The organism is Sphingobium fuliginis (assembly GCF_015074805.1).
GTDB classification, from domain to species: Bacteria; Pseudomonadota; Alphaproteobacteria; order Sphingomonadales; family Sphingomonadaceae; genus Sphingobium; species Sphingobium fuliginis.
Map to the genome: position 1 here is coordinate 1 of NZ_CP060037.1, position 57,671 is coordinate 57,671.

A 57,671-nucleotide genomic window follows, 5' to 3' on the forward strand; every position below is an offset into this window, starting at 1 on the left:
TTGGCTGCATCACTCGATATTGAGGGCACGCAGGATCTGCTGTCCGTCTCAACGCTTGCACAACGGACCAGCTCTGTTCTCGAGCGGCTCCGCGACTCTGCGCGTAGCGCCCGGGCGGACGAACGGCGCGAGCCCACCTTCCCGATCGGTAAAGCGGCCGAACTGGTCGGCCGGACCGCGGCGGCCATTCGCGAGGCCGAGAAGGACGGCCGCTTGCCGCCGCCTCCGCGAACCGAAAATAATCGGCGCGTCGGTTATACCCTGGCGCAGCTCAACGACATGCGGGGATTGTTCGGCACCCGGCCCTGGCGGGCTGCCACCGACCCCTGTTGCGTCATCGCGGTGCAGAACTTCAAGGGCGGGGTCGGGAAATCGACCCTATCGGTGCACTTGGCTCAATATCTCGCGATCAAGGGCTATCGGGTGGCTCTCATAGATTGCGACAGCCAGGCGTCGGCAACGACGCTCTTCGGCTATGTTCCCGACCTCGACCTGACCGAGGAGGACACGCTCTATCCGTTCCTGCGGCACGACGACATGGAGTCGCTCGACTATGCCTTGCGCAAGACCCACTTCGACGGTCTGGAGCTTGTCCCGGCCAATCTGCGGCTCTTCCAGTCGGAATATGAAATCGCGGCGCGCATGGCGCGGGGGCAGGGGAACCTGATCGACCGCATGGCGCAAGGCATTGCGAGCATTGCCGATCGGTTCGATGTCGTCGTTCTCGATCCGCCGCCTGCGCTCGGTGCGATCTCGCTTTCGGTGCTGCGTGCGGCCAATGCACTGGTCGTGCCAGTGCCGCCGACGGTGATGGACTTCTCGTCGACTGCAGCCTTCCTCGCCATGCTCGACGAGACCATCGAGACCCTGGCTGATCGCGGCTTGGCCCCGTCGCTGCAGTTTCTGCGCTTCGTGGCCTCCAAGGTCGACGAGAACAAGTCGATGCAGAAGGAATTGCTGAACCTGATGCGGACCCTTTTCGGCCACGCGATCGTGCGCACACCGCTCAAGGATTCGGCGGAAATCGACAATGCGACGGCGCGGCTGATGACGGTCTATGAGCTTGACGGACCTGTCACCAGTTCGGCGGTGCGCAACCGCTGCCTCGCCTATCTCGACGGCGTGAACAGTGAAATCGAGGTCGACATCCGGTCGATGTGGCCCAGCCATCTGGCGCGCTTGCGCAAGGAGGGCCTCGCCTGATGCGAGCAAAATTGCACCGGTGCAATTCCGGGTAGAAGGGGTGGATGATGAGCAAGAAAAACGCCAACTTCGCGGCTGATCTGGTCGCCGGAATCGACCCAGGGGCGCAAGCCCCAGCGGCGCGGCGCCCTGGCATCGGTGCGAGCGTCCTGGCGGGTCGAGAAAGCCGGCTCGCCGAATTGGCGACGGGCAGTGTCGTCTCACGCACCCATGAACTCGTTGATCCGGCACGTTGCCGGATGTGGGTCGGCCACAACCGCGAATATGCGCTGCTTAACGAGGAGCGGTGCGCCGATCTCATCGAAAGCATCAAGGCGCAGGGAAAACAGGAAATGCCTGCCATCGTCCGGCGGGTGAAGGACGATCCTGCTGTCGATTTCGAGGTGATCTGCGGCGCGCGCAGGCATTGGACGATCAGCTGGCTTCGTGCCCATAACTATCCGGATTTCCGCTTCCTCGTCGATATCCGTAGCCTTACCGACGAGGAGGCGTTCCGGCTTGCGGACCTGGAAAACCGGGCGCGCGATGATCTTACTGACCTGGAACGGGCGCGCGACTATTTGCGCGCCCTCGACGCCTATTACGAGGGGCGCCAGAAGGTCATGGCCGAGCGAATCAATGTGACGGAAAGCTGGCTTAGCCGTTATCTCGACCTTGCTCGGCTGCCGGCGGAACTGATGGCGGCCTTCGCCCTCCCGCAGGATCTGAGGATCAAGCATGTCACGGCGATCAAACCGCTTCTGAAACCGGAGGACCGGCGTCAGCGTGTATTTACTGAGGCGACGCGGCTCGCGGAGGCGCAGGCCAATCGCGGGATGCCGATGCCGGTTCCTGAGGTCATCCGCGCGCTCGCTCTGGCCGCCGATCCCCCCAAGAGGTCAGGTTCCCCCAAGAAGTCAGGAAAGCCGGAAACGATCGTGTCCGAAGGGGGAAAACCGCTGCTGAAAGTGGAGGCGGTGGATCGCAAGGGTCTCAAGCTAATCCTGCTTCCGCATGCCGGTGGTACGCGGGCTGAAGCGGAGGCCGCGTTGAAAGCCCTGCTCGATCAGCATTGGAGCTAGGACAATCTTCAGCGGTTCTGAGATGTGAGAGTTTTGTCTTCACATGTTAAATATGGACTGCCCAATGACTGCGGCCTTCCAGGATGACATTCGCGAGAATGAGATCATCGCGCCCCGTCGTCTGGCGGAGCGCCTGCGCTTCTCCATGGCGCATTTGGCTCGCGTTGCTCGCCTGGATCGTAAGGCCATGACTCTGTATCCCTCCGCCCCGACCGTGCAGATTAAACTGGAGGAAATAGCCCGAGTTATAACGCGAGCGGCAGAACTTGCAGGCGAAGAAGGCAAGGCGGTTATCTGGTTCAAGCATCAACCCCTTTCTGGAGTTGGGAAAACGGCTGCGGAATTGGTTGCGAATGGCGATATCGATATCGTCATGGAAGATCTCGATCGTATGGCTGCCGGGGTCTATTCCTGACAGGCGTCACTCGATGCCGAAAGGCTAGCTTGTCCGCAGGACCTTTAGGTGAATGTCTTCTTCTCGTAGACGGTGACAATCGCCCGGCCATCCCAAACGTAGCACAGGTGCCGCTCCTGTCGGCAGTTTGCGAGTAGGCGAGGGCGGAACACCGCGGCGCACTCGCCGTCGGTGTCGCGCACGCTTTGGTATACGATGCCATCCGAACCTTGCTCACGCAGGTGTCGGCCAAGCGCCTGACCGGCGGCATAGCTGTCCGGGGCATAGAGGGCAGGGCGTTCATCCCGCAGGCCGCGAATATCGTGGAGCATGGCGTCCAAGTCGACCGCGTAGACGCGCATGTCGAGTTCCTGCGCCGGTTCGTGGGTGTACGCCATGAAGCGGGTTCGGTGATGGCTCGTCTCGGCAACCGCAGTCTCGATGGTGTTGGCAGCATAGAACAACCCGAAACTGCCGTCACAGAATCGGCTGCCATCTGGATTGAGGTGGGTGAAGGCTGCCATGATTGCCGATGTCCCGGGTCCCGATACGCGGTCCTCCGATGGGACGAGCGCGAGGTCCCCGACCTCGTCGCGAAGCCGGTCGTTGGTCATCGCCTCGATCGCATAGACCGCTTCTAAATCGGCCGGATCCGCTACGTCTTCAAACAGCGATATGGGCGGGAACCGGCTTGCGACGATCCGATAGCACGGTTGCCACCGCACTTGCGTCGTCGCAATAGCATCCATCAGCCGCGCTGCGCGTCGATATATTGGCGCACCACGTAGAGATCGGCGACATTGCCCGAGGCCATCCGCTCGATCGCCGGGCGTCCGGCGAACAGCGGCGCCTCATTGGGTTTGCGTACCCATTCGTTGGCGGTACGGGGCAGGAGCATCTTCAGCCCCTTGTAGATCCCCATGACATAGGAGATGCGCTCCAGCGCATCCTTGGGAATCGCCGCGACGGCGCCGCGCTTCCAGGTCTGGAAGGTCGAGCGGCTTTCGAGCCCGAGAAGCTTCATCTGCTCGGCTTCCTTAAGGCCCCAGGCGTCGGCAATGCGGAAAAAGGTGCGCAGCGCCGGACCGCTCAGATCCTTGCGGCTAGGCGCTTTGGCGGGGACGCCGGAATGGGCAGCTGTGGCCATTGGCCATCTCCTTCTTTCTCTGTCTATGTATGATATCTGTACATAACGTCAAGAGGAGATCAGTTTTCATACACGCCTAATGCGCGCGAGGCCGCGTCAGGGATGGCCAGAACTGCCGGCGAGCAACCGGTCGATCTCGCCCATCGCCGCGTCGAACTCGGCGAGGGCCGGATGGGGGAGCGCGAGAGCGTGGTCCAGGGGTGCCGACAACCGATCCCTTCGCGGAGCTTCGGCGACCAGCAGAACCTTGCCCTTGATGCTCGCGCGCCGCGCGAGGCCCGCTGTGACTAGCGCGTCGCCGATCGCATAGGTGCCGCGCCGGCTGATCCCGAACGCCGAGGTCATCTGATCGAGCCCGAGCGGCGCAAAACCAGCGAGCAGGATCCACACCTGCGGTGCCCGCGCGCTCGAGCGCAGGTGCCCCAGCTGCTCGCGCATCAGCGCCGCGCGCCGTCGCGCTTTCGCGACCAGCTCTGCAAGCCGGGTAGCGCTGGCGTGGAGAGTTCGCGCTGAGACAATGGCGCGTTCGCCAGGCCAGAGCTGCGGCTGAAGCGTTTCGGCGGTCACCGCGCCGGGGCAGGGGAGGGCAAGCTGCCACGCGCCGCACGCGGTCAGCAGCCGCCCCAGCGAGGCATCGACCGCCCAGAGCGGTGTGCGCGGGGCGGCCTGCTCGATCGCCACCGCGCGGTTCCCAAGCGAACGGATGTGCACGGTGCGCTCCAGCAGCGCGAACAGCGGATCGGCGCGCAGCAGCGCGTACAGGTGGCCCAGACCCGCGAAGGGCAGGGGAATCTCGTCATCCGCGCCGGCCTGTTTCACCAGCGTGAGCGCTCTGCCGATCGCCTCCTCCGCCAGCGCATCTTCGGCTTGCATCGGGCGGTCGGCCCCGAAGCGAGCGGCCAGAGCGATGGTCTGCGCGGCGTCGGCAAGCGGTTCCCACGGATGATGGCTGAGTTCGCCCAGCAGGGCGCGGACCACGGCATAGGCGGAGCAGGCGGTGAGGGGCGTCTCTTGGGGGGCGCGATCGAGCCCGGCGAACCAGGCGTTGAACCGGTGTTCGGCGTCAGCAAATCCCGCCTGCGCCAAGGCCGAGAGGAGCACCTCGCGCAGCAGCCCTACGCAGAACAGCCGCTTTTCGGTATCGGTGAGGCCGGTGAGGAGCCCGTCGAGGCGGCCGAGCGCGAGCGCGCATTCCGCCTGCGCCTGGCCAAGCGCCTCGGGCGGAGCGTCGGTGTCGGCGGCGAGGGGATGGAAGCGCTCCATGCCGAATGTGTAGTGAATGCCAAAACACTGCACAACTGCTCGGAGGGTCCGTAAATGAACATGTGATAATTGCAGTTATCATATAAGCGGATTTGACGCCTCATTGTATGGTGGAGTACAGCGGCGGCATGGAAGCCAGTGCATCAGCCGGGCAAAAAAGCCTTGAAAACGGCGATTTCAACGCCGCTGCCGCGGTGACGGCGACCTTGCCACCGGCGACCATGCCCGAGCTTGCCTGGACAGCAACACAGATGCGGACGGAGACCCACATCGTCGTCAATGCGGAACTGATCGCCGCTTACCAGGCCGCCAGCTCGCCGCATTCGATCCGCGCGCTGAAATCCGATCTTGAGGCCTTCGACCTGTGGTGCCGACGCACGAAGCGGATCGCGTTACCAGCAACGCCGGAGATCGTCGCCGGCTACCTCGATGCACGATCAGAGCAGGGGGCCAAGCCTGCTTCTCTCGGCCGCTACAAGGCATCGATCGCTAAGATCCACCAGCTGCTCGACCTGAAGGACCCCACGCAGGCCGAGCTGGTCAAGCTGCGGCTGCGCGCGATCCGCCGGGAGAAGGGCAGCACGCAAGCCCAGGCGCGGCCGCTGCGGTTCAAGGGGCCGGTGAAGGACGTCGAGCACGATAAACCCCGTGGGATCAACGTCAAGGCACTCCTGGAGGCTTGCTCGGATGACTTGCCGGGGTTGCGGGACCGAGCGCTGTTGTCGGTCGCCTATGACAGCGGGCTGCGGGCCTCGGAGCTGGTGGCGATTGAGGTCGGGCAAATTCAGGGTGCGCTTGATCCTGAAGCGCGCTTGCTGGCGATTCCGCGAAGCAAAAGCGACCAGAAAGGTGAGGGAGCTACGGCCTTTCTGTCGCCGCGGTCGGTTCGTGTCATCGGTCCTGCAATTCTCCGCAAAAGTGGGCTTTGAAAATTCCCTAGTTGGTGGCCCCTTCATCTCATTCTGCCGGGGCTAGCCCCGGCAGAATGAGATGAGCCGACATCGTCCTCATCTCCTTTGCAGACGCGGAGACGGGGCCGATGATCCGACTTGGAGAATTGATGATGATCCTCGAGCTACATCGGCAGGGCGTATCCATATCAGCCATCGCCCGACGCACTGGCCGCGATCCCAAGACCATCCGCAAATATATCGAACGGGGCGTCGAAGCTCCGGTCTATGGCCCACGCGCATTGGGACGGCCGAACAAGCTGGCGCCCTATCTGGAATTTCTGCGCGAGCGGGTGGCGGCCTTTCCCGATCTGACAGCGGCGCGCCTGACGCGGGAAATCCGTGAGCTGGGTTATATGGGCGCCTATACTGCCGTGAAGCGGTTCCTGGCCGCGATCCGGCCGGAAAACGGCCCCAAGCCCTTCGAGGTGCGGTTCGAGACGCCGCCAGGCGTGCAGGCGCAGATCGACTTCGCCCGGTTCGTCGTTGATTTTACCGATGAGCCTGGCGTCAGCCGGATCGTCTGGCTGTTCAGCCTGGTGCTGGGGCATTCGCGCTTCCTGTTTGCACGCTATGTCATGCACCAGGATCTCCAAACCCTGTTGCGCTGCCATATGCAGGCTTTTGAAACGATCGGCGGTGTTCCGATCGAGATCCTCTACGATCGCATGAAAACCGCCGTGACGGGGGAGGATGATCAGGGCCATATCATCTACAATCGATCATTGCTGGCCCTGGCGCGGCATTACCGCTTCGTACCCCGCGCCTGCCGCCCCTATCGGGCCAAGACCAAGGGAAAGGTCGAGCGGCCGTTCAGCTATATCCGCAAGGACTTCTTCCTGGGCCGAAGCTTCCGCAATCTGGAAGATCTCAATGTCCAGCTGATAGACTGGCTCGATACCGTCGCCAACGTCCGTGTCCATGGCACGACGCAGCGGATCATTCTCGAAGCCTTTGCCGCCGAGCAGCCTGAGCTGCAACTGCTCCCAGCAGAGCGCTTCGATGCCGTGCTGAAGCTGGAGCGCCGCGTCAGCCACGACGGCATGGTCTCCGTCGGCGGCAACTATTACAGCGTTCCCGATCGCACCCGCCGCGTCGTCGAAATCCAGCAGTTGCCCGACAAGATCCGGATCATCGACCTGGGCCAGGTCATTGCCGAGCATCCTGTCCTGGAGGGGCGCCGACAGTACAGGATCGATCCTGTGCATCGAACCGGAGGCAGCGGGGCCAAGCGTCGTCACCACGCAAAGGATGCAATCACCATTGGCCGTATCGGCGAGCATGTCGCTGTGCGCTCCCTGGCGATCTATCAGGCGATCGGCAGCCAACTGGCCCGAGGAGAACGGCCATGAGCCATGGGGGTGCTGCGTCTCGCGTTGATAATATCCGCCGCAGTCTGGTCCATCTTAAAATGCCGCGCGCCCTGGAAATGCTCGACGCCACCCTGCGCGGGATCGAGCAGGGCAAGATCGATGGCGTTGAGGCGATCGACATATTGCTGAACGAAGAACTGTCGCTGCGGGAGAACCGCAGGATCAAGGCGGCCCTGCGCATGGCCAGGCTGCCGATCATCAAGACGCTGGACGGATATGACTTCTCCTTCCAGCCATCGCTCGACCGCAACCGGATCCTGGCGCTGGCCGGCCTCGACTTCATCAACCGGGCCGAGGTCGTGCATCTGCTGGGGCCGCCGGGCACCGGGAAAAGCCACATCGCGACCGCCCTCGCAGTCGAAGCCGTGAAGGCAGGCAAAAGCGTCTACTTCATCCCGCTTGCCGATCTGATCGCTGCGCTGGCCAAGGCTGAACGCGAAGGAACGTTGCGCGAAAGGATCCGCTTCCTGTGCCGCTCCTCCCTGCTCGTCGTCGATGAGATCGGATATCTCCCTGTCACGCCGGGCGGCGGCAACCTGTTCTTCCAGCTCGTCAACGCCCGATACGAAAAGGGCGCCATGATCCTCACATCCAACCGCGGCTTTGCGGAATGGGGGGATGTCTTTGGCGATCCTGTGGTGGCGACGGCCTTGTTGGACCGCCTCCTTCACCATGCCGTTGTCATCCAGATCGAGGGCTCGAGCTATCGTATGCGACAGCACGCCGACCTGCTGCCTGAGCATGCGCGCGCAACTCCATCCATCAACCCACCGCCCTTGCCGAAACGGCGCGGCCGACCACCAGCAAAGGAAAAGCCAGATCTCCATCACGGCTGATCACCGGCACAGACCGTCCCGCCAAACTAGGGAATTTTAGATGCCCACTTTTGCGGAATCTTCGGTGCCCGTTGACAGGCCTGCTCATCCAGGATCTGCATCGCCGGTCCCCCCAACGTAGCGCATCGAACAAGATATGCTTGATCCGCGACTCCCTAATGACAAGTCATACCTCATTACTCAGCCGAACGGCACCGCAACTTGTACAAGATCGGCTCGGCTTGCCCGATACAAGTACCGCTTTTTCGGGCAGGATAACGTGATGCCGAATTGAGTCGCGGAAGGGGGAGAAGATGGCGGACGAGCATAAGCTCAGCCCGGCGCTGCAGGCACAGGCCGACGCCGCATCGGTTTCGGCCGACGTCGCTGCCGCCCGCAGGGCGGTCGCCGAGGCGGACAGCGCGGAGCTGGATGCCGCAACCAAGGCGCTGAAGGCGCGGATTGGAGAGGCGACCGCCGGGCCATACAAAGGTGCGGTCGATATCGGCACCGATGCAGGGGTTGCCGAGATCAATCATCTCGCCCGCAAAAGCCTCGACACTCTCGCAGGCAAACTGTCCGCTCAGATCAGGACGGCGATCGGCTCGACCCCGGTGACCGTGCTGCTCACGAGCGCGGAAAGCCTCGCGCTGTTTCAACACGCCGATGCCCTCAACGCGCGGTGCTCTCTGGTCGAGAATGCGGTTTCAGGGGCACTCAAAGTCTCGAACGAGGCGCTACAGCGTGCCGCTCCATCAGCAGGAAACCGCCGGGCGGGGCTCGCCGCGCCGATCGCTGCGGCGGCCCTGATCCTCGGCGGTGTCGATGCGCTGCTGGGCTTCGCTCGAACCGACTACAAGGTCGGAGGTAGGGCGCTTGCTCCCTCAGATCGGAGCCTCCTGCTGGCGGTAGCGTCGACGCTTCGAGGCAATGGTCTGAAGGTGCTGGTCGACGGCTTCTCGCCGCCAGCCGCCGATACAGAACGAACCGCACTCGCGGCTCGCCTGGCTAAGCTTGCGGCCGACGCGGCGACCCTGAGGGCGCGTTCCGCCTATCATACCGGCGCGGTTGCCAGGATCGATGAAGGGCTGGAGGCGGCCAAGCAGGCAAGCGCAGGAGACAAAGGCGAGCAGGACACGCCACCGGACGATCTCGACGCCGATCCGCTAGGAGACCGCGCCGCGCACGAGGCGGCGCTCGGCGCGGCGAACGGCGCAGTGGCCTTGTTCGACACGCTGGCCGCCGCAATCCAAGCCGATGCCGGAGGCGTGCCGCTGCTCGAACGGGCGGCGGCCGAGGAGACGCTACGCAAAGCACTCGGAGCGACCGGACGCATCGTCACGGTGAAGCTCGACGGCGCCTGGGGCACGCACGTCTCCAAGCAGAACATCCTGAGCGTATCGCTCCGGTGAGGGCCACCTTGCGGTGATTGGCTGATATTTCGAGATGGCACCGGTGCAAGCACTGGTGTTTGCACCGGTACTAAGGACGGTGCGATGAGTCAGATCACGGTAATTTCGGGGCCGGAGCGGCGGCGGGTATGGACTGATCAACAGAAGCGGGAGTTGGTCGCGGCTGTTTCGGCGCCCGGCGCGAACGTGGCGGAGATTGCCCGCCGTGCTGATCTGCGGCCGAACCAGATCTACAGATGGCGGCGGCAGATGGAGCAGGCCGCCCAGGGCTTTGCAGAGGTGCAGGTGCACCTTGATCCGGCACCGGCCGTTGGGACAGCGATCATCGTGGAGTTCGAGCGGGCGATTGTGCGCATTCCTGCTGGCGCCTCGCCCGGGCTGGTGTCGGCAGTGCTGCGGTCGGTCAAGTCGTGATCCCAGTTCCCTCCGGCGTTCGGATATGGATCGCAACGGGGCATACGGACATGCGGCGCGGCATGCGCAGCCTGGCCCTGCAGGTGCAACAGAGTTTCGGCCGCGATCCGTTCGCGGGCGATCTCTACATTTTCAGGGGACGCCGCGGCGACCTATGCAAGGTGATCTGGCATGATGGCGTGGGCATGTCTCTTTATGCCAAGCGCTTGGAGCGCGGGAAGTACATCTGGCCCTCGGCCGTGGACGGCGTGATTGCTATTTCCCCCTCGCAGATGGCCTGCATGTTGGAGGCGATCGATTGGCGTAATCCGCAGGCCACATGGCGCCCGACATTGGCCGGATAAAAGGTCGATATTGCCTAAAAAGCTAGGGATTCCGGCGCCTTTCTGCTATACGCGCCGGCATGGGGGACGAGGCGCAAGCACAGATCGACAGCCTTCGCGAGCGGCTCGCGGCTGCCGAGGCTGTCGCCGCTGAAGTCGCCCGCATCAAGGCGATCAACGCCGACCTGGAAGCCCGCAACGCCCTTCTCGAACTGCAGAACGAGAAGATGCGCCGCACCCTTTTTGGCCAGCGATCCGAACGTACGCGCCATCTGCTCGACCAGATGGAACTGACCTTCGAGGAGTGCGAGACCGCTGCCAGCGAAGATGAGCTCCTTGCTGCCCTGGCAGCGGCGAAGACCAACGTTGCTCCGTTCGAGCGCAAGCGGCCCGCCCGCAAGCCCTTGCCCGAGCACCTGCCGCGCGAGCGCGTTGTCATCGCCGCGCCAGAGGCCTGCCCCTGCTGCGGCTCGGAACGGCTGTGCAAGCTGGGCGAGGATATTACCGAGACGCTTGAGGTCGTGCCGCGCCAGTGGAAGGTGGTCCAGACCGTGCGGGAGAAGTTCTCCTGCCGGGATTGTGAGAAGATCACCCAACCACCGGCGCCTTTCCACGTCACGCCCCGCGGGCTCTTTGGCCCCAGCTTCCTGGCGATGCTGCTGTTCGAGAAGTTCGGGGCGCATCAGCCGCTCAACCGCCAGCGTGACCGCTATGCCCGCGAGGGCGTGGAGCTGAGCCTTTCCACCCTGGCCGATCAGGTCGGCGCCTGCACCGCCGCGCTCATGCCGCTCTATCTGCTGATTGAAGCCCATGTCCTGGCCGCGGAGCGGCTGCATGGCGATGATACGACGGTGCCGGTGCTGGCAAAGACCAAGACCGATACGGGCCGGATCTGGACCTATGTCCGGGATGATCGACCTTTTGGCGGGCCCGCGCCGCCGGCAGCGATCTTCCATTACTCCCGCGACCGGCGGGGCGAGCATCCTGTGGGCCATCTGCGCAGTTGGAGAGGCATTCTTCAGGCCGATGCCTATGCCGGCTACAACGCGCTGTTCCATGCCGACCGCCTGCCGGCGCCGCTGACCCGCGCCCTGTGCTGGAGCCATGCGCGCCGCTATTTCTTCGAGCTGGCCGATGTCGCCGCGCAGCTCAAGAAGCGCCGCAAAAAGGCTGTCATCTCGCCGCTGGCGGTGGAGGCCGTCCGCCGCATCGACGCGATCTTCGACATCGAGCGCGCCATCAACGGCAGACCGGCCCAGGAGCGTCTCGCCCATCGGCAGGAACTCAGCGCACCGCTGGTCGCCGATCTGGAAGAATGGATGCGCGACAGCCGGTCGAAGCTATCGAAGAACAGCGATGTGGCCGAGGCCATGGATTACATGCTCAAGGCATGGCCTGCCTTCGCCGCGTTTCTCGACGACGGCCGCATATGCCTCTCGAACAACGCGGCGGAACGCGCGCTCAGGGGTATAGCATTGGGCAGAAAATCGTGGCTTTTCGCCGGTTCAGACCGCGGTGGCCAACGCACGGCCTTCATGCTCAGCCTCATCGGTACGGCGAAGCTCAATGACATCGATCCGCAGGCCTGGCTTGCCGACGTTCTCGCGCGCATCGCCGACATTCCCCAGAACCGTCTCCATGAACTGCTGCCATGGAATTGGCGCGCCGCCGAAGATCAACGCGAAGCAGCCTGAGCCGCGGCCCTCACCGGAAGCTTACTCCTGAGCGGCATGGGGCGCAGCATCCCACTCAAGGTCAGCGCCACGGTTGGCGCGAGCTGGGCGGTGTTCGGTTTACCCGAGGCTGAGTTGCTCGGCTCGGGCATCGCGACCGAGCGCCAACCCCTGGTCGGCATCGAGCATCAAGCCTGACGCGCCGATCGGCGGGAGAAGCCTAGTCCTGATCGGTCCTCGGCGCGCGGATGGTGTGGCCGATCTGCACAGACGCGACGGCATCGTCAGCATTGAGCGCCTCGAGCTTGCCGCGGAGCGTCTTGCCGGTGAAGAGTGTCTCATCGATGCGGGCGCGCACCTTCACGTCCTTCGGCACATAGTTAGGCTTTGTGACGCGAACCGCGATCTCGACTTCGTCGGTCGGCTTGAGCGACGCATCGCGCGAGACCGGAATCTGCACCCGCTTTAGCGAATTGGAGGAAATCGCAAGCTTCACCATCACCGATCAACCTTCGAACCCTGAGATTGGTTCACGCTACCTCTATCACACCGGCGCCTAAGAATCACTTGCTATTGTTGGCGCGGCCCCTCTTGGGGGTACTTTCCTCGACTCTGGCCCGCTTTCGCTTGCGGGACGGCGCCGCGGCTGCGCTCGTTGCGACCGCAGGCGGAGCAGCAGGAGCCGGCGCCGCCGCCGGCGGCGCGCGCCCAACATTGGCCATAGCGGCCGCAACGTCCAACTGGCCGTTCCCCCAGCGGCTATGCCAGCCCTGCGCGCCGGGTGCCGCGCGCAGATTACCGAGCAGGAGGGCATGCTGTTCGGCAGGGTTCAGCCCAATGCCGCGCGCCTGGGCTTCTGCCAGCAGCAGCGCCAGCGCGCCGGTGACCGCCGGGGCCGCCATGCTCGTACCGGACTTCAGGATGACGCCAGACTTTGTGCGGGAATGAGCGGCGCTGACGCTATGGCCAGGAGCAGACAGTTCCGGCTTTTGCCGACCGTCGCGGGTGGGCCCGGCGCTCGAGAACCATGATAGTGGCGTGCTCGGCTTGTGGGCGTCGTATGAACCGACGACAAAACTAAGCTGCCCGCACGAGATCGAGCCGATTGTATACTCATCGTCGATGTGGTCGAGGAAGGAAGCTTGCGAATTGTCATCGCGCTCGATCCAGGCATGGAACCCGCCGTCCGTTATGGTGCGGCCGGTAAGCCGGATGGTCCACGTGCCGGTTGGCAGGCTGTCGTCGATGAAGATGCCGATGACATTGTCGCCATTGTTCGGGTCGTTGAGCCGGTTGGCGACGAGAAGGACCACTTTGCCGCCGTCCTTGGCCTCTCCGTTCTGGCCGGGCTCCACCACGCCGAGCGAGCTGCCGTCGGGCATCAGTAGCTCGATTGCGATGCGGTCGGCGCCACCGTACCAGATTTCAAGCTCGTCCTGCCATCCGGTGCTCGGCGGCCGGTTCCACGTGATGTCTACGCTCCCGCCGGCAGCGAGCCGGCCGGAGGCGTGGATCTGGTCGCCGTAGGAGTTGCTGGCGGCGATCACGACGGCACGATTGGGCGCCTGACCGAGCAAGCGGTCAATGCCGCGCTCGACCAGCGTAGTGCCGTCGTGCGGCCCGCCATTGGTGCCCAAGCTTATGTTAACCACGCACGGTCGCGTGCCGGCCCGATCAAAGATGAACTGGACGGCTTCGAGCAGTCGGACGGAATCGCCGAAAGAGGTGCTGACCACGCCCGAGCCTTCCCAGACGATATCGTCAGACGAGACGTCGACGAAGACGATCGTCGCTTCCGGAGCGAAGCCGGCAACGCCCGAGCCCCCGCCGCTTCCGGCGGCGATGTCCATGACGTGGGTACCGTGGGTGCCTTGGCTGCCAGCGGAGTCGCGGGCCGGGCCGTAGCCCAGGGTCGTGTACGGAGTCTGCTGCCGCAGCGCTGCCTCGATCGCAGCGCGTTCGTAGAGCGCGCCGTAGCCAAAGGGCGCGGTGGGACTGTTGACGCCGCCCTGATGCCAGATCGCTTCGATACGGCTGCCGTTGGCGCTGCGGAAGTTGAGGTGCGCAAAGTCGCAACCGTAGTCGATGATGCCGACGACCGCGCCGGCGCCGCCGCGCGTGCTGAGCCCGCCACCGAGGCTTGCCGGGTCGCCGCGCGCCTGGGGCACGCTCGCGCTGAGCGCCGGGCGCAAATCCTGTGCGGCCTTCAGGCTGAGCACGAACGGCTGGCGCCGCACCGCCTCGATCCTGGCTAACGGGATGCGCCCCGTGACGATGGCCCCGTCGCTGTCCTGATTGGCGGGCAGGGCGACGCCGGGGCGCACCTCGCTCAGCGCCTCCCATGCCGCCACGTCGGAGACGCGAGCGAGAACCGCTACCTCGCCCGGGACCGTCGAGGCGGTGGCTGCCGTGGTGCCCCCGCTGCGGCGGATGGCGACCAGCTTCTGCAAACGCGGGTCGAGCGTGGGCGCTTCCGCCACTGCGATGGCCGTCGGGACGAGCGTGATATTCGGGTCCGGTGCCGCCTCGCCGGCGGCAACGGCTGCTGCTACGTTGGGGAGATCGTCGGTCGCATCAACGGCGCCGCCGCCAGCATCGCCGACCGCCGCTCCGACGCCGGGAACCCTGCGGGGCCGATCCTGCGTGTTCATCGCTCTCTGCTCCTCCGGCTAATATTTGACGCCTATAGGGGTGACTACACGAAAGTGACGCATCCGCACGCTAAGCGCGAACGTATGGTGAACGTTACGCGGCGAGCAACGAACTGATGGCGCGCAGTGGCCGCAGGACATCCGGATCGGGCCGATCTTCAACATTCCAGCTATAGTCGCCGGTGAGCGAGATATGTTCCCAGCCCAATGGCGCGACGTGACGTGCGATTTCGTCGGGCGTGCCGATATCAGCCAGCGCCACTTCGAGATAGCGGGTGTTCCACAGGATGATGGCGGCGACGAGCAGGTTGAGGCCGGAGGCGCGATAGGTCTGGTTCTCGAACCGCCGATCACGCAATTCGCCGAGCTGGTTGAAGAAGAGCGCGCGTGCGAGCGCGTTGCGGGCCTCGCCCTTGTTGAGGCCCGCCTGGGTACGCCGGCGCAGATCAATGTCGCGCAGCCAGTCGAGCATGAAGATCGAGCGTTCGAGGCGGCCCAGCTCGCGCATCGCGAGGGCCAGTCCGTTCTGTCGCGGATAGGCGGACAGGCGGCGAAGCATCGCCGAAGCGGTGGCGGTGCCGGTGCGTATCGATGTGGCGAACCGCAGCAGTTCATCCCAATGCGCCGCGACATGACCCAATGCGATCGGTTCGGCCGTCATGCCGGCAAGCAAGGGGCCGGCTTCCTGGCCGGGAAGGAGGTGCAAACGACGCTGCTTGATGTCGCGCAGGCGCGGCGCGAAGCGGTAGCCGAAGAAGGGCATAAGGCCGAACACATGGTCCGATGCACCGCCTGTATCGGTGTAGTGCTCCTCGATTGTCAGGCCGGTCTGCTGATACAGCAAGCCATCCAGCACATAGGGAGCTTCGCCGGCGGTCGCCGCGATTACCCGGGTCGCGAAGGGGTCATATCGATCCGAGACATGGGTGTAGAAGGCAACGCCCGGTTCGTTGCCGCTGCGCGCGTTGATGTCGCCGATTGCGGCGCCACGGCCCCCGGCATGGAATTGCTGTCCGTCGCTCGACGAGGTGGTGCCGTCTCCCCACAGCGCGGCGAGCGGCATGGCGCGATGGGCGTCGATCAGCCTTCCCAGCGCTTCACCATAGGCGGCCTCGCTGATGTGCCAGTCGTGGAGATGGGCGAGCTGGCGCAGGCTTGCGCCTCGGCAGGTTTCCGCCATGCGTGTGAGGCCGAGATTGATGCCATCGGCAAGGATGACGGTGAGCAGCGCATTGCGGTCGTCGGCCTCCCGGCCCGAACGCCGATGGATGAAGCATTCGCTGAACCCGGTCCAGGCATCGACCTCAAGCAGGAGATCGGTGATCTTCACGCGCGGCAGTCGGTCATAGGCAGCGCGACGGGCAATCTCGGTGGCGGGTGGCGTTGCCGCTTTCAGCGGCGAGATGATAAGGCCGCTTTCGTCAAGCCTGACCTGGGGCAGCTCGCCCTGTCGGGCGAGGACCGTCACCTGTTCGATCGCCGTGTCGAGCCTGGCGCGCCTTTCCTCGATATGACGATCGAAGTCCGTTTCGATGGCGAGCGGCAACGGCCCCTTCTCGCGAAGCGCGTCGAAGGTGGCCGGCGGGATGAGGTAGCTATCGAAATCGCGGAACTGGCGGCTTCCCGAGACCCATATGTCTCCCGCTCGCAACCGCTCCCGTAGCTGGGACAAGGCGCATAGTTCATAGGCGGCGCGATCGACGATGCCGTCCCGCAGGACGAACGGCCGCCATGCGGAGGGCACAAAGCGCAGCGGCACGCGATCAGGCAAGCGCCGTTTGCCGGTCCGGTATAGCTCCGCGATGATGGTAAGCGCCGACAGGAGTCCCTGCACCGCACCGGCGCCGCGAAATTCGAAGGTGTTGAGAAAGGCACCGGCAAAGAGCTTCACCGTGCGATGCCGCTCGATCAATTCAGCGGTGCGATCGACGGTTTCCGGTCGCCCGAGTACTTCGGCCCGCGCGACCGCCACGGCGAAGCGCTGCCAATCCAGCGCCTCGATCTGCGCCAGAGAGTCCACACCGTTGGTGCGCGCTTCGATGAGAATGCGGCAAGACCCTGTGAGCGTCCGGAGATGGCCTTGCAACTCGCGCACCGTCTTGAGGGCTTTGTCACGGGTCCGGTTCTCGGCGCGACGCGACATGCTGCCCAACAGCTTGTCGAACATCGTCAGGGTGGCATCGGTCAGGCTTTCCTCAAGACGGATGCCCTGCGCCGCCAGCGTCGCATGGCGGCGCAGGGCATTGAGTTCGCCAAGGTGCTGGGGTGTGATCCGGCTGCCTTCGTCCGCCAGCCTGTCAAAAGTCAAAGCCGGGATCATGTCGGCACGGGCGCGATCGAGATCCAGCGCGCGGATATGAGTGAGCCGTTCGATCAGGCGTAGGATGTTGCGCGCTGCCGGCGACTGTGGTGCATTGCGCAGCCAGGATAGCCATGTCGCGGCTTGCCCTGTTCGTCGGGCCAGCAGATCGTCCAGCCCCTGCAGCGTATCGGGCCGCAGGCCGTTCGTGAGCACTTCATAGGTAAGCTGTTCGGCCTGCTGGCGAGCACGCCGGAGTACCGCTTCGAGAACCGATGAAGAAGGCAGGAGGATCTGCCGGCGCCGAAGTTCGTCAACGATGACCCCCGCCATCTGGCCGGGGTGGACGATGGTCTGTGCGATCGGGATCGAGAATGCGACAACTTCGTGGAAAGCCTTGCGGTCGAAAATCCTGAACCCGTGCGATCGTCGGATTTCAACGAGATGTTCGCGACGGGTCTGGTCCCGATGGGCATAGTCCGCGAAGGCTTCGGGCGCGACGCCGAGTTGCTGCGCCACATAGGCGAGCACAGGAGCGGGCGGGACTTCACCCGCTTCCAGCGCACGGCCAGGCCATCTCATATAGAGTAGGAGCATCGCGTAGCCGAGCCGGGTGGCATCGCCGCGACGGCGGCCGACAATTTCCAGGTCGTCACCGGTCAGCGTATAGTGCCGCGCAATCTCGCGCTCATCGAGCGGCGCGCCATAATGCCCTGCCCAGATTTCCGCGCTCACCAGTCGCCGTCTCGCCAAGCACTATCTCCTTCCGCGTCCTTGTCCGTCAGACGGTCCTCTGGCGGCCAGCAGGAATATGTCCGTTAACTCTGGACCTATAACGGCGATTCGGACAAGATCAGATAATGATGGGAAAACGGACAGGATTGGGCTGCATGTGGCGTTGATCGGCTATGCGCGCGTCTCGACGGCAGACCAGAAGCTCTCACTCCAGCTCGACGCGCTGAACGCGGCCGGGTGCGACCGGATATTCGACGATCACGCATCTGGTGCAAAAGCCGATCGGCCCGGCCTGGCCGAGGCGCTCGCCTATCTGCGCAGCGGCGACACGCTGGTGGTTTGGAAACTCGACCGTCTTGGGCGCTCGATGAGCCATCTGATTGAGAAGGTCGGCGAGCTAGCGACGCGAGGTATCGGGTTCCGCTCGCTCACCGAGAACATCGACACCACCACTTCGGGCGGGATGCTGGTGTTCAACATCTTCGGCTCGCTTGCCCAGTTTGAGCGCGATCTGATCCGGGAGCGCACCCATGCAGGCCTCAAGGCCGCTCGCGAGCGAGGTCGCCCCGGTGGGCGGCGGCCAGTGGTCACACCTGACAAGCTCCGCAAGGCGCGCGAACATATCGCTTCCGGCCTCACAGTTCGCGAGGCCGCCGCGCGCCTCAAGATCGGCAAAACCGCCCTCTACAAAGCCCTCGAAGCCACGGAGAAGAACACAAAGTCCCAGCGTTCCCGGTCCGTTCGCTCTTAGCGTGCAGATAAGTCACTTTCGTGCAGTCACCCCTCTGTGTCGGCTCACGGCCTTTTTCCATTCCCGTTCATCGGGAGGGGGAAATTTGATCCGCAGCGGTTGCCGGGTGGTTTCGATCGAGACTGGGCGGACCTTGCGACCATAGCGTTTCGAACAGCTGGTGCAGTAGAAGCATCGGACTGCGTCGCGAAAATCATCGGTCCAACCTTTGCGGTGGAATTTCCACCACAGGCCATGGGGTTCGAACAGGCCCACCCGCCGGCAGCGGCATTCGACCTTGACCGTATAGCCCCAATGGGCGGCCTCGAAGATGGAGGTCGTCTGCCGATCATGATCGTGGGTGATGCCATCACGGGTTTGCATGTCTCACGCGCTCGTCCCAGGCTAAAGCGCCCAGCATATAGGGGCCATCATCGCGCCGGCCTTCGCGGATCTCGCGCAGGAAAGCGCGATTGTCGAAGCCGCGCTTCTCCAGCGCTTGCGCCACCGCCTCGCGGATATGATCGATATGGTCCATGGTCCGGTCCTCTGGCTTCACCACGGAATCTCATCATCGTCGACGAGCGCCGGATCCTTGCGGGGATCGACGGGCGGTGTCGTCGATTCGGTGCCGGGGGTCTCAAACAAGTCCGCTTGTTCTGGCGCCTCAGCCGACTTGGCGCCAAGCCGTAGACTGAGCTTTCGACGTTGCTGCATCGCGATTCTCCTCGATGATTTCAGGCCAGTCTCGACTGCCTCGATGGGGTGCGACTCCGGCCCATTGACTCTTAGCGCCTTTGGAACAAAAAAGGAACAAACAACCGCCGAGTCATAGGAGGCCCTTCATGACGGAAAGAGGGGCACGTCCCCATGTCGCTGCGCTGCGCGCAAAAATCGCCGAGATCGAGGGTGGTGATCGCCGGGCGCGGTCGGTGTTGCCGTTCGGGATCGAGGTGATCGATTCGAAGCTGCCGGGCGGCGGCCTGGCGCTGGGCGCGCTGCACGAAGTGGCGGGCGGCGCGCAGGGAGCGACCGATGGCGCTGCGGCCGCCTTGTTCGCAGCCGGCATTGTCGGGCGGATCAGCGGCAGCATCCTCTGGTGCATGACCCAGGCCGATCTGTTCGCCCCGGCCATCGCCCAAGCCGGGCTCGATCCCGACCGGGTCATCTATGTGGAAGCCCGCGACGAGACCGCGCTGCTTTCCTGTTTCGAGGAGGGGCTGCGCCATGGTGGTCTGGGTGGCGTGGTGGCCGAGGTCGCGCGGCTGTCGATGACCGCCTCGCGGCGATTGCAACTGGCGGCGGAAAGCACCGGCACGATCGGTATCGCGGTGCGCCGCTGGCGGCGATCGGCCGAAGCCTCGGACCTTGGGCAGCCGACGGCTGCGGCGACGCGCTGGCGGGTGACGGCGGTTCCCTCTGAGTTGCTGCCGGTGCCGGGTGTCGGGCGGCATCGCTGGTTCGTCGAACTCATCCGCTGCCGCGCGGGCGAGAGCGCTGATTTTCTGGTGGAAGCATGTGATGCGACAGGTTGTCTCGCTCTTCCTGCCGACCTGGCCGACCGATCGGCTGCGTCGCAGGCTTGGGCGGAACGCGCCGCCTCCTGACGCGGCGCTCGTCCTGGTCGGCATGGAGGGTAATCGCCGCGTGCTCACCGCGGCGAATGCGGCCGCGCGCGCGATCGGGCTCCATGCGGGCATGGCCGCGACCCAGGCGCAGGCGCTGGTGCCCGATCTGCTCATCATGGACGCAGACCTGGAGGCGGATAGGCAGGCGCTGGAGCGACTCGCCATCTGGTCGCTCCGCCGCTACGCCCCGATCATCGCGCTCGATCCGCCCGATGGGCTGATGCTCGACATCACCGGCGCGGACCATGCTCATGGGGGAGCTATGGGAGTGTTGCGCGACATATTGAAGCGCCTGGCCGAAGTGGAAACGGCGGGACGCGCCGTCTGCGCGCCGGCCTATGGCGCTGCCCATGCATTGGCGCGTTATGGCGCTGACCCCTTTCGTGTGGTCGACCCGCTGGAACTGGCCGATGCCATTGGCGATCTTCCGCTTGCCGCGCTACGCCTCGACCGTGCCACGATAATGTCGCTCAGCAAGCTCGGCCTCGAAACCATTGCCGATCTGGAGGCCATGCCGCGCGCCTCGCTCGCGCTGCGGTTCGGGTCCAAGCCGGGCCAACGGCTCGACCAGGCCTATGGTCGGGCATCGGAACCCTTCGAGCCCATTGCCGCGCCCGAGCGCATCGAGGTCGAGCGGCGTTTTGCCGAACCGATCGGCGCGCCCGAGACGCTGGCGCGCTACACGCACAAGCTGGTGGACCAGCTCTGCCAGCAGTTGGAGGAGGCGGGGGTGGGCGCCCGCCGACTCGACCTGCGTTTCCATCGCGTCGACAATGGGATCGAGGCGATCCGTGCCGGGCTTGCAAGGCCCAGCCGGGACCGCAAGCAGATGGGGCGACTGCTCTGCGACCGGATCGAGACGGTCGATCCGGGGTTCGGGGTGGAGCGCATGTTGCTGGCGGCGCCGGCGGTCGAGCCTTTGCGTTTCCGCACCATCTCCAACCTTGGCGATGTGCCGGTGCCCGATGTGGCCGCGCTGGTCGACATATTGGGCAACAGGGTAGGGGAGGAGCGGCTCTATCGCTATGCCGCGCGGGAGAGCGATATCCCCGAACGGTCGGTGACCAGGATCGCGCCCATGGCCGATCCGACGCTGCTCCGCTGGCCCGAGCGCTGGCCGCGCCCGGCGCGGCTGTTCGCGCGGCCTGAACCGATCGACACCATGGCGCTGCTTCCCGATCATCCTCCGGTCCATTTTATCTGGCGCGGCATCCGGCGGCGGGTGAAGCGGGCCGATGGCCCGGAACGCATCTATGGCGAATGGCATATGAGCGAAGCGGAGTGGCTCAGCGTCCGGGATTATTTCCTTCTCGAGGATGAAACAGGCGCGCGCTACTGGGTGTTCCGACAGGGTGACGGCATGGACAGCGCGACCGGCGGACAGGGCTGGTTCCTGCATGGGCTTTTTGGCTGAACACCAATGCCCTGTTGCCCTGCCAATGTGGGTTGATCATAGGCCTTTGAAATGGACGAAAAAGTGAAGGACCAGATTCTGCGCGCCACGGAGCGCGCGCCGCAATGGTTGCGCAATGACCTTGCCTCCAAGGATGCGGGCGTGCGCGCGCAAGCGGAGGAGATCCTTGCGACGACGATCGCTAACGCGCTGGCCAATGGAACCGGCGCGCCCGCGGAGGATTAGGGGCGCAGATTCGTTGGAGCCTGGGATGATGCGTGCCGTGGAGATTGCCGTGCCTGCGCTTCCTCTCCTCGCTATCCTTATGCTGATGGGATCTTCGGCGGCTCAAGCTGTCGATCATCACAAAGCTCTACGTGTCGTGTGCGCGCAGGGCCGCAGCTTTGGGCTTAGGATCGAAGGTCGGCAGGCGCATGTGCAACTGGCCGACAGCGAGCTGGTGCTCGTCCGCAAGCCTTCGTCGCTGGGTCAGCATTTTCGCAACGGGGACGCGACGCTGATCCTCGACGATGACTATGTCGCCTTTGTCCAGCGCGGTGACTGGGGCTGGCAGGATTGCCATATCGACCAGCCTTCCGGTTCAGATCGGTGACGAATCCATCTTGAATTGCTACGGAAAAGGCATAGCTTCAGCTTGTCGCCCCACTCTTGGAGCGACATCTCCCCTCAACCTCGGCCCCGCCGTTGAGTTAGGCTCCGGCGGGGATCCTTTTATCCTGGACCGATGGTGCCGACAGCGGCAGCATCGCGCTCAAATTGGCGGAGTGACCGCCGTGCCCGTTGACTCTCTGCCCATTGGAACAAATAGCGAACATATGCGCTATGATGTGAGAATCGGCAGGTGCCGCCATGCGATATGCTGAACTCCAATGCGCCTCGCATTTCTCCTTCCTGCGCGGGGCATCGAGCTGCGAGGAGCTGTTCACCCAGGCGGAAGCCTGTGGCCTCGACGCCCTCGCCATTACCGATCGTAACAGCCTGGCCGGAATCGTGCGCGCTCATGAGGCAGCAAAGGTCACCGGCGTCCGGTTGATCGTCGGTTGCCGGCTCGATCTTGCCGAAGGTCAGTCGCTGCTGGTCTATCCCATCGACCGATCCGGCTATGCCCATCTCTGCCGGTTGCTCAGCCGCGGCAAAAAGCGGGGCGGGAAGGGCAAGTGCATCATCGGCTGGGACGATGTCGCGGATTTTGCCGAAGGGCTGCTCGCCATATTGCTGCCCGGCGAGGTGGAGGAGGCGCAAGCCGTGATTTCGCGCTTCGCCAGGATCTTTGCCGGACGAGGCTATCTGGCGCTGACGCTGCGCCGGCGGCCGGGCGATCAACTGCGGCTGCACAATCTCTCCAACCTGGCCGCACGGCATGCGGTGCCGACGGTGATCACCGGCGATGTTCTCTATCATCATCCGCACCGCCGGGTGCTCCAGGAGGTGATGACCTGCACCCGTCATCGCTGCACGATCGATGAACTCGGCGCCCGCCGCGAACTGTATGCCGACCGCTATTTGATGCCGGCTGCGGAAATGCACCGTCTCTACGGTCGCTATCCCCAGGCGCTGGCGCGGACGCTCGAAATTGCCGACCGCTGCCGCTTCTCGCTCGACGAGCTCAAATATCAATATCCGGAAGAAGCCAGCATAACGGGCCTGACGCCGCAGGCGGCGCTGGAGCAGATGAGCTGGGAGGCGGCCAAGGTCCGCTATCCCGAGGGCGTGCCTGACAAGGTCGCGCGCCTGCTGCGCCACGAACTGGGGCTGATCGCAGAGCTTGGCTATGCGCCCTATTTTCTGACGGTGAACTCCATCGTCCGCTTCGCACGCAGCCGGGACATTCTCTGCCAGGGGCGGGGATCGGCCGCCAACAGTGCGGTCTGCTATGTCCTGGGCATCACCTCGATCGACCCCGAACGTTCCGACCTGCTGTTCGAGCGGTTCATCAGCCAGGAGCGGAAGGAGCCGCCCGATATCGACGTCGACTTCGAGCATGAGCGGCGCGAGATCGTCATGCAATGGGTGTTCGACACCTATGGCCGCGACCATAGCGCGCTTTGTTCGACCGTCATCCGCTACCGCGCCAAGGGCGCGATCAAGGATGTCGGCAAGGCGCTGGGCCTGTCGGAAGATCTGATCAAGGCGCTTTCCGGGCAGGTCTGGGGGTGGAGCGAGGAGGGCGTGCAGGAGCGCCATGCCGAGGAGCTCAATCTCAATCTCTCCGACCGGCGGTTGCGTCTGGCGCTCGATCTTGCGCGCGAACTGATCGGCACGCCGCGGCATTTGTCGCAGCATCCCGGCGGCTTTGTCCTGACCCATGACCGGCTTGATGAGCTGGTGCCGATCGAACCAGCGGCCATGGCGGACCGGCAGGTGATCGAATGGGACAAGGATGATATCGATGCGCTCAAATTTATGAAGGTCGATTGCCTGGCGCTGGGCATGCTGACGGCGATGAAGCGCGGGTTTGATTTTCTGGAACAACATAAGGGAATCCGCATGGACCTGGCTTCGATCCCGCCCGAGGATCCGCGCACCTATGCGATGATCCGCGCCGCCGACACGCTGGGCGCCTTCCAGATCGAGAGCCGGGCGCAGATGGCGATGCTCCCGCATATCAAGCCGCGCACTTTCTATGATCTGGTGATCGAGGTGGCGATCGTAAGGCCCGGCCCCATCCAGGGGGATATGGTCCATCCCTATCTGCGCCGCCGGGCGGGCAAGGAGAAGGTCGAATACCCCAAGCCCGAACTGGAAAAGGTGCTGGGCAAGACGCTGGGCGTGCCGCTGTTCCAGGAACAGGCGATGCGGGTCGCGATCGAATGCGCAGGGTTCACCGCATCCGAGGCCGACCAGCTGCGGCGCGCCATGGCGACGTTCAAGTTCACCGGCGGCGTCTCGAAATTCAAGGAAAAGCTGGTGAGCGGCATGGTCGAGCGCGGTTACACGGCGGAGTTTGCCGAGAAGACCTTCGGGCAGCTCGAGGGCTTTGGCAGTTATGGGTTCCCGGAAAGCCATGCGGCGTCGTTCGCGCTGATCGCCTATGCGTCCTGCTGGCTCAAATGCTGGCATCCTGAGATTTTCTGTGCGAGCCTGCTGAATGCCCAACCCATGGGCTTTTATGCACCGGCACAGATCGTGGCCGATGCCCGCGCGCACCGGGTGGAAGTGCGGCCGGTCTGCATCAATGCTTCCCGCTGGGATTGTACGCTGGAGCCGGCGGATGGGGATCGGTTCGCGGTGCGGCTCGGCATGCGGATGGTCACGGGGCTGAAAGAGGCTGACGCCGCTCGGATCATCGTGGCGCGGGCGGATGAACCGTTTGTCAGCGTAGAGGAGCTATGGCGTCGGGTCGGGGTAGGGATAGGCTCGCTGAACCGGCTGGCGGAAGCCGATGCGTTTCGCGGGTCGATGCGCCTGGCGCGGCGGGAGGCGCTTTGGGCGATCAAGGCGCTGCGCGACGAGCAATTGCCACTGTTTGCTGCCGCTGACGCGCGGGAGAACGGGCTCGTCCAGGAAATTGTCGAGCAGCCCGTCGCGCTGCGGCCGATGAGCGAGGGGAGGGAGGTGGTCGAGGATTATGGCCATGTCGGCCTCACCCTCCGGCAGCATCCGGTGTCGTTCCTGCGCGAGGAATTGCTGCGGCAGAAGATGGTGCCTTGCAGTGCGCTCGATCGCACCAAAGACGGGCGCTATATCTGGCTGGCCGGACTGGTGCTGGTCCGGCAGCGGCCGGGATCGGCCAAGGGCGTCATGTTCATCACCATCGAGGATGAGAGCGGGATCGCCAATCTCATCATCTGGCCGCGCATGTTCGAGCAGAACCGGCGGATCGTCATGGGGGCGCGGATGATGGGACTCTATGGGCAGGTGCAACGTGAGGGCGAGGTTGTCCATGTGATCGCGAAGAAGCTCATCGACTTGTCGCCGTTGCTGGGTTCGCTGGGTCAGAGATGGGAAGCTGGCCCTTCCTCACTCGGTCCAGACGACAGAGCGCTCAGCCACGTCGGTCCTGACACTGGGGCGGTTTTGGCTGGTCCGCCCAACCCACGGGACATCCTCGTGAGAGATCTGCACATCGATCAGGTCCGCGACCGGCCATTGATAAAGAGCAGAAATTTCCATTGAAGCTATCGCGGAAAGGCTTCAGGCACAGCAGATTTTTGGAAACTCGGGGACGTACCCGAATGTCGGCTTAGGAAACACCAAATCAAGAAAGCTGCCGTTCACAGCTCATAGAAAGTTGAGAGCCCGAACGTGCTCATTCAAGTCGCCTGAGCTTTCGGATGGCCGTATAAAGGGCTTCCTGCGAAGCAATGGTAGAAAGGTTGATCGCTGGCGGTCGCCGTGTTCGTCGGAGTGAGGATGGATGTGTGGAGAGTGACAGCCGTGTAACGTGATTGCCATGCTCGCCCGCGTCACCTTGCAGCACACGGTGAATTCTGTAAGAGGTTAAAGCGTTGAATATCGGGGGATAGACATTGGGGTTACCGCGCGTCAGGTTGCTGCAGATTGGCGATCTGCATCTGCCGTCGGCTGCTCGCACTGAAAGGTCGGTGGACCAAAAGGACCGTACTTTCTCAGTTGAGCTGCGCAACGTCATTTCTCGTCAACCCATCAAGACTGTCTTCAAGCGCATCTATCGAATGTGCGAGGCAGAGGAGATTGATGGAATTCTGCTCATGGGAGACATGACCGACTTTGGTAAGTTGGACGGCTATAGGGCGGGCGCGGCTTACGTTGCAAACGCATTGCAACTGGGCAAGGGGCGTCGCAACGCGTTGACCTTCTGCGGTATCGTGCCGGGAAATCACGACATTGATCGCAACTTGGCGAAAAAGCCGAGCATGACGGCAAAATTCGGCCCGCTCAATGCCGCATTGAGCGCCGTCGGATTGGAGCAGATCCCGGTCGAGCAATCGCTCATCCGCCATGTGGGGCCATCCGATGCGACGTGCGCGGTCGTATTAATGAACAGCTGCTGGGGATGTGGAGCGGTTGAATACATCCCTGCGGAGTTTCGTGATAGTGTGGGGCCTGCAATCGAGGCTGCGATCGCGGCGGGTGATCCAAAGGTCCTGAGCGCATACTACGACCGCCAGTTTGACACACCGGCGTTCTCCGACAACAGCATAGCGCATCTCGTAGAGACTGCTGGTAAGATGCCCCGGGAGGAACAGTTGGTCGTGGTCGCTCATCACAACCTGCTCCCTCAGCGCATGACCCGCCTTGCCCCCTATACCGAACTTGTCAACTCTGGAGCGGTTCGCGCCTCGTTAATGGAAGCCGGAAGGCCAATATTGTACCTGCATGGCCATATCCACACCGACCCGGTCGAAGTGCTCTCCGTTCCGGGCGGTGACGCACTTGTCTGTATCTCCGCGCCCGCCGCTGAGGACGGGTTCAATATAATAGAAGTGGTTTTCACCCGCTCCGGGAATCCCTTGGTGGGCCACATTCTTCCTTGGACGTTCGATCGTTCTGGTGTTCTTCGGCAAGGTGAACGGCTCACCGTTCCGCTTATCGGGAAGCGCCGTCGATCCCTCGATGGGGGGCTGGCCAAGGTCTATTCCTATCTTCTGGGCGCCCGCCAATGCTATTGGTCCGATCTGGTTCAAGAATGCGGCAAGCATTTCCAGACAGACACGGACGAGAAACTGCAGGAATGCGTCGAGCTCTTGATGGCGGATCATTCAATCGTCGTCGAAAATTACGATGCGAAACGCGAAAGCTGGATTCTGGAAGCGAAGATATGACGCCTGGCGCGATAAACCCCTTTCGCCCCACACGTTGGGAACACCATACCGATGGTCGCCCTCTGATATGGTTTACCGAAGAGGCAGAAGAGCTCTCTGCGGATAAGTCCACGTATATCCACGGGACCAGGGGGACAGGAAAAACCACGCTTCTGAAGGGAATTTGTTGGGAGGATTTGTGCCACAACGAATCGCTGAAGCTTCAGCGCAACCTTGGCGACTTCAAAAATATCGGGATCTACGTCCGCTTTCCCGATCATATTTCCGCGTCGATGTCCTTCACCGATTGGACTGCAATCTTTCCGAACGTCCAAAATCCCGAGTTTGAATTCTACTCATTCTTCTCTGTAGCCGTGGAGGCAATTTGCATCGAAAGGCTGTCGGAGGCCTGCCACAATTTGCGCGAAATGCGGCAGATTTCGATTGCCGCCGCGCAGGAGTTGCAGCTCGTTGCTGATTTTGCGACCGAATTTCCAGCTGTCAGCAATTTCAGCCCGCGTCCTCCCGCAACCTTTCTCGATCTCGCCCGCTGCCTGAGGCTGATGACGAGTGCGATGAATCGCGCATGTGGCCGCGGCACCGTTGGCGAACTCGTCGATGACTTACCCGTTCGCGAGCCGTACCAGATGCTGGCTTACTTCACTGAGAGAGTTAGCGCTTCAATCCGTTTGAACACGAGCGTGGGCCAGCAGACTGTTGGTTTCAAGTTTTGCTTGGACGATTGCGAAGTGCTGAGCCCACTCCAACGCAAGAGTATCAATAGTCTTGTCCGGTTGAGCCGGGCGCCCTGCTCCTGGGTAGTCAGCTCTGTTGGTGGTGGTCGCGACGACAGCGAAACGTTCATTGAGTCGCAGCCACTTACTGATGCCGATCGCCGTGTCATTTCTTTGGATGGGCGAGACGAGAACGAGTTTCGGCAGCTTTGCCAGTCGGTCGTCAGCCTGCGTCTGATTTTCTCGCTGCCTCCTGAAGCGCGGCCCTACCTCAGTCAGACTGAGGTATCATCCTTTTTCGACCTTCAACAAAGGCTGGGCCGGTGGGATGTGAATGATATGATGGCCCAGGCGGTTGCCCAGAGCGACCCTGAGCATTTCACGGCCGCCCTGCCGAAAGCGCAGCGCAAGGGCCGCATCTTTGTCGACTATCTTCGCAACCAGCGCGGTGCGACGGCGGTCATGCCCTATGGGGTCCGCGCGCGCGAAAGCGCGCCGGTCGCCGTACCCATCACATGGAAGGAAATGGAGACGATCGACAAGCCCTCGCACTGGACCATTCGGGATGGCACCGAACTGGTGAAGCGGGCCGGCTCCAAGGCGCTCAGCGGTTGGGGCCGCGCCGACCAGACCCTGCCTGACCTGTGAAGATCGCCACCTATAATGTGAACGGCGTCAATGGCCGGCTGCCGGTGCTGCTGCGCTGGCTTGAGGAAGCGCAGCCTGATGTGGTCGTGCTCCAGGAATTGAAGGCGCCGCAGGAGAAGTTTCCGGAAAGTGCGATCCGCGATCTTGGCTTTGATGTCATCTGGCACGGCCAGAAGTCGTGGAACGGCGTTGCGCTGCTCAGCCGCGTCGGCGAAATCCACGAGACGCGGCGGGGGCTTCCGGGCGACCCCGACCCGAGCCAGAGCCGCTATATCGAGGCGGCGGTCAACGGCATCCTGATCGGCGGGCTTTATTTGCCCAACGGCAATCCGCGGCCCGGCCCCAAATTCGACTACAAGCTGCGCTGGTTCGACCGGCTGGTCGAGCACGCGGCTGGGTTGCTGGAGAGCGGACTGCCGGTGATGCTGGCGGGCGACTTCAATGTCATGCCGACCGATCTCGACGTCTACAAGCCGGAGCGCTGGCTCGACGACGCGCTGTTCGCACCCGAAGTAAGGGCGGCCTATTTCCGGCTGCTGGATCAGGGCTGGACCGACGCGCTGCGCACGCTGCACCCGGGCGAGGTCATCTACACCTTCTGGGACTATTTCCGGAACGCCTATGGCCGCAATGCGGGCCTGCGCATCGATCACCTGCTGCTCAGCCCCGCGCTTGCCGACCGGCTGCTCGATGCTCAGGTCGATCGCCATGTGCGGGGCTGGGAAAAGACCAGCGACCATGCCCCGGTCTGGATCGAACTGGTCGACAAGCCAAAGCGCAAGCGAGTCCCCAAGGCGAAAATATGATGGAGATCGAAAGCTTCCTGCTCGGCGAGAATGACTGGGTGCCGAACAATGCGCGGTTGCCGGTTGTCATCTATCGCGCCGCGCTGGACGGCGAGGGCGAAGACCTGGCCGGCCGGTTCGAGGCCTTGTTCGAGGACCATGGTTGGCCGCCGGATTGGCGCGACGGCATATTCGACTATCACCACTATCATTCGACCGCGCACGAGGTTTTGGGTGTGTTCGCAGGGAAGGCGAGCCACGAGCTTGGCGGGCCAGACGGGCACAAGGTGTCCGTCGCAGCCGGCGATGCGCTCATGCTGCCGGTACCGGCCACCGCGCGATTCATGCGAGCCAGGATTTCGAGGTTGTCGGCGCCTATCCACGGGGACAGGGCTGGGACATCTGCCGCGAAGCGCCCGACGATGCGGCACGCGCGCGGATGGAGGCGCTTCCCGATCCGAAGTATGACCCCGTTACCGGCGAGACGGGGGCAAGGATTGGCGCCTGATCATGACAGGCGCATAGGAGGATCGAGTCTTGCTCTTGGACAGTGCGAACCAGAGTCCGGCCTGGGTGGGGAACGCGAACCCGTGCTGGACGCTTCAGCGGTTATGAAAACACAAGAGGATGGGCCGGCTGACACCGGCGAGGCAGGAACGATCGTCGATGCGCAGGAAGCCGCGGAAAATGCGGGTCTCGTCTACGTAACCGACGACAGCCCGGGAATCGTCCGCCAGCCCTACCGCGGCAAGTTTCGATATCGCGATGCCCGGGGCAACGTCGTGACGGACGAAAAAACTCTGAAGCGAATTGCTTCGCTCGCCATCCCCCCGGCCTATACCGATGTCTGGATCTGCCCCAAGGCAAACGGGCACATCCAGGCGACCGGCCGTGACGCAAAGGGCCGCAAGCAGTATCGTTACCATCCGCGTTTCCGCGAGGTACGCGACAGCACCAAGTACGAGCACATGTTGGACTTCGCAAAGGCCCTTCCTGGCGTGCGCGAGCGCATCGATGCCGATCTCAAGAAGCGCGGGCTACCGCGTGAGAAGGTCCTGGCCGCCGTCGTGCATCTGCTCGAGACCACGATGATCCGCATCGGCAACGCGGATTATGCCAAGCAGAACAAGAGTTATGGCCTCACGACCCTCCAAGACCGCCATGTCGCGATTGAGGGCGCTGAGCTCCGATTCAATTTCAAGGGCAAGAGCGGAAAGCAGTGGCGGCTGAAGCTGAAGGATCGGCGCATCGCGAAGATCGTCAAGGCCAGCCAGGATCTGCCCGGACAGCATCTGTTCCAATATGTGGGCGAAGACGGCGCGCAGTACGAAGTCACCTCGAACGATATCAACGCTTATCTTCGGGAGATCTCCGGGACGGACATCACCGCCAAGGATTTCCGCACCTGGAATGGCACGGTGCTCGCCGCCCTGGCGCTTTCCGAATATGAAAAAGTCGACAGCCAGGCTGCGGCGAAACGGAATGTCCGGACCGCAATCGAAGCCGTCGCTTCGCGGCTGGGCAATACGCCCACCGTGTGCCGCAAGTGCTACATTCATCCCGAAGTCTTCGAAAGCTACCTGAGTGACGAATTGGTCCTGGAGGCGCGGGACGCCGTCGAGAAGGAGCTTCGGGAAGACTTGTCCCGGCTCCGTCCGGAAGAAGCTGTCGTGCTGGCGTTCCTCCAGCGTCGGCTCGCCGAAAAGGCAAAGGTTCCGGCCCTGTAGCCATATGATGAATGGCGGGGCGATGGCCCGTCTCGATCTTTCCGTGAGTCCTGAAGGTCCCTCGCACAGATGCTCAGCGTCGGTTGCTTCAGCCGTTCACGATCGTGCCGCCATCGGGATGGAGGACTTGGCCCGACATGTAGCTGGAGTCCTCGCAGGCTAGGAACAGGAAGGCCGGAGCGACCTCATTGGGCTGTCCGGGCCGACCCATCGGGGTGTTTTCGCCAAAATGCTCGAGCTTCTCCGGGCTGGCGCCGCCGCAAGGGTTGAGCGGGGTCCAGATCGGTCCCGGCGCCACTGCGTTGACGCGAATGCCGTCGCTGACGAGGTTCTCGGACAGCGAGCGGGTGAAGGCGGTGATGGCGCCCTTGGTTGAACTGTAGTCGAGCAGCTCCTTTGAACCCTGGTACATGGTGACCGAGGTGCAGTTGATGATGGCCGCGCCCTCCTTGAGATGCGGCCGCGCCGCCTGTACGAGGAAAAACATCCCGAAGATGTTGGTCTGGAACGTGCGCCGTAGCTGTTCCTCGGTAATGTCGGTAATGTCGGTGATGTCCTTGTCGGGATGCTGCTCGCCGGCATTGTTGACCAGGATGTCGATTTTGCCGAACGCGCCGAGCGTCTCGGCGACGATCCGCTCCGAAGTTTCCTTTTCTCCGATATCACCCTGAATGGTGATCGCCTGGCGGCCTTCAGCCTCGACGATGCGCTTCGTCTCGGCGGCGTCGTCATCTTCGCACAGATAAGCGATCGCGATGTCGGCGCCTTCCCGGGCATAGAGAGCCGCCACCGCCCGGCCGATCCCGCTGTCAGCACCGGTTATGATCGCGACCTTGCCCGCGAGGCGATCGGAACCCTTGTAGCGCGGTTGCCACTCTGGCCGCGGATCGAGACCGCTCTCGTGACCCGGAAGCGCATCTTCGTGAATCATCCCCTGGGTATCGCTCATGGACATCTCCTTCTCACAAGAGAACTCGCCCACCGCGGATCGGTTCTTCGCCTTGGCGACGGAGCGAAACATTAGGGAGCGTCACAAAACTGGGGGCGGAGCGGGCGAGATTGACGCGCTTGGACTTAATCTGAGCATTTCGTTGATGTGAGCGACCCTCAAGGAGATAACGGCCTGCGCGCCGGCCTTGGACCATCGCATCTGTTGCGACTTGTTCATGCGCTTGTTGATCAGGCTGTTGGCCAAACTCTCGGTCTGCGATGTTCCGATCGGCAAACCCGCGCGGTGGCGGGCGGCATAATCGACAATATAGGCGGATTGGCCGTTGATATAATCGCGCAGACGCCCGACGCCGTTGAGCAAACTGGCGACCTTCGGACTCAGCCTCACGCGCGATTTGACGGATCGCAGGCGCCAGGCGAGACGTTCAATTTGTGACAGTGCCTTGAGCCCTGGCTGCAATTGGCCATGCCAAAGACGCCAATTCACCTGATCCAACGTGGCGGCGATTTTGGTTTTGAGGGTCAGTTCGGATCGTCGACCGGGCCGGATGCCTCTGGCAATGATCCTCAAATTCTGAAGTTTACGCGCTATGTGCTCCCAGTCGAGCATAGGCCGCTCTCCGATCCCGCACGCCTTCAGCAGTCCGCGCAACAGCTTGTCGCCATCAGTGAAACAGGTCATCTGCGTGCCGTCGGTCCGGCCGATGCTTTTCAGGCATGCCGTCAGATATTTGGGCGGGTCGGTCTGGCTGCCAAACACGTGTCCAATGATCTGCTGCCCGTTATTGTCAGAGCGGAGATTGCCGATCAGCACCGCATGATGTCGTCCGAAGGCCCGATCGTGACTGCGCAGAAAGGCGGTGTCGAGGCAAAGATTGATGTGATCGCAGGACCGACCATCGCTATCCCTTTGCGGCATGGCCGCGGCGGCTCCCTCTGACAGGGTAGCACGCCTGACCCGTTCAGGATTGCATCCACAGGCGAGCGGGAACAACTCAGCCAAGAAACGGGCAGCATAACGATAGCTCATCCATGCACCTAGCCGGGCCAGGATTCTCTCCGGGCTTCCTTCGGACGCTTCAGCATCGTCGGCTAAAAGGTGGACATAGTCGCGATTATGACGGGCCAGCAGGCGCGGGATTCTGACCCTCACATCCCCAAACAGTGTCTGAAGGCGCCGTGAGCGATAATCCTTCAGGCGGATCTCCTCATTCGCGCGACATAGTACCAGCGCCTTTTCACGCAGCTTTGCTTCGTCAAGCTCCGCAAGTCCAGCCTGAACCGCCGCGACGATGGCGTGCGCCTCGTTCAGCGGAAGGGCAAATTCCTGCAGCGCTTGGGGCACACGTCGATCAGACCAGGCATAAACGGGTATCCGCTGACGACCGACGACCAGTTCGAGACCGACTTCCATTTTCCTGCTCCCGCCGTTGCGACGACGAAAATCAGTATACCAGATGCTTGTCCCTCGCGTCGCTCACCCCCAGTTTTGTGACGCTCCCGGCACTTTTTGCTTCTTGGTTCCGTGGACCTCATTTCGATTGCAGAGATTCTTGCCTCCAGATGACCTCGGCCTTGTAGAGGCCGTGCGGAGCAGCGCCTGCGGGTGTGGATGGCTGCTCCAGGGCATGCAGGACGAAGCCTGCCGCCGTTGAAGAGCAGACTTTCGATTCCACGATCGGGCGAGGATGAGCGTCTATCGAGGCAACATAGACGAAGCTCGCCCAGGTATGAACGCACGTAAAGTCGACAATCTATAACGCAATAGGTCCGCTGGCGTGAAACTCGCGGTTGACCTTGTCGAGTGGGCGTGGCGCCTGGGGGGTCATCGCGCCACTGCAGACGACTTAAAACTTTAATAGGTCTGCGATCAGATGTCATCAGTATGTGAAAATGTAGTCAATTGAGCAAGGCGAGACTGCAGTCGAATGGCGAGCGAATTCCTGACTGGCTTACCTACTTTAATCTTACGCCACGTGTTGTAGCTAATCCCAAATCTGTCACTCAACGCTTCGTCTGTTTGACCAGTAAGAAGTCGCTCCATATCACGAACAACAGATTCACGAATTACAACTTGACCTTTCATAGTATATTTCACTCATTATTTAGTGACGAGACATATAAGAATGATCTTGCGAGAACATCCACGAACTAAGATTTCGATCCACCGAGCTTCGAGGAGCAGCTATGGATCAAGATGGTATGTGAAGTGAGCGTTCGGTGTGGTGACCTTCGACTGCCTTCGTGCGCGGGGGTAGGCCCGGTGATTGTCATTTTAGAAAACCGCCCTCCGGATCATCGAAAATTGAACCCCGGAGCTGCTTGCGTACCTTTCGCTTCATGAGTGACCAAGTCGCCTGCTTTCCCAGGTAATCAAGGGGCCAAGCGGGCCACCGCTGCGGCTTGCGATTGACGATCCAAAAATCGGTCAGGTCACTATGGCGACCGGCGAGCATGTCTGCGACGGTCTGCCCATGTAAATGGCTGATGGCGAGCCCATGGCCCCAACAACCACCGATGTAGATCACGCGCTCGTCACCGACATTCGTGAGGTGAGGCACCAGGTCGCGCGTCCCGGACATGTGCCCCCCCCAATTATGTGCCAGTCTGACATCTTTCAGCGCAGGAAAGATAGCCTTCAAGTGAGCAAGCGACACCTGACCCCCCTTGGCGCTGACGGTTGGCTCCATTTCGATTCGCGTCGGATAGCCGCCATAATAGATAAAGTAGAACTGGATCCGCTTGTCCGCAGTGGGTGCCATATAGTGGAACAGATCGAGTGAGCTTTCGATCGCATTGCCCTGTTTCCATCCGATCGACGCCCATTGTTCGTCGGACAAGCGCTCAGTCACTGCGCCGCGCGCGAAAACCGGAGCTTGATACCGGTCGAGCTCCCTGCCGAGTGGTCCTTGTAGCTGGTGGGTGAATGCATTGGTCGCCAGTACGACCTTGCTCGCCAAGATCGTTCCCCCCGGCGTCGTTACCCGTACCCCGCCGGGCGTCCGCTCCAGATGAGTCGCTGGCGTGTTTTCATACACTGCAACCCCCGCTGCCTCCGCAATCCGCTTTAGTTCACGCACTTGTTTGCAGGGATTCAGCAGACCTAGATCGGTGTCGGCGATTGCGGCCTTAAAATGGGTATTTCCGTTGTAACTGGCCTGCACTTGACGGGCATCAAGCCAGGTTATCGTATCAACGCCGACCTTTTGGTAAGCGGAGTACAGATCGTGAAGATCATCGACCCATCTATCATCAAAAGCAACACGCATCAGTCCCGGAGAACGATAGTCACTGTCCAGACCATTTTGTTCGATAACCTGGCGAGTGTAAGCAGTCGCGCGACGACAATATGCGAAGGCCGCCGCAGACCGTTCCATACCGTATTTCTTGTGGATGGCCAACTGACTCATTCCAAATTGCGGCATGATCCAGCCCGCCGCTCGACCGCTGGCGCCGAAGCCTATAATTTCGCTTTCTATCAGGACCACCGAGCCCAGACCGCCCTTGGCGCAGTGCCAGGCCGATGAAAGTCCCGCGATGCCGCCGCCTATCACGAGAATGTCGCATCGCACGTCGGCATCCAGGTCCGGATTCGCGGCGTAACTTCCATAATCGCGTATCCAGAAGGACTTGCCGGCGTGCGGGGGCGACGAGGGCTTCAATTGCTCATCTGTGCCCGACGCCGGGTGCGGCAGATCGTGGCCAGAACCGGGAGTTTGATTGTGCATCCTTACCTACTCCAACTATCAAGCCGGGCCGACATCATATTTGCGCAAGCCATGGTTCAGGAGGCAACAGGCACCCGTGCCGCATCGCTCGGCCGTCGCGCCGCGAATATCGCAATCATCGCAAACGCAGCTGCGGCCGGGAAGGGCGCGACGAGGAGGACGATGTTCAGCGAGCCTTTCGCGACCAACATCGCACCGATGGCGGGGCCTATAGCCTGCGCAGCGACGTTCATGATATAGATCATGCGGGTGAACTTTTCATCCGGATCGTTGTCCGCAACGAGTGACATATAATAGGTCAAGCCCAGGCCCCAGGCGGACAGGTAGGCTGCGAATGCTATCGTATAAGAGAAGACTGTCGTGGAGTCGTGCAGTGCCCAAATGGCGCCGAAGAACAATAGGGTAGTCAAGGCGATCCACTTAAGGCGGCCTCCTGCCACGCCGACAATTGTCGGGATCAAGACGGCTACTATCGACAAGATGTAGCTGAACGCGGCGGCATTCGCCACCTCGGCCGAAGTAAGGCCATTGGTGAGGCCGACCCTTTCCGTAAAGCCGGAAACTATGTTTGCCCCAACGGCAAAGAGTAGCAAGCCCACCAGCGCGATCTTTCCGAACGCTATGGTGTCAAGCCGGGTGCCTTCCCTATCAGAGATCCCTGGATCACCGGTGCCGCCGCGCAGGTCGGCGGGAAGCAGAAGCGACAGAAGCACAGCGGCGCCAATCCAGAGCGCGCCCGATGAAAGGGCTGCCCCATGGCCAATATCCGCACGTAAGGCATCAAGCAGCCAGATTGCGGCGGCCGACAGCAACAGCGAGATGGCCATCCCGGCGCCGAACGCGCGATCCGGAACGGTCGCTCGAGCCATGATGCATGCACATATGGTCGTCAAAAGCACCACGCTCAATCCCGACGCAAACCGGATCAGGCAGAGCATCAAGTAACTGTCCGCCAAACCAGTCACCGCATTAGCGATCGTGGCCACGATTGAAGCGCCCAATATGAGCGACCGCCACGGCGCGCGTGGCATCAGGATGAAGCCTAGCATGGCGCCCACGACGCCGCCGGCCTGGTCAATCGTTTGAACGAAGCCCGCTTGGCTCAGGCTGATGCGCAACGAATCGACGTACATGCCCACGAAGAATGGCGCCACATCGATCAGAATGAGTGATAGAGCATAGAGGGTACACGCGATCGCCAACGTAGTTCGAGGATGTTCACCAAGTCCGCTCTTCACGCTCTATTCTCCTGATGGCAGCCTGTTCGCAGAGTGAGATCGTCCTATGATGCCCTCGACGCAGAAAGATCGCAGGCTGGGAAGCTTATCACACGCTACGAGGCTCACAAGAATAATTCGTCAATCGAATATTTATCAGTTCATCGGGTCAAGCGCAGCCCGGGAAAAGGACCCCAAGCTTAGCGCTGAGGTGCGTAGGTTACGAACAAGCGTCGCCGAGGTTGATGGAGATACCCAGCCAGCGTCGATTGGTCATGCTGCCCACCGACGGCAGCATAACGCATCAGCCGTCTCTGCGCGGGCGACGATTTCGAACGCCCTGTGCGTCAGCGCTGGATCGCCAGGATGCCGTTACAATTAGCATCTTTCTACACCAAAACGCATGAGAAGGTGCAGCGATTGCGGTCGCCGCACCTTGGAGGTTGTCAGGGATGGTCTTTAAGAATGGCAGCGAAACGCGACGGACGGTAGCGACGAAGCCAAAGCGCGAAGCCGATGCCGACGACCATCGCAACTGGAATACCAATAGGGATCCGATTGACGACAGGATTACTATTACCGCTGAGATACTCGAAGTTTTCAAAGGCAAAGTATAGCGCGCCCAGCAGGCCGATAAACGCCAGTGCGGGTGCGATCACGTGCTGCCAGAGCTTACGTTGCGGATGGTCCCGGAAGTAGGAGATGACCGCAAGGCTGGTCAGCGCCTGCATGAACATGACGCCAGCCGCGGCGAAGCCGAGCGCCACCAGTCCAAGTCCCAGCATCGGGTGCAGGCCAAGATATGCGGCTCCAACGATGACTATGAGCGAGATGCCCGATACGGTCAGACTGGCCATGGTCGGTGAACCATGAACGGGATGCGCACGGCCGAGCACGAGCGGAAGGCAACCTTGGCGGCCAAGCACAAACATGTAGCGGGCAGCCACGTTGTGCATCGACAATACGGTAGCGAACATGCTGGTGATGACCGCGACCTGCATGATCGTGGTGAATCCGCCGCTGATGAATTTGTCGCTGAGCTTGAAGTAGATGAGGCCGACGTCGGACTCCGGTATGCCCTTGATGTTATCAGGTCCCACCCCGCCAACGGTGATCCACGACGTCACGAAATAGAAGACACCAATGGCGCCGATTGCGAGATAGGTCGCCCGCGCAACAGACTTTTGTGGAGACTTGGCCTCCTCCGAAAAAAGTGCCGCGGATTCGATTCCGAAGTAGCATGTAAAGGCGAGCAGGATCGCGACGCCCGGCGCACCACTGGCGAGGCCACCGATATCCAATGACTGTATTGGAAATGCGCTTGTGCCGAGCTTGTCGACAAGGGCGGCATCGAAGAACAGCAGGAGAATGAATTCGATAAGGATTACGATCAGCACGGCGCGAGCGCTGAAATCAATCTTGCGCAGACCGAATAAGCCGACGATGACCCAAGCTGTCAAGGAATAGGTTACCCAGTGCAAGTCATAGCCCAGCAAAGTCTGCACCGTGGTATGCATGATAAAACCCAGGTAACTGAAGCCGCCAGGCACAAACATCGTGTAGGAAACCACGGCCACGCACGCCGCGCCCATACCCACCACTGATCCCAGACCGCGCGCGATATAGGCATAGAAGGCGCCACCCACCAAAACCTCGCGGCTGATCGCCGAATAGCCTACCGCGAATAGCGCTGTAACCACCGTGGCGATGACGAAGGCCAGCGGCAGGGCAGTCCCGCTGCCGAACACAAGCGCAACCGGCAGAACACCGATCACGCAGGCTAGAGGCGCGACCGCAGCAATGACAAATACGGCTAGCCTGAATGTGCTGAGCGTGCGCGGCAACGCAACGGGCTCGGCTCCACGGGGAGGAGGGACGGCTATTGATGCAGTGTCAACTATGGTTTGTGTCATCCCAATCTCCCGAAATTCTTTTCGTCTCGCATGGCACCGGATGGTTGACGGTGACCGTTGGCAATAGAGCGCAAGTGCCGCGACCATAATTATTCATCTGCATAAATGCAATCGCCAAACTTGAACCTGTAACATGCGTGGAAAAGGAAGCGCGAATGGACGTTCCTGGCTAACTTTGTTCGCCGATGCGGTCTGCCAGGAACTGGCCTGATTTAATAAGAATAGCCCCGGTCTTGCGCCTTCACGAAGGTGCAAGCCGGGGCAAAGTTATGCGATACCAGGAACACTGGTGGGGAACATAAAGCTATTTTCCGAAGTCACCAGCCTGCCACATTTCGCGCACTACGCGCCAACCGAGCGGCGAACGCTTCAGCACGAAGAGCTGACGGATCGTCTCTTCCTTTTTGGTCTTGGGGGTCGGCTTGCATTTCAGCACGGCGAATACCGAAGCAAGGTCGCCCGATGCCACAAGCGAGTCTTGCACACTAAATTCGCAGCCCTTGTTTCCATTCGGACCCAGATAAGCGAACCAATCGTCAAGCGCGGTGACGGCATCTTTGATACCGCGCCTGGGAACGGCATCCCCTTCACCCGTGATGATCACGTCTTCAGCATAGAAGCGCTTGACCAACTCGGTGGTCGACAGACCATCCCGATTTGCTTTGTCCTGACTAGCGAAGAACGCGCGGAGTCCTTCCGTGATTTCCGCGTCCGAATTAGTAGTGCCCATGTCATGCGCCATGGCGCCGACTGGTGTGAGGCAAAGGGCGGATAATAGGGTCAAGCCCGCTTTGAAGTTGAGAGCCATAAGATCTCCCCGATGATGATTGGTGGATACAGTAGTTATTAGGCGATCGGATAATAATGCCGGTTGTGCCTTTGTCAACGTGTCACCATCCTGCACAGGGGCCAAAAATCTCTTCTAACCCGCAGGGCGCTTCATGGTGAAGGCGGCTGTCGAGCCGATCTCAAAATAGTCGGCGGCATAGCCGGCCCTCAACACGATCCCGGCAGAAGCGGTGTCGAACAGCCCGTCGCGCAGAAGCGTGCGATCGATGTGTACGCCGACGATCTCGCCAAGGGTCAACCAGGCCGAGGTAGGGCTACCCGCGGCATCGGTCAGCCCCCTGATGTCGATCAGGCGGCACTCCAAAGCCACCGGGGTTTCCGCAACGCGCGGGCAGTCGATGATCGTGCAATCGGCCGACTTAAGGCCCGCCTCTTCAAATTCATCGATGCCCGGTGGCGCGGGTCGCGAGCTGATGTTCATCGCCTCGGCATGGCGCCGCGTGACGAGGTTGCAGGCGAAAACCCCCGTTTCGCGGATGTTGGCCAATGAGTCCTTCTCGCCGATGCTCGAGAAGCCAATGATCGGCGGCTTGTCACAGAGCATCGAGAAGAAGCTGTACGGCGCAAGATTGGCTACTCCCGCAGCCGATCGGCTCGATATCCAGCCGATCGGCCGGGGGCCAAGGATGGCGCGCAACGGATCCCGGGTCAGGCCATGTCCGGCACGAGGTTCGTAGAAATGCGTGTCGTGCATGTGCTGGTCCGTTTCGTCGGATTAGATGGGTCGCCGGTGTTGCGCGCAGTCCGACGCGCAAATCCGCTCCGGTCGGGACTTGGCCCAACGGGAGCGGAATGGCTCGCCCTATTTCGAGCCGGTGCTCGCCAGATAAGCGACCACGGCCTTTCGATCGGAACCCTTGGCCAGGCCTCCGAACGCCATGGCGGTGCCCGGATAAGCCTCCATCGGGTTCTTCAGGAAAGTGTCAAGCTTCTCGGGCGTCCAATCCCCCTCAGCCTTTGCCAAAGCCTGGGAGTATGGATAGCCCGCCGCGCCACCGATCTTGCGGCCAAGCACCCCGGCGAGGGTGGGACCGGCCGGAGACGGCGCCCCCGCCTCTGCGGAGTGGCAAACGGCGCAATTGCTGAAAACCTTTTTCCCGGCCTCGACCTCCGCAGGATTGCTCGCCAGGGCGGAATAGTCCGCCGAGGCGGCCGGTGCGGAGGCGGTGTTTCCATCCTGCTTGTTTCCGTCGGCCGTCGGGTTCGAGCATGCAGCGAGCGCGCCGAGGCACAACGTCGCGCATGCCGTCAAACGGCGGTACCTCAACAACCGGTTGATCATTGTTCGTTTCCCTTCTCGAGCAACTGCGTCACCTCACGGCACGCACGAATACCACTTTCGACAGCGCCGTCGATATAGGCGTGCCAGCCGTCCGCCGTCCCGGAACCTGCGAAGAACATGCGGCCTTCCGGCTTCGCCATGTCCTTATACTTCTTGAACCATCCCGCCCGGTAGGCAGGCCACGCCTGCTTGGAAAACGGGTCCTTGACCCAGTTATAGGGTGCGATGTCGGTGATCTCCGCGGTCGGATGGATCTTGCGCAGTTCGGCGTTGACGGCGTCCTGGTCGTTGATGTCGAGGAGGGATTGGCGGCCAAGGGTCGCCTTCAGGATCGTACCCACCTTGTCGTCAGACTCCTCGGTCTGGATGGCGTTCAGGGGATTGGGATCGTCGCAGAAGGCGAAGGTGTTGCCGATATTCTGCTTGATGCGCATATACATCGTCGCGCCGTCGCAGATGTCCCCGTTCTTGATGAATGCGCGCTTCTCTGCGGAGAGGCCCGGCTTGAATTCTATGTCCGGATAGACCTGGGTCGGCAACGTGAAAAGCACCGCTTTCGCCTCGACCGTCTGTCCATCGGCAGTACGCAGCGTGACGCCTGTCGCGGTGGTCTCCACCTGCTTGACTACGGTGCCGAGCCTGACGTCGGCCTTGCTGTCGTCGAGGATCGCTTTCGCGAGTGCGGCAGTGCCGCCATTGGCGATGTGCCAGTGCTTTTCGGAGTCGGTGAACGTGTACGGATCCCAGGCCGCGAGGGCGGCCAGCTTCACGAAGCTCATGGCGCTGAACGTGTTCGTGGGGGATCCCGCGTAGAGCACCAGCTCCGCGTTCAGCGACGCGCGCTGGATAGGGTCAAGGTCGAGCTTTGCCATCCTCGCGGCGGCCGAAATCTCGTCCAGCTTGGCAACCTCCGGGTTGGCGAAGGGCGAGAAGGGTTGCGGGAAAAGGGTCCTGGCGCCTTCGCAGAACTTCTTGAACGCGTCGTCGTAGCCAGCGTCAAAACGTGCCGGTGGCACATCGTGCACCTTGCCATCGGCAGTCATCACATAGGCCTTGTCCAGGTTGCGCAGCGGCACTTCCTGGAAGCCGAAGCCGTAACGCTGCATCTCGGCGAAGACATGCGGCTGTAACCAGTGCACCGACGAGCCGCCCAATTCGATCTGGCGACCAAGGAATTTACTTGTGAAGGTACGGCCACCAATGCGCGGACGCGCTTCGAGGACCACTACTCGCCAACCCTGGGCAGCCAGTTCGCGGGCGGCGGTGACACCGGCGTAACCAGCACCAACGACCACGACGTCGTAGGGACCTTCGTCCTTGCCGTCACGCGCTTCCCGGTTCGGGTTTTCCTTGGCGCAGCTGATCAGCGCGATTGAGCCCGCAGCCGCGGCGCCGAATTTCATCAGCGATCGCCGATCCAAGTGTCGATCGTCCATTGGCTCGTCATTGTCCTGATGCGTAGTCATGCTGCTCCTCTTTGGCTTCCGGTGCCGCTATCGCGAATGCTATCCTGCGGCATTGATCACTTGCAATCGGGTGTATTCGTACACCCCCTCAATCCCGCCTTCCGAACCAAGACCGGACTGCTTTACGCCCCCAAACGGGATATCGGGATGGATGGCGATGTGCTGGTTGATCCAAACGCTGCCCGCCGTGATGCCGCGAGCAAGCTGCCGCGCGCGATCAATGTCCCGTGTCCAGATGGAGGCGCCCAATCCAAAAGCGCCCTCGTTGGCACGCGCGATCGCGTCCGCCTCATCCGTAAAGCGCAGTAGCGGCACGACGGGGCCGAATTGTTCGTCGGTAACCAGCGGAGCCTGATCGTCGAGATCGGCAATGATGGTCGGTTCGATGAAAAAGCCTGGTCGATTGGCGACGTGGCCGCCGGTCAGTACCGTGCCGGATGCTGCCGCCTCTTCGATCATGCCCCGCACCTTGTCGAACTGCATGCGGTTCTGAACAGGCCCGAGCGTTACGCCGTCCTCGTCGCCAGCCCCCATCCTGATTTCGCGTGTGGCGGTCACGAACCGCTCCCTGAAATCATCATATATCTGGTCGGCGACATAGAGGCGCTTGGGCGCTGCGCATACCTGGCCGGCATTGAGGAAGGCGGTGGCAGCGAGGCCCCGGGCCGCCGCCTCGACATTAGCATCCGCCAGCACGATGGCGGGATCGTTGCCGCCTAGTTCGAGAGTAACGCGCTTCATATCGTCCGCAGCGCTTCTCAGAACGGCCTTGCCGGTGTTCGTGGAGCCGGTGAACGAAACCTTGGCGATGTCCGGATGCCCGGCCAGGCGCGCACCAAGGTCGTTGTTGTCAGCAACGATATTGAACACGCCACGGGGGAAAATCTCGGCGGCCAGACGGCCCAGTTCCAGGGTTGTCAGAGGCGTGGTCGCCGCAGGTTTGAGGACGATCGTGTTTCCGGTAATGAGAGCGGGCGCATATTTGTTGCTCGCCAGGATCATCGGGAAATTCCACGGCGTAATGCCGGCCACGACGCCAAGCGGGCGGCGCTCGACCTCATAATCGCCCGTGGGGTGGGTTCGCGTCTCGGCCTTCAGCTCGACATTCGCATAGAAACGGATGCCGCGGATCGTTGCCTCGACCTCGAAACGGGCTTCGCCATAGGGTTTGCCCTGCTCCCTGATAAGGAGGTGCGTAAAGCTATCCGTCTCGTTTTCGAGGCGCTGCGCGAACTCCAGCAGGCACGCACGGCGCGTTTCCCAAGGTGCCGCCGCCCATGCCGGGAACGCACGCGCCGCAGATGCGACCGCTTCGTCGATCTGCGCCTCATCGGCGGCGTGGGCCTGGGCGAACGGTTCGCCCGTCGAAGGATCTATGACCGGGATGATGCGCGCACCATCCACCAGCTGACCATCTATGAGCATTTTGTAGGCGTTCATTGCGGCTCCTGTCCTCTCGATAGTAAGTCCAACAAGTGGTCTTTATGATCTTCGGCCTGATTTTGCGGAAGCCGACCCGCTTTCTCCATGCTAATCGTGTCGGGTGGATCGATTGCTAAGATGCCGCGAACCGCCCGAACCTATAAGGTGACGGATCTATTATGGGGTCGGCGCCCGTTATCAGGTCGGCCGCCAGTTCACCCGCTGCGGGCGAGGTTCCGAAGCCATGACCTGAAAAGCCCGTGCAGACGGTCAGCCCGGGGATGCTGCTCACGTGATCGATGACTGGCGTTGAGTCCGGGGTGACATCCACGGTTCCTGCCCACGTCTGGACGATTTCGGCCTGCTCGAATACGGGCCAGGCTGCGCTCAGAGCAGCGAAAGCTTCACCGATTGCGCGTTGATCGATCGCCGGATCTTTTGTTCGGACTCGCTCAAAGGGTGAACGGGCATCAGGTTTCCAGCGGCGAGGAAGGGCCAGATCCTGAAAGAATTCGCGCCCGATCGACACTCGAAGATACCGCCCTTGGGTCTTCAGAGAGGAAATATATCGTTGCCCGATCAAGAGATGATCAAGCGTGATCGGCGCCTTTACGGCACTGCGCTGGGTTACGATAAAGCCGTCATCCGCATGCTTCCGAAAGGAAAAGTCCGGCCCCCCCACGGCAATCTCGGTAGGCCCCTCCATCGGAGCGGTGCGGGCGACGGACACCGTGAGCGGCAAAGTCGGAAGATCGACGCCCAGATTACCCAGGAAGCGCCGCGACCACAGGCCGCCCGCCAGCAAAACGGCATCGCTGCGGATCTCGCCATGCTCTGTCATTGCACCCGTGACACGACCGCCAGAAAGGACGAGCGAGCGCACCGCACAGTTTTCGAGTATGATCGCCCCCTTGGCGCGTGCGGCGCGCGCGATCGCGTAGGCGGCTAGCGAGGGCTCGGCACGCCCGTCCGACGGCGTATAGATGCCCCCAGCCCAGTCGCCGCGTCCGCCAGGAACGAGGTGATCGATATCCCGCGGGGTGAGCAGACGAGAATCCAGATCGCACTGCTCGACGGATTGTAGCCATTTTTCGTGGACATGCATTTCCGCCTCGCTTTTAGCGAGAAAGAGAATGCCGGCCTGCCGATAGCCTACATCGGAACCGACCCGCTCTGCCAATCCAGCCCAAAGCCGGTCTGAAGCGGCAGCCAGCGGCACGTCGGCCGGAGCGCGACTGGTCTTGCGAATCCAGCCCTGGTTACGGGACGACTGCTCCCCCGCTACCGACCCCTTTTCCAGGACAACCACCTGAACACCGCGCTCGCTGAGCGTGAGCGCCGCTGTCAGCCCAACGATCCCACCCCCGATAATGACCACGGAAGCGGATCGCGGAAGCCTGTCGCTAGTTGTTATGGATGCGGTTGGCGATTCCACCTGGCTATCCTTCATACATATATATACCCGCCGCCGATGGAGCGACGACGACGTGGGTCAGATCGACAGTCGTCGGGTTTCCACCTTACCCTTCGAAGCGCCCCGGAATGCGGTCACTTCGATCTCGACCTTGTACACGTTCGAACTAAGTGGAGGACACGTCAATGTCATCGCCGGATCGACGCCGCGGAAACGTTCCCCTACCTTGGCCATGACCGCTGGTACGTCGGCCGGGTCCTGGATGAAAATGCGGGACGCAACCACGTCGCCAAGGCTTGCTCCGACCTCGCCAAGCGCGCGCTCGATGTTGGCTATCACCTGTTCGGTCTGTTGGGTGACATCGTCCGGTATCTCCTGCGTTTGAGGATTGCGGCCCGCGGTGTTGGAAACGAATATCAAGTTATCGACCGCTACCAGTCGCGAATAGCTCGCCAGATCCTCATATCTTGAGCCGGTCTTGAGTTTTACGACGTTAACCATTTGTCCTCCGACTAAGTAGCGCGGCCGATCTGGCCGAATACGGATTATGCATCAGCGCAGAACGGGCGTTTCCCAAAGGTTCAGGGATTGCCCGATGTTGCGTTCGATGGCGTTTCGATAGACGATCGTGCCCCAGGCGACGTCCTCAACCGGCATTCCGCCCACCGACATGATGATGATCTCCTCATCATTCGTCCGGCCCGGGGCCTCTCCAGCGACGATGCGACCCAAATCCTCGAGATCCTCTTTGGCCATCCGGCCTTCGGCGATCATGTCCATGAACTTTACGCCAATGACGGGCACCACATTGTGCGCAGGCTTTGGCAACTCTTCAAACCAGGCTTCATAGAGACCAGTATTGTCCACGACCTTACGGACTTCCGGAGCTTCCATGTCACTGTCGATCTCACAGCTGGATGGCATAGCCAGGAAAGCGCCGGGCTTGACCCATTCACGTTTGACAAGAGGATAGGTCGATGGGTCGCCGGACAGGCCGGTGTTGCAGTAGGTGACGATGTCGGATTCGCGAACCGCCGCCTCGATCGTATCGACCACCTCGATGTTCGCGATCTGGGGCATGTCGGATTTGAGCCAGGCGAGGAAGCTATCGATACTGGATTTGCCGCGCCCTTTGATCTTGATCGTGTCGATGTCGGGACAAACGGCGCACAGAGCCATGAGCGTGGTCTTGCCCATGACGCCGGGGCCGACAAGGCCGACCACTTTGGAGTCCCGACGCGCCAGATGGCGAGCCCCGACGCCCGGAATGGCGCCGGTCCTGTACGCTGACAGGAGATTGGCGGACATGAAGGCAAGAGGCGCACCCGTGTCTGCGTCATTGAGCACGAACATCAGGATAGACCGCGGCAGGCCTTTCTCACGATTTTCAACGTTCGATCCATACCATTTGACGCCGGCTGTACGGAAGCGACCGCCAAGATAGGCGGGCATGGCCATGAAGCGGCGGTCGGCAGTCGCCTTCGGCATGTCGGGGAAAGGAGACTCCTTTGGAAACAACACCATTGCGCCATGGGAGTCATTATTGGCACCCGCCATGCGATAGTCGCCGTGCCACAAGAGCCCGAACATCTCCTCCATCGTATCGACGCAGGTCGGCATGTCGGTCACACCCGCTGCGATCATGTCGCTCTCGGATAAATAAACAAAATCTATCTTTGCCGGGCTGGCCATTGAATCTTCTCTCCAGAATATTCTTCAAGTCAATAATAAAAAAGATCGGGTCGTCGTCGGTTTGAACAGTGTCCCTGCGTCGGTTCTGCGAGCCGGTATCTACCCGGCCAGACTGCTTCTCCACGCTCGATCGCCGGATAATGCGAACATGCCTTTAGTCCTATATTAAGAGAGCCTGGCCTTCCGTGCCGATCAAATCTGCTCAGCTGACTTTCGACCAGACGGGCTCCACATATGCGCTGAGCTTTCCCGGGTTAGTTCATCCGAACGATGTTATTTCAGGCAGGGATATTTCGCGCTAGACCCTCTCAGATTTCCGGATTAATTCTACAGATGCAAAATTATTGGTCAAGTCAAGAAAGGCGGTTCTGCTCGGTCGAAAGGGCAGGGCGCATAGGCGTCGCCACAAGGTTTGTGCGCCAGACAACGATTTGGTGGACATAAAGAGAACAATGGCTATGCCACACGTTTGAGGCGCGCCATGGGATCATTGAGGGGGCGGAATTCGCCGGAGGCGAGCGGTTTTGCCCGGTGCCAGAGATAGTCTCCGGTCAAGCTGATATGCGCCCAGCCCATTGGGGAAAGGTGGGCGAGGAGCGCATCATCGAAAGGGACGCCGGATGCCGTGAGGTGCTGGGCGGCCCTGTCCAGATAGATGGTATTCCAATAGGCAATCGCCGCGATCAGCAGATTGAGGCCCGATGCCCGATATTCCTGGTTCTCGATCGACCGGTCCGTGAACCGACCCTGCCGGTTGGTGTAGATGGCGGCGGCGAGGGTATGGCGTGCTTCTCCCTTGTTGAGGCCGGCCTGGCAGGCCCGGCGCAAGTCGGGCTGCTCAAGCCAGTCGAGCGTGAACAGCGTCCGCTCGATGCGGCCGAGTTCGGCCAGCGCGAAATCCAGCCTGTTCTGGCGTTTGTAGGCGGCCAGCTTGCGCAGGATCGCGGAGGGCGCGACGGCTCCCTCCTTGATAGAGGCGACGATCCTGACGATGTCATCCCAATCGGCTTCGATCGCCGCGGTCTTGATCGTGCGCCCCATGAGGCTTTCGATGCCCTTGTAGGTCGAGGGCGCGGCGATCGAGCCGAGTTTCCGGTCCGCGAGGTCGCGCAGACGGGGGACGAAGCGGAAGCCGAGAAGATGGCAGAGGGCAAAGACGTGATCGGTTGCCCCGCCCGTGTCGGTGTAATGTTCATGCAGGGGCAGCGCGGCAGCACCGAGCATCAGGCCGTCGAGCACATAAGGGGCCTCGCCAGCGGTGGCCGACATGATCCGCGATCCGAACGAGGCAAAATGATCGGACAGGTGGGAGTAGATTTTCAGGCCCGGCTCGCTGCCATATTTCGCATTGATGTCGGCCGCTGCCGATCGGCTGCGACCCGAGCGGAAGAATTGCCCATCGGAGGATGAACTGGTGCCGGCGCCCCAATGGCGCGTGAACGGAAGATCATGGTGCGCGGCAACGATCATGGCCAACGCGGCCTGGTAATTTTCGGGCGACAGATACCAGTTGTGTGTCCAGGCAAGCTGGGCGTAACTCACCCCGTCGCTGGCGTTGGCCATCCGCTCCAGGCCCAGATTCGATCCATCTGCCAAGATGGCCGCAAGGACCGCATGCGGGTTGTCATGCTCTTTGCCGGAGCGAAGGTCGCGGAACGCGCCCAGGAACCCGGTGCGCTCGGCCACTTCGACCAGGAGTTCGGTGATCCGCACGCGCGGAAGCAAGGCGTCAAGCTTGCGATCGAGGGCTTCCGCCTCGGGCGGCGTAATCGCCTGCATCGGTTGCAGCTTAAGCCGGTCGCGCTCGAGCGCCACGCCTTCGAGCCTGTTCGCCTTGAGTTGCTTGACGAAACGGCGCAACCGCCAATCAAGCGTCCTCGCCCGCTCCTCCAGATAGGCGGCTGCATCAGTCTGGAATGGCAGGCTGTCGGCCATCTTACCGGCCTCGCGCCGGCTCAACAGATAGGCGTCGAAGCGGCGATAATTGCGGGTTCCTTCGACCCAAATGTCGCCCGCGCGCAACCGGTCGCGCAGCGTGGCCATGACCGCCGTCTCATAGCGCCGGCGGTCGACCTGGCCGCCTTCAGTGATGAGGTGTTTCCACTGCCGGCTGGCAAATGGCAGGGGAACATCATCGGGCAGACTGCGCGTTTTGCGCGCATTTGCATCGCGGATGACATCGATGGCTTTGACCAGTTGCGACCCGCTTCCCGATGCCTTGAACGTGAATGCATCGAGAAAAGCCGGGCTGAAGCGCCGTAATGTCGCATAACGCCCGGTTGCAGCGACAAGGGCATCCTCCCCCGCCAGGTCGGCCAGGGCATCGACCTGTGCCTTGGCCGCGACCAGCCTGTGCCAGCCCACCGCCTCGTCGATCAGTTCCAGCGGATTGCCGCCATGCTCGACCGCCTCTCCCAGCGCCGCGATCGTGGCGCCGAACAACCGCATGAGTTCGCCGACCGAGCGAATGCTGTCCTGATAGCGCCGTTCACGGCCACGCCGCGCGCGCGTAAACAGGCTCCCGACAAGTCTGTCGAACATCTGGATCGCCGCATCGGCTAGCCGGGCCTCGAGATCAATCACAGCAGCGACCAAAGTCGCGCGCCGCCTGTCGAGGCTATAATCGGAGAGCAGAAACGCCGGCGCCGCGCCACCTTCTCGCATGAATTGCGCTAACCGGAAATCGGGGATTCTGGCACCGATCGCGGGGTCTATGCCGATTTCGCGCACATAGCGCAGCCGTTCCAGCAGGCCGTTGATATTGGCCGTCGTTGGCGCCTCCTCGAAATTGCGCAGCCAAGCCAGCGGCGTCATGCCGAAGTCGCTGCTGTTGACGATCAAATCGTCGATGCGGATCAGTTCGGCGTGGCCCAGGCCTGCAACGATGGTTACTGCCGCGGCTTTGCGTGCGCGTGCCCTACCTGCGAGACCGGCACGTTCAAGTGTGTCAGCCGATGGGAGAATGAACCGTTCCTTCTTCAATCCCTCCATCAAAGCGCGAACAATCGGTTCGCCTCGATCAGTTCGGTCGGCCGCTTTCGCCGCCAGATCAAGCGCGAGCGGAATATCCCCTCGTCGGAAGGGGCGTAACCCGAGGTGCCTTGCCGCGATGTCGGCATGATCGTTACGCGTTTGGGGACGCTGACCATAATCGGTGAAAACCTCCGCCTCCATGAAAATCTGGGCAGCGAGGTAATGAAGGATGGCATCCGGGACGCCGATATTGGGCTGAAAGCCGAAGCCGGGATGCCGCATCAATGCGATCTGCACTGCCAGGCCGAGACGATTGGCAGAGCGATGACGGCGGCCGATCAGGTCCAGATCCTCGACGGCAAGCGTATAGTGGCTGATGATCGCACTTTCGTCATGAGGAGCATCGAACAGGCGCCGCCGTTCTTCCCCGGTCAATAATCGCCGCCGCGCCATACTGCCTCCCGCCGACTCCTGGGCAGCAGGTTAGCGTCAATCTGGAGTATAGCCTAACCGGACGTCAGGAGAGTGTCATGATTTCTGTCAGGATAGGGTCAAGACAAGCATTTGTTGACGGCTGTCGCAGCGTGTCATAGATTCCAACCTGACATTTTGACCGGAGGCGGCGATGAAAGGCCAGAGGATCGGTTACGTCCGGGTGAGCACATTCGATCAGAATGTCGATCGCCAGTTGGAAGGGCAGTCGCTCGACCGGATTTTCACCGACAAGGCATCGGGCAAGGACGTCAACCGCCCCGAGCTCGATGCCATGCTTGCCTTCGCCCGCGAGGGCGACACCGTTGTGGTGCACAGCATGGATCGACTGGCGCGCAATCTCGACGATCTGCGCAAGCTGGTCCAGTCCCTCACCAAAAGGGGTATCCAGATCGAGTTCTTGAAGGAGAGCCTTGCCTTCTCCGGCGAGGATTCCCCGATGGCCAATCTGATGCTTTCGGTCATGGGTGCTTTCGCCGAGTTCGAGCGCGCCCTGATCCGGGAGCGGCAGCGCGAAGGCATTTCGATCGCCAGGCAACGCGGCGCTTATCGGGGACGAAAACGCTCCCTCTCCGACGAAATGGTCGGCGAGCTGCATCGCCGCGTCGCTGCCGGCGAGCGTAAGGCCACCATCGCCCGCGACCTGGGTATCAGCCGCGAAACCCTATACCAGTATCTGCGCGCGGCCGTCTGACGACCATGTTCTCATTATGTCTGCCAAATCCTTGTCTGGCGCACAAACCTTGAGGTGACGCCCATATACCTCGTTTCGAGCGGCTTGTTTTGTTGTCGTAGGGTTTTCCTGGGCGGATGGTCGATGCGTCGTTTCGGCGATCATCTGGAGCCGTGCGCGAGGGGCGAAGGAGATCGACGGATGCTGAGCGAAGGCCAGTTGATCGATCGCAAGTGCAGATTTCTACCGTTATTTACGCCACTCGATGCCTCCGACTGCTTCGCAATGGGGCCATGGCGGCCACCTTGCTCCGTGCATCACGCCCTGCTTACTGCCCAGGTCGCCTCAAGGTCGAGCAATAGCACGACATGATATCCTGCCGGTTGCGCAACAAAATCGAGAATATAACGTTGGCGGCTCGGGCTAAACGGCGAGATAGCAAAGAGTTTCATCTTGTAATATTGCAGGTGTAGAATTAACGCGCGTCTGAGCAGCATAGGAGGTGGCGGTTGAAGGCCCATCGCATCGGAAAGACCGTAGCGAGTTGGAACGTGACGACGAGGGCGGGAACAGCTGCTGCACGCCGCAGCCGCGAAACGATACCGACCGGGCGTCGTGCGTTAGCTTCGGCGCGAGTGCGCTCGCCGCTGCCCACCTTCCTCGTCGGTCGTTACAACATCAATGCTATGGTTCTGGCGGCGTATGCGCAGATGCTACCCCACCCGTCCATTCCAACAATGGACAGGCAAATTGACCATCGGCGAAATCGCGGAGATATTATTCAGTGACTGGACGTGACGTTATCCAAGGACGTGGACGAGCTCGGCTTCTCGCAAGCCTGGTACTTGCCCATGCGATTCAGAAATCTTGATGTTGGAAGCGGTGAGAATGGAAGCTGAAGCGCAGGCCGCGGCCGCTCCGGAAAAAAAGACGGAAGCTACAGAAAGGCGGCGTAAGCCTGGTCGGCCAAGGAAGGACGGCAACCATCGCGAGACGATCCTCAACAAGGCGGAGATCGCCTTCGCAGAAGGGGGCTATGCGGGCATCAGCATCCGCGACATCGCCGAGCGGGCGGGCGTTAACCAGGGGTTGATCCGCTATTATTTCGAGAGCAAGCAGCAGCTGTTCGATGAGGTTTATCGTCGTCGCGGCGGATTGTTGTCCGGACGCCGTCACGTTCTGCTGGATCAGCTTCTTGAAGGAGGCAAACCGTTAACGGTCAAGGCGATCGTCCGCGCTTATCTTCAACCACAATGGGATCTGAAGTACAGCGGAGAAGCGGGGTCCGCCTTCGTGCGCCTTCAGGCCCGTCTGCACGCCGAGCCGGAGGAGCATGCGCTGAGACTGCGGCGGGAGGTCTACGACGCCTCAGTCAAGCGGTATGTCGATGCGCTGGCGAAGGTTCTCCCCGACATTCCCAAGAGAACCATCGGCCTGCGCATGGCGTTTCTCGTGGGGACATATCTCTTCATGCTGAACGATCTCGGCCGCATTGAGGACCTGACCGAAGGTAAGATCAGGCATATTTCCAAGGACGAGATGCTCGACCATATGGTCGAGTTTCTCGCTGCGGGCATCCAGACGGCTGTACCATAAGCGAATGCTGGCCGGGCTATTCCCCCGGCCAGCATTCCGAGCTCATCCGGTTGGGGTCAACTCGCCGAACCGGATTCCCGCCTTCCTGCCATCGTAAGTAGCCTGCGCGATTTGGCCAGCGCCGAGGCAGTCTCCGATCCGCTCGACCGAGCGGATGAGGCCCACCTCGCGCTTCGCGACCAGCTCCTGATAGAGTTCATCGTCAGAGATCTGGCCGGTAACCAGGACAACCGTGTCCGCGTCGATGCGGCTTTCCGCCCCGTCAAGCAGGCGGCTGGCGGTCACCGAACCTTCGTCGATCGATGTGATCATTGTGCCGACCACGATCGCGATCCCGGCTTCATTCATTGAATTGATGACGTGCACGAGTTCTAATGTGTTGTGCGTCCAGGGGGAAGGATCGCTGGCCGTCGTTACATAGGTCACCTTGCAACCCGCCTTGGCAAGGCGGTCGGCTATAACGGCCGCCATATAATAATAGTCCTCGTCGTAGACGACAACGCTGCCGCCACTCGGCACATGGCCGTTGAGGATGTCCTCCGCGCAAAGCACATGGGAAAGGTCGTGCCCCGTGATGGGCTCGTCGTGATGGCGTCCCACGCCTTCGCCGCGCCATTTGGCGCCCGTCGCAATGATGATGTGGTCGGCCCCGAAACCCACGATATCGTCTGCGTTAAGAGGACTTTCGAGATACATGTTGACGTTCGGCATCGTCTGTAGCTGACTGACGCGGTAATCCACCACGCGACCCCAGGCGCTCAACCGCGGCATCCTCCGCTCGCGTACGAGGCGGCCGCCCCATTCGCTGCCCGCATCCGCGATAGATACCTGATATCCACGCTTGGCAAGCGTGTGGGCTGCCTCCAAGCCAGCCGGGCCGCCGCCCACTACGAGTATGGATGCGTCGGGGTCGTGCGCCTCCGGCACATTCTCAGGATGCCAGCCGTTCACATGCTCCTCGCCTGCGGAGGGGTTCTGCGTGCAACGGATTCTGGAATAGGTCATCACCTCAGCGGTGCAGGCGTTGCAGCCGATACATTCCCGGATGTCGTCGTGACGGCCCGTGTCGATCTTGTTCGGGAGGAAAGGGTCAGCTATCGAAGGGCGCGCGGCCCCGATGAGATCAAGCACTCCGCGCTTGATCTGACTTACCATCGCATCAGGCGAGGTGAAGCGGCCGACGCCAACAACCGGCTTGTTGGTGACCTTTTTCACAAAATCGATGAACGGCTCCTGCTGGCCCTCCTCAAAGAACCGACTGCTGCCGCTATCCCAGGCCCAATCGCTGACGTTCACGTCCCACAGGTCAGGCACATCGGCAAGCGCCTCCACCACACGGCGACCATCCTCGAGTGCGGTGATGTTCGAAGGCCGACGCCGATCCTCGACAGCGAAGCGAACGGCGACGGCACAGGTGTCCCCCACCGCGTCCTTCACGTCGGAAAGCGTCTCCCGGAGCAAGCGGACGCGATTCTCAAATACGCCGCCATATTCGTCGGTGCGCTTGTTCGTCCTGGTATCCAGAAAGTCCTGCAGCAGCGACAGGTTGTGCGCGCAGTAGACGTAAATGATATCGAAGCCGGCCTTGCGGGCACGCAGCGCCGCGTCCCGATACCACTGGCGGAAGTTTGTGATGTCCTGCCTGTCGATGGTTCGCGCCGAGATGGGATTGATGAAATAATGTGGGAACTTGCCGGTGGGTGAAAGCGGATGTTCGCGATGGTTGATGGCAGGGCCGGAGGCACCCGCATGCGCGAGCTCTATACCTGCGAGCGCGCCATACTCCTTCACGGCTGCGACCACGCGTGATAGTGGCTCGATATATTTGTCGTTGTACATCCGCGGATCAGGCAAAGGTGCGTGGTCCGAGGTTTCGTGGATCATCGTCTCCTCAAGACAGACAACGCCCCAGCCACCCTCGGCCCTGGCTTTCCGGAACGCAATCATCTCATCCAGGGCGGGCATGCCCATCGCGGTGGCGTGCGGCACAACATAGAACCGGTTCTTCGTTCTTACAGGGCCGATCTGCAGCGGTTCGAAGAGAATATCGTATCGAGGGTCGCGCATTTGTTACTCCACGGTATCACGCAGTCAGTTTTCGGAATGACGGGAAGACGCCGCCGCGCATCCATCTCGTCCAGAGCCGGATGGATGCGCGGGACCATAGTGCCAACGGCGTGAAGTCGCATATGGAAAGCGGCCAAAAAAGGGGCAATCACACAGCTAAGGGCATAGATGAGTTGAAAGGCGGGCCTGTTTCTTCCACGCTGATGTGGACGCAAAGATGTACCGACATAAGCGATCGATCAAGGGCCGATCTATAGTTCTCAACCTATTTTTGCCCCGCGTACCAAGCTGTTACTCATGCTCATAAGGGCTGAATGCCTCGGCTATGGCGAAGTCGTCACTTTCAAGGACGATGCTGGGCTCGTTCATCTCAACCCAGCCGCAGAATGGCGGCGACATCTCATATCCCAATAGCTGTTGAACCCGCTTGGGATATTGTTTCACCATGTCTCGCGGCACAACCAGATACTGATTCTCCTCCTGACGATGATAGCCTTGGGTGAAGGATAGTGCGATCGCCAAGCGGCACTCGTTCGAAATATTCGCGCCCCCTCCATGATAGACGCTGCCCACATACATAAGACCCGATCCGCGCTTCATTTCAGCAGGAACCGCTTCATGGGGCTGAGGCCGCCGGTCCATGTCCCATTTATGGCTGCCCGGGATCACCATCGTTGCGCCGTTGCTTGCGGTGAAGTCCGTTCCTGCAAGAAGCGTCTGGAGGAGCACATGGGGACCGGGATGGCGGACGTGGTACATTCCATCGTCACGGTGCAGGTCCTGTGCAGCCTGGCCCGGACTGATCTCGATTGCTTGCGTCACCGATACCTGAACCGTGGGCCGTACCATGGTCTGCCGTTCGCCTGCCATCATCGGGAACTCGACGCAAAGAAGTCTCTCAGCCGTGCCTAGAAACAACGGATGGAGAACAAATTCCGTCATATGCCGTGATTTGGCAAATAACGCGGACGTGCGCCGGGTTCGATTGCCCGAGAAGCCAGCCTCTCCGAACGGTGAACGCTTTATCCATGGCTCCAGGTCGCCGACTAGTTGATCCATCACACCCGGTATGATCATGCCCTCAATGATGACGGCACCATCCCGGTCAATGATTTCACATACAGCGTCAACCGAGGTGTCATTCGAGACAGAAGCTATTGTAGCCATGACTATACCTTATCAACGTAAACGAAGGCGAGGACGGGAAAAATGGAGCGGCAATTTCTGCAATTCATGCACTTGATCACGGACGTCACAGAACATCGGCGGGATCGAAACGATCTATCATGCGCTCTGTGTCGGTCGAACGACTCGCGCCACATTCACCCGACGCTGTCTGGAGCCTGATCCGATCAAACTGGATCGGATCAGGCTCTAAAGTCTTTCGATTCCTACATTTTCCGATCCAGCAGGTGATGCCATCTGCTTCGAAAATGCTCCATCTGCGCACTCCTATATGCGGACGACTATGGTCCTGATATAAGCTCCCCGGCTCCCGCTGTCGAAGCTTAGTGCCGGGGAAGCGCAAAGTCGGCAGAACTTCATTTCACCGATCGTATGGCAAGTCCATTTGCTTTGCAGAAGGCGTTCTTCGAGATGAGCTTGCCGTCGCGAAAATCCAGGATATCCAGCCCGTCGACGCAAGATTGCTGGCCGTCAGCGGCCGTCATCATCATCGTCCAGGCGACAAGGGCGCGGTCGCTTGCTTCGTCCAGCATCGTCGAGGAAACCGTATACTGGACGCTTCCAAGAGTGCCGTCGAAGATGGACTTGAGTGATGCGCCGATGGCATCGACACCCTTATGCTTGATGCCGTTGGGATCCATGTACACGCAGTCTGGAGACAGAAGACCGAGCATTTTGTCGTAATCGCCGTCATTGAATGTGCTCATAAAAGCGGTAGTGTGTGCATTTAGGTCAGACATGGTCGCTCCTTTGACGTGTTGCGTGCGGAAAGATGACGGCCGCCTATGCTGGCCTTTGTAATCGGCTGGGTCAGAGGGCTCGCTCGTCCTGGCTGAGTCAGGCCTATCAAGTCGCGGAAAGCCTGTGGTGAAACGTGCGCCCACCGTTTGAAGGCGTTCCTGAAGTTGCTCACTTCGGTGTAGCCCGCCCGATCAGCCACGTCGCCAATCGTCAGTTGTGGATCGGAAAGGCATTGCTTGGCGAATGCGAATCGGACTTCCGCGATAATTTGTGCGTAAGACGTCTCTAGACAATGGAGTCGTCGGCGCAGGGTTCTTGCTGACAATCCCAAATCCCGCGCAATATCGGCTTCGGCCGCATCGAAGCGCGGGCCAATCAGAATCGCCTGCTTCAATCTGCGGATTAAAAAGGCGTCCGAAGAATGGCCCTCGTCGGAAAGCAACTGAAATAGGCCTGGCATTGCAGCGGTTATGGGCTCTTCAGCAGCACCACCGTTCTCCTGGCAATGATGATGAGTGGGCGCGTGACGCGGCGTACACCGAGGGCGCGCGTGCTTTGAATTGGCAAAGGAGTGGGAGGACTTATCCTCTGAACTCCTCCAGGTATCACGCGAGATGCACGAAGCACGCGTAACGCTCGAGCCTTCGATACCTGCGGCGCTCACCAGATGCCGCCGATTCAAACTTTCGGACTGTTTCTGGACGTTTGCTATTTGCGGTGGCATCCAGTGCATTCCTCTCGTATCTTCGCTGGCGCGCCTTGTTCGGCCGCGCGACGAAAATCTTTCAATCTCGTTATAAACTGGATCCGGTCGGCGGTTCGCAACCAAACAGACAGGACCCACGGGCAGCCTTGCAATCGCACATCGGCCAGACATGCTGCGCGCAAGGTAACTTCCCGATATTTCC

50 protein-coding genes and 2 pseudogenes are annotated in these 57,671 nt (G+C 61.3%); 24 read left to right on the forward strand and 28 right to left on the reverse strand.

The features are described 5' to 3' along the window. The 3 genes from H5V43_RS21380 to H5V43_RS21390 all read left to right on the forward strand — a co-directional run bounded on the left by H5V43_RS21380 (nt 1) and on the right by H5V43_RS21390 (nt 2,679). Entirely contained in the window at nt 1-1,203 is a 1,203-nt protein-coding gene (locus H5V43_RS21380) for an AAA family ATPase (RefSeq protein WP_017183651.1), read from the forward strand. Between the two features lie 47 nt (nt 1,204-1,250). Beyond that, nucleotides 1,251-2,264 (forward strand): ParB/RepB/Spo0J family partition protein, encoded by a 1,014-nt coding sequence (locus H5V43_RS21385; RefSeq protein WP_017183652.1) that lies wholly within the window; start codon nt 1,251-1,253, stop codon nt 2,262-2,264. A 64-nt stretch (nt 2,265-2,328) separates the two neighbouring features. Continuing rightward, nucleotides 2,329-2,679 (forward strand): hypothetical protein, encoded by a 351-nt coding sequence (locus H5V43_RS21390; RefSeq protein WP_017183653.1) that lies wholly within the window; start codon nt 2,329-2,331, stop codon nt 2,677-2,679. 44 nt (nt 2,680-2,723) lie between these two features. Here the strand turns inward: H5V43_RS21390 and H5V43_RS21395 are convergent, their stop codons facing one another. The 3 genes from H5V43_RS21395 to H5V43_RS21405 all read right to left on the reverse strand — a co-directional run bounded on the left by H5V43_RS21395 (nt 2,724) and on the right by H5V43_RS21405 (nt 5,068). Continuing rightward, nucleotides 2,724-3,407: an RES family NAD+ phosphorylase gene (locus tag H5V43_RS21395; RefSeq protein ID WP_017183654.1), complete on the reverse strand. Its 684-nt coding sequence runs from the start codon at nt 3,405-3,407 to the stop codon at nt 2,724-2,726. Next, nucleotides 3,407-3,805 carry an antitoxin Xre-like helix-turn-helix domain-containing protein gene (locus H5V43_RS21400; protein WP_017183655.1) on the reverse strand — a complete coding sequence of 133 codons (399 nt, stop codon included), beginning with the start codon at nt 3,803-3,805 and terminating at the stop codon, nt 3,407-3,409. The genes H5V43_RS21395 and H5V43_RS21400 overlap by 1 nt, the downstream gene beginning before the upstream one ends. A gap of 96 nt (nt 3,806-3,901) precedes the next feature. Then, on the reverse strand, nt 3,902-5,068 hold the full coding sequence (locus H5V43_RS21405; RefSeq protein ID WP_017183656.1) for a hypothetical protein: 1,167 nt from the start codon (nt 5,066-5,068) through the stop codon (nt 3,902-3,904). Nucleotides 5,069-5,289: 221 nt separating this feature from the next. On the opposite strand from H5V43_RS21405, the pseudogene H5V43_RS21410 reads away from it, so the two are divergent. From H5V43_RS21410 to H5V43_RS21445, 8 genes and pseudogenes are all read left to right on the forward strand, one after another. Next, nucleotides 5,290-5,964, forward strand: a pseudogene (locus H5V43_RS21410) (tyrosine-type recombinase/integrase); the annotation flags it as partial. A 143-nt stretch (nt 5,965-6,107) separates the two neighbouring features. Beyond that, complete coding sequence (istA, locus tag H5V43_RS21415) at nt 6,108-7,370, forward strand: IS21 family transposase (RefSeq protein WP_013041153.1); 1,263 nt, start codon at nt 6,108-6,110, stop codon at nt 7,368-7,370. Then, the gene (gene istB / locus H5V43_RS21420) at nt 7,367-8,227 is read left to right on the forward strand and encodes an IS21-like element helper ATPase IstB (RefSeq protein ID WP_013041154.1); all 861 of its coding nucleotides are present in this window, start codon (nt 7,367-7,369) and stop codon (nt 8,225-8,227) included. Before istA ends, istB begins: the two co-directional genes overlap by 4 nt. A 293-nt stretch (nt 8,228-8,520) precedes the next feature. After that, entirely contained in the window at nt 8,521-9,618 is a 1,098-nt protein-coding gene (locus H5V43_RS21425) for a hypothetical protein (protein WP_193666904.1), read from the forward strand. 84 nt (nt 9,619-9,702) lie between these two features. Beyond that, complete coding sequence (locus H5V43_RS21430; protein WP_025550095.1) at nt 9,703-10,032, forward strand: transposase; 330 nt, start codon at nt 9,703-9,705, stop codon at nt 10,030-10,032. Beyond that, complete coding sequence (tnpB, locus tag H5V43_RS21435; RefSeq protein WP_037487503.1) at nt 10,029-10,376, forward strand: IS66 family insertion sequence element accessory protein TnpB; 348 nt, start codon at nt 10,029-10,031, stop codon at nt 10,374-10,376. The genes H5V43_RS21430 and tnpB overlap by 4 nt, the downstream gene beginning before the upstream one ends. A gap of 59 nt (nt 10,377-10,435) precedes the next feature. Next, nucleotides 10,436-12,049, forward strand: a complete 1,614-nt coding sequence (tnpC, locus tag H5V43_RS21440; protein ID WP_044660291.1) for an IS66 family transposase — start codon at nt 10,436-10,438, stop codon at nt 12,047-12,049. Between the two features lie 36 nt (nt 12,050-12,085). Beyond that, a complete protein-coding gene (locus tag H5V43_RS21445) occupies nt 12,086-12,226 on the forward strand; it encodes a hypothetical protein (RefSeq protein ID WP_157846892.1) in 141 nt (46 codons plus the stop codon). Nucleotides 12,227-12,248: 22 nt separating this feature from the next. Here H5V43_RS21445 and H5V43_RS21450 read toward each other — a convergent pair whose 3' ends face one another. From H5V43_RS21450 to H5V43_RS21460, 3 genes are all read right to left on the reverse strand, one after another. Continuing rightward, the gene (locus tag H5V43_RS21450; RefSeq protein ID WP_025552265.1) at nt 12,249-12,527 is read right to left on the reverse strand and encodes a hypothetical protein; all 279 of its coding nucleotides are present in this window, start codon (nt 12,525-12,527) and stop codon (nt 12,249-12,251) included. 64 nt (nt 12,528-12,591) lie between these two features. Further along, on the reverse strand, nt 12,592-14,679 hold the full coding sequence (locus H5V43_RS21455; protein ID WP_130030152.1) for a S8 family serine peptidase: 2,088 nt from the start codon (nt 14,677-14,679) through the stop codon (nt 12,592-12,594). A 94-nt stretch (nt 14,680-14,773) separates the two neighbouring features. Beyond that, nucleotides 14,774-17,731, reverse strand: a complete 2,958-nt coding sequence (locus H5V43_RS21460) for a Tn3 family transposase (RefSeq protein ID WP_011627729.1) — start codon at nt 17,729-17,731, stop codon at nt 14,774-14,776. A 139-nt stretch (nt 17,732-17,870) separates the two neighbouring features. On the opposite strand from H5V43_RS21460, the gene H5V43_RS21465 reads away from it, so the two are divergent. Continuing rightward, on the forward strand, nt 17,871-18,464 hold the full coding sequence (locus H5V43_RS21465; protein ID WP_013039114.1) for a recombinase family protein: 594 nt from the start codon (nt 17,871-17,873) through the stop codon (nt 18,462-18,464). Between the two features lie 12 nt (nt 18,465-18,476). On the opposite strand, the gene H5V43_RS21470 is transcribed toward H5V43_RS21465, so the two are convergent. The 3 genes from H5V43_RS21470 to H5V43_RS21480 are packed head-to-tail and all read right to left on the reverse strand — an operon-like array spanning nt 18,477 to nt 19,160. Continuing rightward, the gene (locus H5V43_RS21470) at nt 18,477-18,827 is read right to left on the reverse strand and encodes a hypothetical protein (RefSeq protein ID WP_025547073.1); all 351 of its coding nucleotides are present in this window, start codon (nt 18,825-18,827) and stop codon (nt 18,477-18,479) included. Further along, nucleotides 18,814-19,005, reverse strand: coding sequence for a hypothetical protein (locus tag H5V43_RS21475; protein ID WP_128830664.1), 192 nt, complete (start codon nt 19,003-19,005; stop codon nt 18,814-18,816). Before H5V43_RS21475 ends, H5V43_RS21470 begins: the two co-directional genes overlap by 14 nt. Beyond that, complete coding sequence (locus H5V43_RS21480; protein ID WP_157846831.1) at nt 18,999-19,160, reverse strand: hypothetical protein; 162 nt, start codon at nt 19,158-19,160, stop codon at nt 18,999-19,001. Before H5V43_RS21480 ends, H5V43_RS21475 begins: the two co-directional genes overlap by 7 nt. A 128-nt stretch (nt 19,161-19,288) precedes the next feature. Here H5V43_RS21480 and H5V43_RS21485 point away from each other — a divergent pair, with 128 nt between their 5' ends. From H5V43_RS21485 to H5V43_RS21530, 9 genes are all read left to right on the forward strand, one after another. Continuing rightward, entirely contained in the window at nt 19,289-20,050 is a 762-nt protein-coding gene (locus H5V43_RS21485) for an ImuA family protein (protein WP_025547075.1), read from the forward strand. Beyond that, nucleotides 19,965-21,485 carry a Y-family DNA polymerase gene (locus H5V43_RS21490; protein WP_025547077.1) on the forward strand — a complete coding sequence of 507 codons (1,521 nt, stop codon included), beginning with the start codon at nt 19,965-19,967 and terminating at the stop codon, nt 21,483-21,485. The genes H5V43_RS21485 and H5V43_RS21490 overlap by 86 nt, the downstream gene beginning before the upstream one ends. Nucleotides 21,486-21,548: 63 nt before the next feature. Then, entirely contained in the window at nt 21,549-21,710 is a 162-nt protein-coding gene (locus H5V43_RS21495) for a DUF6771 family protein (RefSeq protein WP_162195970.1), read from the forward strand. Between the two features lie 25 nt (nt 21,711-21,735). Continuing rightward, on the forward strand, nt 21,736-22,077 hold the full coding sequence (locus tag H5V43_RS21500) for a hypothetical protein (protein WP_025547078.1): 342 nt from the start codon (nt 21,736-21,738) through the stop codon (nt 22,075-22,077). Nucleotides 22,078-22,334: 257 nt separating this feature from the next. Further along, complete coding sequence (locus H5V43_RS21505; protein WP_025547079.1) at nt 22,335-25,601, forward strand: error-prone DNA polymerase; 3,267 nt, start codon at nt 22,335-22,337, stop codon at nt 25,599-25,601. 374 nt (nt 25,602-25,975) lie between these two features. After that, nucleotides 25,976-27,229, forward strand: a complete 1,254-nt coding sequence (locus H5V43_RS21510; protein ID WP_162854651.1) for a metallophosphoesterase family protein — start codon at nt 25,976-25,978, stop codon at nt 27,227-27,229. Further along, on the forward strand, nt 27,226-28,590 hold the full coding sequence (gene ligD, locus H5V43_RS23950) for a non-homologous end-joining DNA ligase LigD (RefSeq protein ID WP_306303070.1): 1,365 nt from the start codon (nt 27,226-27,228) through the stop codon (nt 28,588-28,590). The genes H5V43_RS21510 and ligD overlap by 4 nt, the downstream gene beginning before the upstream one ends. Next, nucleotides 28,587-29,396, forward strand: coding sequence for an exodeoxyribonuclease III (xth, locus tag H5V43_RS21520; protein WP_025547084.1), 810 nt, complete (start codon nt 28,587-28,589; stop codon nt 29,394-29,396). The genes ligD and xth overlap by 4 nt, the downstream gene beginning before the upstream one ends. Nucleotides 29,397-29,986: 590 nt before the next feature. After that, nucleotides 29,987-31,102 (forward strand): DNA topoisomerase IB, encoded by a 1,116-nt coding sequence (locus tag H5V43_RS21530; RefSeq protein ID WP_025547085.1) that lies wholly within the window; start codon nt 29,987-29,989, stop codon nt 31,100-31,102. A gap of 88 nt (nt 31,103-31,190) precedes the next feature. On the opposite strand, the gene H5V43_RS21535 is transcribed toward H5V43_RS21530, so the two are convergent. From H5V43_RS21535 to H5V43_RS21600, 15 genes and pseudogenes are all read right to left on the reverse strand, one after another. After that, on the reverse strand, nt 31,191-32,051 hold the full coding sequence (locus H5V43_RS21535) for an SDR family oxidoreductase (protein WP_025547086.1): 861 nt from the start codon (nt 32,049-32,051) through the stop codon (nt 31,191-31,193). An 81-nt stretch (nt 32,052-32,132) separates the two neighbouring features. Continuing rightward, nucleotides 32,133-33,467, reverse strand: a complete 1,335-nt coding sequence (locus H5V43_RS21540) for a hypothetical protein (RefSeq protein ID WP_025547088.1) — start codon at nt 33,465-33,467, stop codon at nt 32,133-32,135. A gap of 133 nt (nt 33,468-33,600) precedes the next feature. Beyond that, nucleotides 33,601-33,876, reverse strand: a pseudogene (locus H5V43_RS23720) (IS3 family transposase); the annotation flags it as partial. A gap of 447 nt (nt 33,877-34,323) precedes the next feature. Next, the gene (locus tag H5V43_RS21545; protein ID WP_128830666.1) at nt 34,324-35,781 is read right to left on the reverse strand and encodes an NAD(P)/FAD-dependent oxidoreductase; all 1,458 of its coding nucleotides are present in this window, start codon (nt 35,779-35,781) and stop codon (nt 34,324-34,326) included. Between the two features lie 56 nt (nt 35,782-35,837). Continuing rightward, entirely contained in the window at nt 35,838-37,019 is a 1,182-nt protein-coding gene (locus H5V43_RS21550; protein ID WP_128830667.1) for an MFS transporter, read from the reverse strand. A 425-nt stretch (nt 37,020-37,444) separates the two neighbouring features. Continuing rightward, nucleotides 37,445-38,911, reverse strand: a complete 1,467-nt coding sequence (locus tag H5V43_RS21555; protein ID WP_162854704.1) for an APC family permease — start codon at nt 38,909-38,911, stop codon at nt 37,445-37,447. A gap of 304 nt (nt 38,912-39,215) precedes the next feature. Next, nucleotides 39,216-39,719 (reverse strand): hypothetical protein, encoded by a 504-nt coding sequence (locus H5V43_RS21560; protein WP_128830669.1) that lies wholly within the window; start codon nt 39,717-39,719, stop codon nt 39,216-39,218. 114 nt (nt 39,720-39,833) lie between these two features. Further along, nucleotides 39,834-40,454 carry a flavin reductase family protein gene (locus H5V43_RS21565; protein WP_150294412.1) on the reverse strand — a complete coding sequence of 207 codons (621 nt, stop codon included), beginning with the start codon at nt 40,452-40,454 and terminating at the stop codon, nt 39,834-39,836. A gap of 108 nt (nt 40,455-40,562) precedes the next feature. Then, a complete protein-coding gene (locus H5V43_RS21570; protein WP_025547097.1) occupies nt 40,563-41,042 on the reverse strand; it encodes a c-type cytochrome in 480 nt (159 codons plus the stop codon). Further along, on the reverse strand, nt 41,039-42,508 hold the full coding sequence (gene ndpB, locus H5V43_RS21575) for a (S)-6-hydroxynicotine oxidase NdpB (RefSeq protein ID WP_128830670.1): 1,470 nt from the start codon (nt 42,506-42,508) through the stop codon (nt 41,039-41,041). Before ndpB ends, H5V43_RS21570 begins: the two co-directional genes overlap by 4 nt. Nucleotides 42,509-42,547: 39 nt before the next feature. Beyond that, on the reverse strand, nt 42,548-43,948 hold the full coding sequence (locus tag H5V43_RS21580; RefSeq protein WP_025547101.1) for an aldehyde dehydrogenase family protein: 1,401 nt from the start codon (nt 43,946-43,948) through the stop codon (nt 42,548-42,550). A 115-nt stretch (nt 43,949-44,063) separates the two neighbouring features. Beyond that, complete coding sequence (locus H5V43_RS21585) at nt 44,064-45,380, reverse strand: NAD(P)/FAD-dependent oxidoreductase (RefSeq protein ID WP_025547102.1); 1,317 nt, start codon at nt 45,378-45,380, stop codon at nt 44,064-44,066. Between the two features lie 42 nt (nt 45,381-45,422). Continuing rightward, nucleotides 45,423-45,845: a RidA family protein gene (locus H5V43_RS21590; protein WP_017181810.1), complete on the reverse strand. Its 423-nt coding sequence runs from the start codon at nt 45,843-45,845 to the stop codon at nt 45,423-45,425. Nucleotides 45,846-45,896: 51 nt separating this feature from the next. Further along, nucleotides 45,897-47,036 (reverse strand): ornithine cyclodeaminase family protein, encoded by a 1,140-nt coding sequence (locus tag H5V43_RS21595; protein ID WP_025547105.1) that lies wholly within the window; start codon nt 47,034-47,036, stop codon nt 45,897-45,899. Nucleotides 47,037-47,492: 456 nt separating this feature from the next. Further along, a complete protein-coding gene (locus H5V43_RS21600) occupies nt 47,493-50,462 on the reverse strand; it encodes a Tn3 family transposase (protein ID WP_025547107.1) in 2,970 nt (989 codons plus the stop codon). 172 nt (nt 50,463-50,634) lie between these two features. On the opposite strand from H5V43_RS21600, the gene H5V43_RS21605 reads away from it, so the two are divergent. The 3 genes from H5V43_RS21605 (at nt 50,635) to H5V43_RS21615 (ending at nt 52,770) form a co-directional block, all read left to right on the forward strand. Next, the gene (locus tag H5V43_RS21605; RefSeq protein WP_025547109.1) at nt 50,635-51,195 is read left to right on the forward strand and encodes a recombinase family protein; all 561 of its coding nucleotides are present in this window, start codon (nt 50,635-50,637) and stop codon (nt 51,193-51,195) included. A 488-nt stretch (nt 51,196-51,683) separates the two neighbouring features. Continuing rightward, nucleotides 51,684-51,962, forward strand: a complete 279-nt coding sequence (locus tag H5V43_RS21610; RefSeq protein WP_128830671.1) for a hypothetical protein — start codon at nt 51,684-51,686, stop codon at nt 51,960-51,962. Between the two features lie 100 nt (nt 51,963-52,062). Continuing rightward, nucleotides 52,063-52,770: a TetR/AcrR family transcriptional regulator gene (locus H5V43_RS21615; protein ID WP_150294452.1), complete on the forward strand. Its 708-nt coding sequence runs from the start codon at nt 52,063-52,065 to the stop codon at nt 52,768-52,770. A 42-nt stretch (nt 52,771-52,812) separates the two neighbouring features. Here H5V43_RS21615 and ndpC read toward each other — a convergent pair whose 3' ends face one another. The 4 genes from ndpC to H5V43_RS21635 all read right to left on the reverse strand — a co-directional run bounded on the left by ndpC (nt 52,813) and on the right by H5V43_RS21635 (nt 57,205). After that, nucleotides 52,813-54,837, reverse strand: coding sequence for a 6-hydroxypseudooxynicotine oxidase (gene ndpC / locus H5V43_RS21620; RefSeq protein WP_025547113.1), 2,025 nt, complete (start codon nt 54,835-54,837; stop codon nt 52,813-52,815). A gap of 291 nt (nt 54,838-55,128) precedes the next feature. Next, on the reverse strand, nt 55,129-56,004 hold the full coding sequence (locus tag H5V43_RS21625; RefSeq protein ID WP_025547115.1) for a phytanoyl-CoA dioxygenase family protein: 876 nt from the start codon (nt 56,002-56,004) through the stop codon (nt 55,129-55,131). 374 nt (nt 56,005-56,378) lie between these two features. Further along, nucleotides 56,379-56,762 (reverse strand): nuclear transport factor 2 family protein, encoded by a 384-nt coding sequence (locus H5V43_RS21630; RefSeq protein ID WP_128830672.1) that lies wholly within the window; start codon nt 56,760-56,762, stop codon nt 56,379-56,381. Beyond that, nucleotides 56,750-57,205: a helix-turn-helix transcriptional regulator gene (locus H5V43_RS21635; protein WP_157846834.1), complete on the reverse strand. Its 456-nt coding sequence runs from the start codon at nt 57,203-57,205 to the stop codon at nt 56,750-56,752. The genes H5V43_RS21630 and H5V43_RS21635 overlap by 13 nt, the downstream gene beginning before the upstream one ends. Nucleotides 57,206-57,671: the final 466 nt, after the last annotated feature.

Coding starts and splice junctions, on each gene's coding strand:
- H5V43_RS21385 (WP_017183652.1), top strand. CDS start 1,251: ATGAGCAAGAAAAACGCCAACTTCGCGGCTGATCTGGTCGCCGGAATC.
- H5V43_RS21390 (WP_017183653.1), top strand. CDS start 2,329: ATGACTGCGGCCTTCCAGGATGACATTCGCGAGAATGAGATCATCGCG.
- H5V43_RS21395 (WP_017183654.1), bottom strand. CDS start 3,407: ATGGATGCTATTGCGACGACGCAAGTGCGGTGGCAACCGTGCTATCGG.
- H5V43_RS21400 (WP_017183655.1), bottom strand. CDS start 3,805: ATGGCCACAGCTGCCCATTCCGGCGTCCCCGCCAAAGCGCCTAGCCGC.
- H5V43_RS21405 (WP_017183656.1), bottom strand. CDS start 5,068: ATGGAGCGCTTCCATCCCCTCGCCGCCGACACCGACGCTCCGCCCGAG.
- istA (WP_013041153.1), top strand. CDS start 6,108: ATGATCCGACTTGGAGAATTGATGATGATCCTCGAGCTACATCGGCAG.
- istB (WP_013041154.1), top strand. CDS start 7,367: ATGAGCCATGGGGGTGCTGCGTCTCGCGTTGATAATATCCGCCGCAGT.
- H5V43_RS21425 (WP_193666904.1), top strand. CDS start 8,521: ATGGCGGACGAGCATAAGCTCAGCCCGGCGCTGCAGGCACAGGCCGAC.
- H5V43_RS21430 (WP_025550095.1), top strand. CDS start 9,703: ATGAGTCAGATCACGGTAATTTCGGGGCCGGAGCGGCGGCGGGTATGG.
- tnpC (WP_044660291.1), top strand. CDS start 10,436: ATGGGGGACGAGGCGCAAGCACAGATCGACAGCCTTCGCGAGCGGCTC.
- H5V43_RS21445 (WP_157846892.1), top strand. CDS start 12,086: ATGGGGCGCAGCATCCCACTCAAGGTCAGCGCCACGGTTGGCGCGAGC.
- H5V43_RS21450 (WP_025552265.1), bottom strand. CDS start 12,527: ATGGTGAAGCTTGCGATTTCCTCCAATTCGCTAAAGCGGGTGCAGATT.
- H5V43_RS21455 (WP_130030152.1), bottom strand. CDS start 14,679: ATGAACACGCAGGATCGGCCCCGCAGGGTTCCCGGCGTCGGAGCGGCG.
- H5V43_RS21470 (WP_025547073.1), bottom strand. CDS start 18,827: ATGCAAACCCGTGATGGCATCACCCACGATCATGATCGGCAGACGACC.
- H5V43_RS21480 (WP_157846831.1), bottom strand. CDS start 19,160: ATGCAGCAACGTCGAAAGCTCAGTCTACGGCTTGGCGCCAAGTCGGCT.
- H5V43_RS21485 (WP_025547075.1), top strand. CDS start 19,289: ATGACGGAAAGAGGGGCACGTCCCCATGTCGCTGCGCTGCGCGCAAAA.
- H5V43_RS21490 (WP_025547077.1), top strand. CDS start 19,965: ATGCGACAGGTTGTCTCGCTCTTCCTGCCGACCTGGCCGACCGATCGG.
- H5V43_RS21500 (WP_025547078.1), top strand. CDS start 21,736: ATGATGCGTGCCGTGGAGATTGCCGTGCCTGCGCTTCCTCTCCTCGCT.
- H5V43_RS21505 (WP_025547079.1), top strand. CDS start 22,335: ATGCGATATGCTGAACTCCAATGCGCCTCGCATTTCTCCTTCCTGCGC.
- ligD (WP_306303070.1), top strand. CDS start 27,226: ATGACGCCTGGCGCGATAAACCCCTTTCGCCCCACACGTTGGGAACAC.
- H5V43_RS21530 (WP_025547085.1), top strand. CDS start 29,987: ATGAAAACACAAGAGGATGGGCCGGCTGACACCGGCGAGGCAGGAACG.
- H5V43_RS21535 (WP_025547086.1), bottom strand. CDS start 32,051: ATGAGCGATACCCAGGGGATGATTCACGAAGATGCGCTTCCGGGTCAC.
- H5V43_RS21540 (WP_025547088.1), bottom strand. CDS start 33,467: ATGGAAGTCGGTCTCGAACTGGTCGTCGGTCGTCAGCGGATACCCGTT.
- H5V43_RS21545 (WP_128830666.1), bottom strand. CDS start 35,781: ATGCACAATCAAACTCCCGGTTCTGGCCACGATCTGCCGCACCCGGCG.
- H5V43_RS21555 (WP_162854704.1), bottom strand. CDS start 38,911: ATGACACAAACCATAGTTGACACTGCATCAATAGCCGTCCCTCCTCCC.
- H5V43_RS21560 (WP_128830669.1), bottom strand. CDS start 39,719: ATGGCTCTCAACTTCAAAGCGGGCTTGACCCTATTATCCGCCCTTTGC.
- H5V43_RS21565 (WP_150294412.1), bottom strand. CDS start 40,454: ATGCACGACACGCATTTCTACGAACCTCGTGCCGGACATGGCCTGACC.
- H5V43_RS21570 (WP_025547097.1), bottom strand. CDS start 41,042: ATGATCAACCGGTTGTTGAGGTACCGCCGTTTGACGGCATGCGCGACG.
- ndpB (WP_128830670.1), bottom strand. CDS start 42,508: ATGACTACGCATCAGGACAATGACGAGCCAATGGACGATCGACACTTG.
- H5V43_RS21580 (WP_025547101.1), bottom strand. CDS start 43,948: ATGAACGCCTACAAAATGCTCATAGATGGTCAGCTGGTGGATGGTGCG.
- H5V43_RS21585 (WP_025547102.1), bottom strand. CDS start 45,380: ATGAAGGATAGCCAGGTGGAATCGCCAACCGCATCCATAACAACTAGC.
- H5V43_RS21590 (WP_017181810.1), bottom strand. CDS start 45,845: ATGGTTAACGTCGTAAAACTCAAGACCGGCTCAAGATATGAGGATCTG.
- H5V43_RS21595 (WP_025547105.1), bottom strand. CDS start 47,036: ATGGCCAGCCCGGCAAAGATAGATTTTGTTTATTTATCCGAGAGCGAC.
- H5V43_RS21600 (WP_025547107.1), bottom strand. CDS start 50,462: ATGGCGCGGCGGCGATTATTGACCGGGGAAGAACGGCGGCGCCTGTTC.
- H5V43_RS21605 (WP_025547109.1), top strand. CDS start 50,635: ATGAAAGGCCAGAGGATCGGTTACGTCCGGGTGAGCACATTCGATCAG.
- H5V43_RS21615 (WP_150294452.1), top strand. CDS start 52,063: ATGGAAGCTGAAGCGCAGGCCGCGGCCGCTCCGGAAAAAAAGACGGAA.
- ndpC (WP_025547113.1), bottom strand. CDS start 54,837: ATGCGCGACCCTCGATACGATATTCTCTTCGAACCGCTGCAGATCGGC.
- H5V43_RS21625 (WP_025547115.1), bottom strand. CDS start 56,004: ATGGCTACAATAGCTTCTGTCTCGAATGACACCTCGGTTGACGCTGTA.
- H5V43_RS21630 (WP_128830672.1), bottom strand. CDS start 56,762: ATGTCTGACCTAAATGCACACACTACCGCTTTTATGAGCACATTCAAT.